Below are 53,174 nucleotides of genomic sequence, written 5' to 3'. Positions count from 1 at the left end.
GGGCCGGATGGCAAGGTGACCTTCTCCGACCGCGCTCCTGCCGCAAACGCCGAGGGCACAGCGGTCGGCGCCGGACCACGCAGCGGCGGCGGCGGCGCCGAGGCCCTGCCCTACGCTCTACGCCAGGTGGCCACGCGCTTTCCCGTGACGCTGTACACCAGCAGCGACTGCGTGCCCTGCAACAGCGCGCGCAATCTGCTGATCAACCGTGGCATTCCTTTCACCGAGCGCACCGTCAGCACCAACGAGGACATCGACGCGCTCAAGCGCATGAGCGGTGAATCCAGCCTGCCCTTCGGCACCATTGGCGCACAGCAGCTGCGGGGCTTTTCCGACACCGAGTGGACGCAGTACCTGGACGCCGCCGGCTACCCCAAGCAGTCGCAATTGCCGCCGAACTACCGCCGCCCTGCGGCAGCCCCGCTCGTTGCGGTGCCTGCGCAGCCTGCAGCACCGGCTGCGGACAAGGCGTCCGCTGCTCCCGCACGACGCCCCTCAGCGCCACCGGCAGCGCCCACGGGGCCGTCTCCCTCCAATCCGGCCGGCATCATTTTCTAAAAGCGAGGGGATGCTCGGCGCGGCATTGCCGCGCCACTGCCGTCCACCGTCTTACAGGGACAGCGTACGCACGCCCTGTGCCGTGCCCAGCAGGCAGACGTTGGCCTTCTGCAGCGCAAACACGCCCACCGTCACCACCCCCGGCCATTGATTCACCTCGGTCTCGAACGCCAGCGGATCGCTGATGGTGAGGCCGCGCACATCCAGTATGTGTTGGCCGTTGTCGGTCACGAGCGGTTGGCCATCCTTGAGACGCAGCGTCGCCTGCCCCCCCAGCGACTCAAAGCGCCGCGCGATGTGCGCTGCGGCCATGGGAATGACCTCCACCGGCAGCGGGAACGCGCCCAGCACGTTCACCAGCTTGGACTCGTCCGCTATGCACACAAAGCGCCGTGCCAGCGCGGCGACGATCTTCTCGCGCGTGAGGGCCGCCCCTCCGCCCTTGACCATGTAGCCGTTGCCGTCGATCTCGTCGGCGCCATCGATGTACACCGACAGCGAGCGCACGTCGTTGGCGTCCAGCACGGGGATGCCCAGCGCCTTCAGCCGCGCCGTACTGGCTTCGGAGCTGGAAACCGCGCCGCGGATGGTGTCCTTGATAGATGCCAGCGCGTCAATGAACTTGTTGACGGTAGAGCCGGTCCCCACGCCCAGCAGTTCGCCCGGCACCACATATTGCAGTGCAGCTTGGCCGACCAGGGTCTTGAGTTCGTCTTGGGAAAGGGATGTGGGTGCAGTCATGGGGGAAAATCCGGAAAGATCATTGAATTATCCCCATGTCTCTGCTGCCCTACGCCCTCGCCCGCTCCTTTCTCTTCGGCATGGACGCCGAAGCCGCCCACGAACTCACCATGGACATGCTGGCGCGCGGCCAGCGCACGCCGCTGCAATGGGCCTGGTGCAACGAAACCGTGAGCGACCCCATCGAACTGGCAGGCCTGCGCTTCCCCAACCGCGTGGGCCTCGCGGCGGGGCTCGACAAGAACGCCCGCTGTATCGACGCGCTGGCCGCCATGGGCTTCGGCTTCGTGGAGGTTGGCACCGTCACGCCCCGTGCGCAGCCCGGCAACCCCAAGCCGCGCATGTTCCGCCTGCCCGAGGCGCGTGCGCTCATCAATCGCCTGGGCTTCAACAATGAAGGGCTGGATGCCTTCGTGGCCAACGTGCAGCGCTCGCAGGTCCGCACACAGGGCCGCGGCCAGAGCAAACTGCTGCTGGGTCTGAACATCGGCAAGAACGCCACCACGCCCATCGAAGACGCCACGCGCGACTACCTCACCTGCCTGGAGGGCGTGTACCCGCATGCCGACTACGTTACGGTGAATATCAGTTCGCCCAACACGCAGAACCTGCGCGCTCTGCAGAGCGATGCGGCGCTTGACGGCCTGCTGGGCGCCATTGCCGAGCACCGCGAACAGCTCGCCGCCGCTCAGGGCCGCCGCGTGCCCATCTTCGTGAAAATTGCGCCGGATTTGGACGAGGCCCAAGTGGCCGTGATTGCCACCACACTTCAGCGCCACGGCATGGATGGCGTGGTTGCCACCAACACCACCATCCGCCGGGACGCCGTGCAGGGCCTGCGCCATGCCGGCGAGACTGGAGGCCTGAGCGGTGCACCCGTGCTGGAAGCCAGCAACGCCGTGATCCGCCAGTTGCGTGCCGCGCTGGGCCCGGCTTTCCCGATCATCGGTGTGGGCGGCATTCTGAGCGCCGAAGATGCTGTGAGCAAAATCCGCGCAGGCGCCGATGTCGTGCAGATCTACACCGGCCTGATCTATGAAGGCCCTGCCCTCGTGGGCCGTGCGGCCAAGGCGATCCGCGATCTGCGTTAAAAACGGGCCAAGAAAAAAGGCCGCGATGCGGCCTGATAGAGACTGTGGAAAAGGGCCTTAGCCGCGCCGCATGCGCATGACCAGCGGCATCACCAGGGTGGCCCAGCGCACCAGCCGTTGAGGCCCCGCCAGCACCGCAGCGCCCACCACCGCTGCCACCGCAACGGGATGCAGGCGCGCAAACGCCACCAGCCGTGCCGCCAGCGGCGCATCGGGTTCCACCCGAACTTCCGCGCCTGCGGCCACGGCGCGCGCCTGGCGCAGGGCCGCGCGCCGAGCACGCAGCCGCTCGCGCTGCACCAGAATGCGGTCCAGCACCTTCTGCTGCTGCGGGGTGGGCACGCGCGCCGGCTGCCCAGAGTCCAGGGAAGAGGGGCTCATAACTGCTCCTTGATGGTGCGCCAGTCCTGCTGCAACTCCCGCCGCGTAAGGGCAAAGGCATTACCCGCCTGTCGGCCGATGGACACCAGGGCCACCGCCACTGCCACCCAGGCCAGCAACCAGCCGCCTGCCAGCAACCATGCCACCAGCACGCGCTGCGGTGAATCCCAGAACTGGACCAGCACAGCCAGTGACAACAGCAGCAGGGCGATCACGGCCACGCACCCAAAGAGAACTAGCAGCACCACCAGCTGGGCCATGCGGCGCTTCTGGTCGGCCCATTCGAGCCGTGCGAGCTCGATACGGTCTTCCACCGCGATCGCGCCTTCGATGATGGCGGCCCGCCAGCGTGCAACCCAGCCTTCCAGGCCGAGCAGGGACAACCAGTTCATGCAAGCCCCTCCCAGGCGCTGGAGCGCGCCGCAGCGTTGACGATTCGCCCTGCCATTGCGCTACCGGTCAGCGGCGGGCCAGCATGAAGCCCACCAGCGCCCCTACGGCCAGCGCAGCGCCGGCAACGCGCCAGGGCTCATCGTGGGCATAACGGTCGGCGGCGCGCGCGGCATCTTTGGCCTGCAGGGCTGCCTCCTGAGCGGCACGCACGGCGGAATCGCGTACCGAATGGATGCCGTCATCCAGACGCTGGCGCAGTTGCTTGATCTCGGGAATACCGTCCAGATCCTTGCTGGCCAGCAGACCGCGCAGGTCGCCCACCAGCTTTTCGAGTTCTGCCTGGGTGGAGGAAATGGTTTCGGATACGGTGGTCATACGGGAGCCTTTCAAAGCAGGAAACAACGGTAATACGCCGTACATGGCAAACCATGTAGGCGGGTATCTCATCTTAGCCCAGTGCTCGCGCCGCAGGGCATGGCGGCTATCACAAAATGACCGCGTTGCATCAAGACACGGCGTCTAGGTGCAGCAGACCGGCCACGTGCGCACCGATTGCCAACGCGCTGGTCAGCCCAGGTGATTCGATGCCAAACAGGTTGACCAGCCCCGAGACTCCGTGATCGCGCGGCCCCTGGATCAGGAAGTCCGCCGCAGGCTCATGGGGGCCGTGGATCTTCGGGCGTATGCCGGCGTAGCCCGCCGCCAGTGCACCGTCGCGCAGGCCAGGCCAGTACTTGCGCACCTCGGCGTAAAAGGCCTCGGAGCGGCTCGCATCCACCACCAGGTCCTCGGGGCCTTCCACCCATTGCACGTCGGGGCCGAACTTGGCCTGCCCCCCCAGGTCGAGCGTCAGGTGCACGCCCAGCCCCGCCGCCTCCGGTACGGGATAGATGAGATGGCTGAAGGGTGCCCGGCCGGACAACGTGAAATAGTTGCCTTTGGCATAGGCCGCCTGCGGTACATGCACCGCGGACAACCCCTCGAACTGGCGCGCGAGGACTGGCGCATGCAAACCGGCCGCGTTGACCACGGTGCGCGCACTGATGCACGTGCCATCCATTGCTTCCAAATGGATAGCTTGTGGCGTGCAACGGGCCTTGGCCAGAGGCGAATTCAATGCCAGAACACCACCCGCGTTCTCCAGGTCGCCCAGCAACGCCAGCATGAGGGCATGGCTGTCCACGATGCCGGTACTGGGCGAGAGCAGCGCTGCCACACATTCCAGTTCGGGCTCCAGCGCACGCGCTTCCTCCCGCGAGAGCCATTGCAGGTCATCCACGCCATTGGCCTGCGCGCGCGCCCTGATGCCCGTCAGCGCGTTCTGCTGTTCGGTCGACGTGGCGACGATGAGCTTGCCGCAGCGACTGTGAGGCACGCCGCGCTCGCTGCAGTAGTCGTACAGCATGGCCTTGCCTTGTACGCACAAGCGCGCCTTGAGCGAACCCTGCGGGTAATAGATACCGGCGTGGATCACCTCGCTGTTGCGCGAACTCGTCTCGGTGCCAATGGCATTGGCCGCTTCCAGCAGCCAGACCTCGCGCCCTTGCAGCGCCAATACGCGCGCCACCGCCAGCCCCACCACCCCCGCGCCCACCACGACGCAATCGACCGTCTCACTCATCGCTCATGCCTCCGTTGTCATGCCTGCTCGAAACCCTCGAGCACATTCACCGCATTCGTTCCCAACTCCGCCGCTGCGTAGCCGCCTTCCAGCACCAGCACAGTGGGCAGTCCCACACCACGCAGCCGCGCACCCAGCCGCAGAAAATCTGTCGTCGCCAGCCGAAAGCGCGAGATCGGATCGCCCTCATAGGTATCCAGTCCCAGCGAGACCACCAGGGCATCCGCTCCAAAAGCGGCGATGCGCGCGCAGGCCTGCTCCAGGGCCGCAAACCAAGTGGCGACATCGGTGCCGGCCGGCAGAGGCAGGTTCAGGTTGCAGCCCGCACCGAGGCCTGCGCCGGTTTCATCGGCATGTCCCAGATAAAACGGGTATTCGGTGCGGGGATCGCCATGGATGCTGACGAAGAGCACGTCCGCACGGTCATAGAAGATGCTCTGCGTGCCATTGCCGTGGTGGTAATCCACGTCCAACACGGCCACACGGGCTGCGCCGTGGTCGCGCAGCCATTGGGCCGCCACGGCCGCGTTGTTCAAGAAGCAGTACCCGCCCATGAAATCGGGGCCTGCATGGTGCCCCGGCGGGCGTGTGCTGCAGAACGCGGCGCGCTCGCCAGCCGCCAGGCGCGCCGCGGCACTGGCCGCCGCGTCGGCGCCTGCTTTGGCTGCCGTCCAGGTGCCCGCTGCAAGCGGCGAGCCGTTGTCCATGGAGTACAGCCCCAGCTTGGCAATGAAATTGTCGGGCTCTATATCCGAGCGCAATGTGCGTACCGGCCATACCGACGGAAACGGCTGCACACGGTCCTGCCCTTCACCCAGCGACAGCCACTGCTGCCACGCCGAAGCCAGAAAAGCCAGGTAGCGCGGCGCATGGATCTTTGCCAGGATCTCAGCGCAATCCACATCCGGAGGGTGCAGTACATGACCCCGCGCAGTCAAAGCGGCTTCCACATAGGCCGCGCGCGTCGGGTTCTCGAAACACGGTACACGCTCGCCGCGGAAAAATTCGTGCTCGGGAGCGTGGGTGTGTTGCAGCGGGTTATGGAAGGTGATCATCGACGGCGGCCAAGTCAATCGCGACTGCCGGATTGTCATCGACGCCGGCAGTCCCCCACGACCTCAGCGCCAAGAAAAAACCCCTTGCGGCCATACGGGCTGCAAGGGGTTCGGATTGGTGGGTGATACATGGATCGAACATGTGACCCCTGCCGTGTGAAGGCAGTGCTCTACCGCTGAGCTAATCACCCAAAGACTGTATTTTTGCGAGTACAGGCCCTGACAAAACTGGTGGGTGATACATGGATCGAACATGTGACCCCTGCCGTGTGAAGGCAGTGCTCTACCGCTGAGCTAATCACCCGTGTCGTTGCTGCGACAGCCCGCGATTATGGCATAGCTTTCTCACGCCTCAGACAAAGTCCGCCAAATTGTTTTACCGCTGCTGGACTTGTCGATCTGCACGAGTACTTCCTCATGCTCGGCAAGCTCCTGCGCACTGGCGGTCAGCACCGTCAGTGCAATGCGGCTCAGATCTACCGCGGCCACGGTGGTGCCTCCTGCCCCGGCGGTGGCCTCATCCATGATCAGCAGGGCATCCTGCCCGCGGGTCATGTTGATGTAGACATCCGCCAGCAACTCCGCGTCCAGCAAGGCGCCGTGCAGCGTACGGCTGGAATTGTCCACGCCCAGCCGGTCGCACAGCGAGTCCAGCGAGTTGCGCTTGCCCGGGAACATCTCCTTGGCCATGGCCAGGGTGTCGATCACGCCCCCGACATGCGCGGACAGCGGCGCCAGGCCAACCAGTTCCAGCTCCTTGTCCAGGAAGCCCACGTCGAAGCTCGCGTTGTGGATGATGAGTTCCGCGCCCTGCAGGTATTGCAGGATGTCTTGCACCCGCTCGGCAAACTTGGGCTTGTCGCGCAGGAATTCATTGCTGATGCCGTGCACCTTCAGCGCGTCCTCATGGCTGTCGCGCTCGGGGTTCAGGTACAGATGCAGATTGTTGCCGGTGAGCTTGCGGTTGACGAGTTCCACGCAGCCCAGCTCGATGATGCGGTCACCCCCTTCCGCCGACAGGCCGGTGGTCTCCGTGTCCAGAACAATCTGCCGGGACATCAGTGGTTCTCCTTGGCGTGGTTGATCGAGTACTTAGGAATCTCCACCGTCACATCGCTCTGCGCCAGGATGGCCTGGCACGACAGGCGCGATTGCGGCTCCAGGCCCCACGCGCGGTCCAGCAGGTCTTCCTCCTCCTCTTCCGCATCATTGAGCGATTCGAATCCTTTGCGCACGACCACATGGCAGGTCGTGCAGGCGCAGCTCATATCGCAGGCGTGCTCGATCTTGATGCCGTTGTCCAGCAATGCCTCACAAATCGAGGTGCCGGCCGGCGCGGTGATTTCCGCGCCCTCGGGACAGTATTCGTGATGAGGCAGGATCTTGATGACGGGCATGGGTGTTTAAATCAATGGATGAGGTTTGTGCGCTCAGAGGGCGCTGACGTTCTTGCCTGCCAGGGCTTGGCGGATACCGCGGTTCATGCGCTGCGCGGCAAATGCCTCGGTGCCCTTGGCCAGGGCCTGCGCCGCGGCCTCGACAGCCGCCGCGTCGGTGCTGGTCTCCAGCGTGGCGCGCAGTGCATGCATCAGGTCGTCGATCGCCGTGCGCTCCGCGGCCGTTAGTACATCGCCGTCCACGTCCAGTGCGCTCTGCGTGGCGATCAGCAGGCGGTCGGCATCCACACGGGCTTCAACCAATGCGCGCGTCTGCATGTCCTGCTGCGCGGTCGCAAAGCCCTCTTGCAGCATGCGCGCGATCTGCTCGTCGCTGAGCCCGTAGGACGGCTTGACGTCAATACGCGCCTCCACACCGCTGGCCTGCTCGCGCGCAGCCACGCTGAGCAGACCATCCGCATCGACCGTGAACGTGACGCGGATGCGCGCCGCGCCCGCTGCCATGGGGGGAATGCCCCGCAGCTCAAAGCGCGCTAGGCTGCGGCAGTCCTGCACCAGGTCGCGCTCGCCCTGCACCACGTGGATGGCAAGAGCGGTTTGGCCGTCCTTGTAGGTGGTGAAGTCCTGCGCCTTGGCCGTGGGAATGGTCTCGTTGCGGCCGATGATGCGTTCGACCAGCCCACCCATGGTTTCGATGCCCAGCGACAGCGGAATCACGTCCAGCAGCAGCAGATCGCCGGCCGCATCGTTGCCGGCCAGTTGGTTGGCCTGGATGGCCGCGCCGATGGCCACCACTTCGTCCGGGTTGAGGTTGGTCAGCGGTTCACGGCCGAAGAATTCGGCCACCGCGGTGCGCACGACCGGCATGCGCGTGGAGCCGCCCACCAGCACCACGCCCTTGACCTCATCGCGCTCGATCTGCGCATCGCGCAGGGTGCGGCGCACCGCCGCCAGGGAGCGCTGGGTGAGATCCGCTGTCACTGCAGCAAAATCTTCACGCTTAACATCAAATTGCACTGTAGCGCCCGCCACATCTGCGGTAAAAGCTACATTATCAGTAGCAGTCAGCGCTTCCTTGCAGGCGCGCGCGGCCAAGCGCACCGCCGTCTTGTCCTCGGGCGTACTCGCCCGAACACCTGTCTGCTGCATCACCCACTCGGCCAGAGCCGCGTCGTAATCGTCGCCGCCCAGGGCCGAGTCCCCCCCGGTGGCAATGACTTCGAACACCCCTTGCGCCAGGCGCAACACGGAGATATCGAACGTGCCACCGCCCAGGTCGTACACGGCATAGACGCCTTCGGCTCCGTTGTCCAGCCCGTAGGCAATCGCGGCGGCCGTCGGCTCGTTGATCAGGCGCAGCAGATTCAGGCCCGCGAGATGGGCGGCATCCTTGGTCGCCTGGCGCTGCGCGTCGTCGAAATATGCGGGCACCGTGATCACGGCGCCGTAAAGGTCACTGTCGAAACTGTCTTCGGCACGGTAGCGCAGCGTGGCAAGGATCTCGGCACTGACTTCCACCGGCGATTTCACGCCTGCCGCGGTGGACAGCGAGAGCATTCCGCCACTGTCGGTCGCTGCAATGAAGTTGTAAGGCAGCTTCTCGCGCCCCGTGATGTCGCCCAGGCCCCGGCCCATGAATCGCTTGACGGATGACACCGTGTTGGCCGGGTCCTGCATCTGCGCTGCAGCGGCCTCGTAGCCGATCTGCCGCCCGCCCCCGCCCAGGTAGCGAACGACGGAAGGCAAAAGCACCCTGCCCTGCGCATCGGGCAAGCACTCGGCGACCCCGTTGCGCACCGCCGCCACCAGCGAATGCGTGGTGCCCAGATCAATGCCGATGGCAACGCGCCGCTGGTGAGGATCGGGCGATTGCCCTGGTTCAGAAATCTGCAGAAGCGCCATGAAATGAGTGTGGAAAAGCCGGGGCCCGCAAGCGCACGCCCAGGCAGGAGTGACCGAATAAAGCGCCTATTGTCCCAGTTGCTCTCGGCGCAAATCGATGTCGTGCGCAAATCGCGCAATGAACATGAGGGCTCTGACCTCGCGGGCTGCGCCGGCATAGTCCTGCTGCTGGTCCAGCAGTTCCGCACAACGGGCCAACGCCACTTGCCGCGCCATATGGGTGGTGTCGTCCAGCGCGTCAAGCTCCGCAGCACTGCGGGCCTCATCCAGGGCTTCGCGCCACTCCATCTGCTGCATCAGGAAGGCCGCGGGCATGGCGGTGTTGTCCTCGGCGCGGATGGGCGAGCCGCCCAGTTCGCAAAGGTAAGCCGCCCGCTTCAAAGGATCCTTCAGGCGTTGGTATGCCTCGTTGATGCGCACCGACCATTGCATCGCCACACGCTGGGCGGCGGCGCCCTGCGCCGCAAACCGGTCGGGATGGGCTTCGCGCTGCAGGTCCTTCCACCGCGCGTCCAGAGCGTCGCGGTCCTGCGCAAAGCGGCGTGGCACGCCAAAAAGTTCGAAATCGTCGGATTGGAGGTTCATGGCAATAAAAAAAACCGCCAGCGCGGCGGGCGATGGCGGTCCTGTGCAATAAGCGGCCTACGGCGTGCTCACACGCGGAAGCTCTCTCCACAACCACAGCGGTCGCGCTCATTCGGGTTATTGAAGCGAAAGCCTTCATTGAGGCCCTCGCGCACAAAATCCAACTCGGTCCCGTCGATATAAGCAAGGCTCTTGGGATCGATCAGCACCTTGACGCCGTGATTTTCAAACACAACGTCTTCGGGTGCCTGCTCATCGACATATTCAAGCTTGTAAGCCAGGCCTGAGCACCCGGTGGTCTTGACACCCAGGCGCACGCCCACGCCCTTTCCCCGCCGGGCGAGGTAGCGCGTCACATGGCGCGCGGCAGCTTCGGTCAACGTGATCGCCATGGTCTTCAGGCGGCCTCGACAGCCGCTCCGTGCTTGGCCTTGTAATCGTTGACGGCGGCCTTGATGGCGTCTTCCGCCAGGATGGAGCAGTGGATCTTCACCGGCGGCAGCGCCAGCTCTTCGGCGATCTGGCTGTTCTTGAGCGAGGCAGCCTCATCCAGCGTCTTGCCCTTGACCCATTCCGTCACCAGCGACGAGGACGCAATGGCGGAGCCGCAGCCGTAGGTCTTGAAGCGCGCATCCTCAATCACACCCGTATCGGGGTTCACCTTGATCTGCAGCTTCATCACGTCGCCGCAAGCCGGCGCACCGACCATGCCGGTGCCCACCGAGTCGTCACCCTTGTCGAAGGAACCCACATTGCGGGGGTTCTCGTAATGGTCAATCACTTTGTCCGAGTAAGCCATGGTGTGTTTCTCCTGTATTCCGTCGTTCCGCGTGTGGTCAGTGAGCTGCCCATTGGATGGTGCTCAGGTCCACCCCATCCTGGTACATCTCCCAGAGGGGGCTCAACTCACGCAACTTGGCGACGTTGTGCCGGATGGTGCTGATCGCGTAGTCAATTTCTTCTTCCGTCGTGAAACGGCCAATGGTCATGCGCAGGCTGCTGTGGGCCAGCTCATCGCTGCGGCCCAGGGCGCGCAGCACATAGCTGGGTTCCAGGCTCGCCGAAGTGCAAGCCGACCCGGAAGACACCGCCAGTCCCTTGATGCCCATGATCAGGGATTCGCCTTCCACGAAGTTGAAGCTCATGTTCAGGTTGTGGGGTACGCGCCGCTCCAGGTCGCCGTTGATAAAGACCTGCTCCACATCCTTCAGACCGTCCAGCAGACGCTTTTGCAGCGCTTGGACCTTTTCCAAATCCTGGGCCATTTCCAGCTTGGCCAGGCGGAAGGCCTCGCCCATGCCCACAATCTGGTGGGTGGGCAACGTGCCCGAACGCATGCCGCGCTCGTGGCCGCCACCATGCATCTGCGCTTCCAGGCGCACGCGCGGCTTGCGGCGCACGTAGAGGGCTCCGATGCCCTTGGGTCCGTAAGTCTTGTGCGAAGCCAGGCTCATCAAATCCACGGGCAATTGGGTCAGGTCGATTTCGACCTTGCCGGTGGCCTGCGCGGCATCCACGTGAAAAATGATGCCCTTCTCGCGGCAAAGCGCACCCAGCTGGGGAATGTCCTGGATCACGCCGATTTCGTTGTTCACGAACATGACACTGGCCAGGATCGTGTCAGGGCGGATGGCGGCCTTGAACTCCTCGATGTCGAGCAGGCCGTTCTCCTGCACATCAAGGTAGGTCACCTCGAAGCCTTGGCGCTCCAGTTCACGCATCACGTCAAGGACGGCCTTGTGCTCCGTCTTCACGGTGATGAGATGCTTGCCCTTGCCTTGGTAGAAATGGGCAGCGCCCTTGATGGCGAGGTTATTGGATTCAGTGGCGCCCGAGGTCCACACGATCTCGCGCGGGTCGGCGCCGATCAGATCGGCCACATGGCCGCGGGCTTGCTCCACAGCCTCTTCGGCCTCCCAGCCCCAGGCGTGGCTGCGCGACGCCGGGTTGCCGAAGTGTTCGCGCAACCAGGGAATCATCGCGTCGACGACCCGTCCGTCCACGGGGGTCGTGGCGCCGTAGTCAAGATAGATAGGGAAATGCGGAGTCATGTCCATGGCTGGCTCAGTGAAAGGTTCTGGCTGGCATCAGAAAGCAATAGGGTCGACGTGGCGAGCCCGCCCCGCGCGCAGCCCGTGGCCGGCGCGGGTCAGCCTACAGATCAAGATTTGGCGAACGCGTTGCCGAGGGCAAACACCGAATTGGGTGCATTCACACGGATCGGCTTGACCACCGGCGTGGTGGAGATCGCGCGGCGCGTGACCGGCTTGTCTTCGATTTGCACGCCCTTGGCGAGCTGATCGTCCACCAGTTTCTGCAGCGTGACGGAATCCAGGAATTCCACCATGCGCTGGTTCAGAGAGGCCCACAGCTCGTGAGTCATGCAACGGCCCGCCTCGCCCAGGCAGTTTTCTTTGCCACCGCACTGCGTGGCATCAATGGGCTCGTCCACGGAGACGATGATGTCTGCCACGGTAATATCGCCCGCCTTGCGGGCGAGCGTATAACCCCCGCCAGGGCCGCGCGTGGATTCCACCAGTTCGTGGCGGCGCAGCTTTCCGAACAATTGTTCCAGATAGGACAGCGAAATCTGTTGGCGCTGGCTGATGGCCGCCAAGGTGACGGGCCCGTTGTTCTGGCGCAGGGCCAAATCGATCATGGCGGTGACCGCAAAACGGCCTTTGGTTGTGAGACGCATCGCAAGCTCCTTGTCTAGGCTTGATCGTTATAGAAACGCCGCGGCATGCGTATAGCCAACCGGGCACCGTCTCCACCCTTTCCCTGAAGAGCTACGGTCGCAGCCTCCAAGGCCCTTGTTTGTAGTGGGGCTCTTTCTTGAGTATTTGAGACAAGTATAGCACAAATCCCTATTAATTTGTCGGGTAACTAGACTAAACAGTCGCGTTTTCTCCTGCAGGGTCGCAAAGCCTGGTCATGCGGCAGGGATTTGATCGCCGCCATGCGCTCCAAACACCCGGTCCTTGAGACGGGTCAATTGATCGCGCACCCGAGCAGCCTGCTCAAACTCCAGGTTGCGGGCGTGTTCCAGCATGAGCTTTTCCAGCCGCTTGATTTCGCGGGCAATGTCCTTTTCGGACATCTCCTCCAATTCGGCCTGCCGCGCCGCATCTTCGCGGAGTCGCTGGGCTTCCTGGCCTGCCTTCTCGCTGTACACGCCGTCAATCAGGTCTCGCACCTGCTTGACGATGCTGCGCGGCGTAATACCCCGGGCCTCGTTGTATGCGATCTGTTTGGCGCGGCGGCGTTCCGTTTCGCTGATCGCCTTGCGCATTGAGTCGGTGATCCGGTCGGCATACAGGATGGCCTTGCCGTGCAGGTTGCGCGCCGCCCGGCCGATGGTCTGGATCAGGCTGCGTTCGGCGCGCAGGAAACCCTCCTTGTCGGCATCCAGGATGGCCACCAGGGAGACCTCAGGAATGTCCAGCCCCTCACGCAGCAGGTTGATCCCCACCAGGACATCGAAGGCTCCCAGGCGCAGGTCGCGAATGATTTCCACACGCTCCACGGTGTCGATATCGGAGTGCAGATAGCGCACCTTGACCCCGTTGTCGCTCAGGTAATCGGTCAGTTGCTCCGCCATGCGCTTCGTCAGCGTCGTAATGAGTACGCGTTGATTCTTTTGCGTGCAAATGCGTATTTCCTGCAGCACGTCATCCACCTGATGGGTAGCGGGACGCACCTCCACCTCCGGGTCCACCAAGCCGGTGGGCCGTACCACCTGGTCCACCACCTGGCCCGAGTGCTCCTTCTCATAATCAGCCGGAGTGGCCGATACAAACACCACCTGCCGCATGCGCTTCTCGAACTCCTCGAACTTGAGCGGCCGGTTGTCCAATGCCGACGGCAGGCGAAAGCCGTACTCGACCAGCGTAGTCTTACGCGCGCGGTCGCCGTTGTACATGGCGTTGAGTTGCCCGATCATCTGGTGGCTCTCATCCAGGAACATCAGCGCATCGGGCGGGAGGTAGTCGGTCAGCGTGCTCGGCGGCTCGCCAGGCGCAGAACCCGACAGGTGGCGCGTGTAGTTCTCGATGCCCTTGCAGTGCCCCACTTCGCTGAGCATTTCCAGGTCGAAGCGCGTGCGCTGCTCCAGCCGTTGCGCCTCCACCAACTTGCCCTCGGCCACGAAGAACTTGAGCCGCTCGTCCAGTTCCTGCTTGATGGTCTCCACGGCCGCCAGCACCTTGTCGCGCGGCGTGACGTAATGGCTGCTGGGGTACACCGTGAAGCGCGGGATTTTTTGCTGGATACGCCCCGTGAGCGGGTCGAAAAGCTGCAGGCTTTCCACCTCGTCGTCGAACAGTTCGATGCGCACCGCCAGCTCGGAATGCTCGGCAGGGAACACATCGATGGTGTCGCCACGCACGCGGAACTTGCCCCGGCTGAAGTCCTGCTCGTTGCGCTGGTACTGCATGCGGATCAGCTGCGCGATCGCGTCACGCTGGCTCAGCTGGTCGCCCACGCGCAGCGTCATGATCATGCGGTGGTAGCTCTCGGGCTCGCCAATGCCGTAGATGGCCGACACGGTGGCCACGATGACCACATCGCGCCGCTCCAGCAAGCTCTTGGTGCACGACAGGCGCATCTGCTCGATGTGCTCGTTGATGGCGCTGTCCTTCTCGATGAACAGGTCGCGCTGAGGCACGTAGGCCTCGGGCTGGTAGTAGTCGTAATAGCTCACGAAGTACTCCACGGCGTTCTTGGGGAAGAACTCGCGGAACTCGCTGTACAGCTGTGCGGCCAGCGTCTTGTTGGGCGCGAAGATGATGGCCGGCCGTCCCAGGCGGGCGATCACGTTCGCCATGGTGAAGGTCTTGCCCGAGCCCGTCACCCCCAGCAGGGTCTGGAACACCTCGCCGTCCTGCACGCCCTCCACCAGCTTGGCGATGGCCTCGGGCTGATCACCGGCGGGCGGGTATGGCTGGTACAACGAAAAGGGCGAACCTGGAAACTGGACGAACTGCCCGTCCGCCGCGCCAGCGGCCGGCTCAGAGGTGACTTCATGCATGGCGGAGGTAAACGGCGCGCGGGGGCGGCCGTTAAAATCAAGAGTGGACCGAAAGCCTACCGTAGGTGAGGTCCCGTCGTCAGATTTCCATCCCCTCAAGGACTTTTCATGTCTCTGTTCACCGCCGTCGAAATGGCTCCCCGCGACCCGATCCTGGGTCTCAACGAACAATACGCCGCCGACCCCAATCCAGCCAAGGTCAACCTGGGCGTGGGCGTGTACTTCGACGACAACGGCAAGCTGCCCCTGCTGCAGTGCGTGCAGGCGGCCGAAAAGGCCATGATGGACAAGCCCGCTGCGCGCGGCTATCTGCCCATCGACGGCATCGCCGCCTATGACAACGCGGTCAAGGCCCTGGTGTTCGGCGCGGAGTCCGACGTCGTCAAGGCCGGCCGCGTGGCCACGGTGCAGGCCATTGGCGGCACGGGCGGCCTGAAGATCGGCGCAGACTTCCTCAAGAAGATCAGCCCGAACGCGAAGGTGCTGATCTCCGACCCGAGCTGGGAAAACCACCGCGCCATCTTCACCAATGCCGGCTTCGAGGTGGGCAGCTACCGCTACTACGACGCCGCCAACCGCAAGGTGGACTTCGACGGCATGCTGGCCGACCTGAACGCCGCCGCGCCCGGCACCATCGTGGTGCTGCATGCCTGCTGCCACAACCCCACGGGCTACGACATCACCGCCGCGCAGTGGGAGCAGGTGATCGCCGCCGTGAAGGCTAAGGGCCTGGTGGCCTTCCTCGACATGGCCTACCAGGGCTTCGGCCACGGTATTGCCGAGGACGGCGCCGTGATCGGCAAGTTCGTCGCGGCCGGCCTGAACATCTTCGTGTCCACCTCGTTCTCCAAGAGCTTCAGCCTGTACGGCGAGCGCGTGGGTGCGCTGTCCGTGGTGGCCAACGACAAGGACGAGGCCGCGCGCGTGCTCTCGCAGCTCAAGATCGTGATCCGCACCAACTACAGCAATCCGCCCACGCACGGCGGCGCCGTGGTAGCCGCGGTGCTGAACAACCCCGAGCTGCGCGCCCTGTGGGAAAAGGAGCTGGGCGAAATGCGCGTGCGCATCAAGGAAATGCGCCAGAAGCTGGTGGACGGCCTGAAGGCCGCCGGTGTGAAGCAGGACATGGGCTTCATCACCACGCAGATCGGCATGTTCAGCTACTCCGGCCTGTCCAAAGACCAGATGGTGCGCCTGCGCAATGAGTTCGGCGTGTACGGCACCGACACCGGCCGCATGTGCGTGGCCGCGCTCAACAGCAAGAACATCGACTACGTCTGCCAGGCCATTGCCAAGGTGATGTAAGTATCACGTGCACAAAAACCGCCCTCCCGGGCGGTTTTTTTTTTGGCATATCCGAAGCCATCTCGCACGGATCTCACACTTCGTTACAAGCCTTGCATAATTCGGACGCCCTGCGCATCTGAACAAATCCATAGACGCCCGCCACTGCACATCATGAATCACTTCAAGATCTCGACCCGCCTTGTGTTCCTCATCGGACTGATGTCCGTCCTGCAGCTCATCGTGGGAGGCATAGGCCTCTATGGCACAGACCAGACCAAAGAAGGCCTGCGCACCGTGTACGAAGACCGTGCCGTGCCCCTGGGTCAGCTGTCGCAAATCCAGTCCAACCTGCTGGAAAACCGTCTGGCGCTGACCAGCGCCCTTGCCAACTTCACACCCGAAGAAGTCACACGCACTGCTACAGAAATCGACCGAATCCTGGCGGAAACCAGCAAGATCTGGGTAGCGTACGCTGCCACCAGCATGACTGCCGCCGAGAAGGTGCTGGCCAACAAGTTCGAGGCCGACCACACCAGATTTGTGAATGAAGCCCTCAAACCTGCAGTCGCCGCGTTGCAGGCGGGTGATTTTGACAAAGGCAAAAGCCTCAACGACACCATGGTGCGCCCGGGCTATGCCCCCCTGCGGGAAGGCATACAGGCCCTGGTCGATCTGCAGCTGAATGAAACCAAAGCCGAGTTCAATGCCGCCACCAGCCGCTACAACACGCTGCGCGCTCTCTCGATCGGCTCCATTGTCCTCGGGATCGCCTTTGGTGTGCTTTTTGGGCTGGCCGTGATGCGCAACATCACCCGCTCCCTGAAAGAAGCCGTGGAAGCCGCCGACGCCGTTGCCCATGGTGACCTGAGCCGCAGCATCCCAGTCCATGGCAAGGACGAAATATCGCTGCTCTTGCGCTCGCTCGCTGCCATGCAGGAATCGCTGGCACATGTCGTGCAGCGGGTACGCAGCGGTTCCGAATCTGTGGCGATGGCCAGTGCCGAAATTGCCCAGGGCAATCAGGACCTGTCGGGCCGCACCGAAAGCCAGGCCAGCGCACTGGAAGAAACCGCCGCCAGCATGGAGCAACTGGGCTCCACCGTGCGCCAGAACGCCGACAACGCGCGTGCGGCCAACCAGTTGGCCCAAAGTGCCAGCATCGTGGCTGTTCAGGGTGGGCAGGTCGTGGCCCAGGTGGTGGACACCATGAAGGGCATCAACGACAGCAGCAAGCGGATTGCCGACATCATCAGCGTCATTGATGGCATCGCCTTCCAGACCAACATCCTGGCCCTCAATGCGGCCGTGGAAGCCGCCCGGGCCGGCGAGCAGGGCCGGGGCTTTGCCGTGGTGGCCAGCGAGGTGCGCAGCCTGGCCGGGCGCAGCGCCGAAGCGGCCAAGGAAATCAAGAGCCTCATCACCGACAGCGTCAACCGTGTCGAGGCCGGCAGCGCCCTGGTGGATCAGGCGGGCACCACCATGCAGGAGGTGGTGGGCTCCATTCGCCGCGTGACCGACATCGTGGGCGAGATCAGCGCGGCCAGCAGCGAGCAGAGCGCCGCCGTGACGCAGGTCGGCGAAGCCGTGACACAGATGGATCAGGTCACGCAGCAGAACGCAGCACTGGTCGAGGAAATGGCCGCCGCGGCCAGCAGCCTGCGCAGCCAGGCGGCCGATCTGGTCAACACCGTGGCCGTCTTCAAGCTCGGTGCGCAGGGCGGCAACACGCCCGTGCGCCCGGCAGCCCCGCAGGCTCCCGCAGCACAGGCCCCGGCGCCCATGCCCGCACCAGCCCCCCGCCCCGCTCTGCGCACGGCGGCACCCGCAGCCAAACGCGCGCCCGCCCCCGCCAAAGCCAAGGCGGTGGCCGCACTTCCGCCCAGCACGCCCAAGGCGCCACCCGCCAGCGCGGGCAAGGACGATGAATGGGAGTCCTTCTGAGCATGAACGCACCGCTTGCGCATACCCGCGTCCTCAGCCTGGCACTCAACCTGCCGGGCCCTGCGGCCCTGTTGCGCTGCGCCCAAATGGGTGCACAGTGCACCAAGCTTGAACCGCCCCCGGCCCCGGGCCAGCCCAGCGCCGACCCCATGGGCATCTACAGCCCGGCTGCCTACGGTGAACTGCACCAGGGCGTGCGCGTGCTGCATGCCCACCTCAAGACAGACGAAGGCCAGGCCGCGCTGCATGCCGAACTGGCGCACACCGACGTGCTGATCACATCCTTTCGCCCCTCGGCGCTGACCAAAATCGGGTTGGGCTGGGAGGCGCTGCAGGCGCGCTACCCGCGCCTGTCGCTGGTGCGCATCGTCGGCGCCCTGGGCGAGCGCGCCGAGGAACCGGGCCACGATCTCACTTACGAGGCCGAGACCGGGCTGCTGGCCAGCCTGCAGGTGCCCCCCACGCTGTTTGCCGACATGGCTGGTGCCCTCATGGCCAGCGAGGCCGTTCTGCAGGCCCTGCTGGCACGCGCGCAGCAGGGCACGGGGGTCTGCATCGAGGTGGGACTGGCCGAGGCCGCGCAGTGGCTGGCGATGCCCCTGCACTGGGGCCTGACCACACCGCAGGGCGATGTGGGCGGTGCCCACGCGGGCTACCGCGTCTACCCTTGCGCCGACGGTCGTGTGGCCGTGGCTGCTCTCGAGCCGCACTTTGCCACGCGCCTGTGCGAGGCCGCAGGCCTCGCGGCCCGGGGCGACATGGAGCACATGCGCGACCAGGCCACCCACGCAGCCATCGCCCGCTTCCTCCTGGGGCATACCCGTGACGAACTGACCGCGCTGGCGCAGTCGCGCGACATTCCGCTGCACACCCTGCGCTGAACTGGCCATGCAAGGCACTGAGCGGCGCAGGGATGGCGACAAAAACCCGCGCACCACGCAGGTGCGGCCCCGGTCTGCGCGCCAGCAGAACACGTCCCCTGCGGGCGCCCGCCTGGCCATGCTGCTGATGCTGGGCTGGCTGGCCCTGCTCGCCTGGGGTGCCTGGGCACAGCGCCTGCCACTGTGGCTGCTGGTGGCCGTAGCGGGACTCAATCTGGTGACTTTTTTCGCCTATGTCCTCGACAAAAGCGCTGCCCAGCGCGGCGCCTGGCGCACCCGGGAGAGCCACCTGCACCTGCTCGCCCTGCTGGGCGGCTGGCCTGCCGCATGGTGGGCCCAGCAGTGGCTGCGCCATAAATCGCGTAAACAGGACTTCCGCGCGGTGTATTGGGGCACGGTGGTGTTGAACTGCGCCGCACTGGCGGTGTGGACGCTGCGGCCGCAGACGCTGCGCGAAGTGCTTTCTTTTTTATAGCTGCTCGCGCTTACCAGCATTGCGGCGGGGCCGGTTTTTATCGGGATCTGCGGCATGCCCTGCGGCCACGTCCGACAGCGCGGCCTTCCATCACCCGACAGCCAGGCGATGCTGCTGCGCCTCCAATGGGTCCAGTTTTTTGCCGCATTGGAGAACGACGCCATGAAGCCTTTCGCCCTCGACCCGAGCATGACCACGGCGACCGGGACTTTCTACCCCACGGGCCATGTGTTCGCGCTGTTTGCGAACGAGGAGGCGGCGCGCTCCGCAGGCCAGGCGCTGCAGGCCCAGGGTCGCGATGACGTGGCGCACGCCACGCCGCCGATGATCCTGGAACATGTGGTGCGCACGCTGGGCAATGCCGATGCACCCCTGCCCTCGGTCGGTGCGGAGGGCGTGATCGTGCGCCGCATCGCGCAACTGGCCAGCGACGGCGCCCACGGCCTGTTGCTGCGTGCCGCGGATTCCGACGCTCCGGAGACGCTGCGCGACCTGCTGCAGCCGCTGGGCCCGCTGGCGGCGTTCTACTACCGCCGCCTGGTCATTGAGGAACTGGTGCCCGCCCCCGCCGGTCCCGCGCGCTGACGGCCGGGTGCCGCCCCGTCAGCGCCGCCGGCCCGTACCCTTGCCCGACGCCGGGGTGCCGGCCCCGCCCTGGCGGCGCCCCGCGGCGCCCGCCGCGTTGCCGCCGGCATTGCCACGGCTGCCAGTGCGGGCACCGGTGCCGGCACGTGGCGGCAGGCCGGTGTTCTGCGTGAGCATGCGGCCCGGCTGCGGCGCGCTGCTACGAAAACGCACGTCTCCCTGCGGCTCCTCCGGCTCCTGCGGGCGGCGGCGCAGCGCCACGGCCTTGCCGTCCTTGTTGATGGTGTAGCCCACGCCGGCCCCGCCACCCTTGGGCCCGGTGCTGTTTTTCTTGCGGGCACTTTGGTAGCTGCCGTCGACCAGCGGCTGGAAGGTGGGGATCAGGTGGTGCTTGCCGTTACCGATCAGGTCGGCCCGGCCCATGCTTTTCAGCGCCTCGCGCAGCAGCGGCCAGTTGTTGGGGTCGTGGTAGCGCAGGAAGGCCTTGTGCAGGCGGCGGCGCTTTTCGCCACGCACCACGTCCACCTGTTCCTCGGCCACGTCGCGCATCTGCCGTCGCACGCGCGTGAGCGGGTTGCGGCCCGAGTGGTACATGGCCGTGGCGCTGGCCATGGGGCTGGGGTAGAAGGCCTGCACCTGGTCGGCGCGAAAGCCGTTCTTCTTGAGCCAGATGGCCAGGTTCAGCATGTCCTCGTCGGTAGTGCCGGGGTGGGCGGCGATGAAGTACGGGATCAGGAACTGTTTCTTGCCCGCCTCTTCGGTGTACTGCTCGAACATCTGCTTGAAGCGGTCATAGTTGCCGATGCCTGGCTTCATCATCTTGGACAGCGGCCCCGCCTCGGTGTGCTCGGGCGCGATCTTGAGGTACCCGCCCACGTGGTGCTGTACCAGCTCCTTCACGTATTCGGGGGACTTCACCGCCAGGTCGTAGCGCAGGCCGGAGCCGATGAGGATCTTCTTGATGCCCGGCAGCTTGCGCGCACGGCGGTAGATGTTGACCAGCGGCGCATGGTCCGTGTGCAGGTTCTGGCAGATGCCGGGAAACACGCAGCTCGGCTTGCGGCAGGCGGCCTCGATCTCTGGGCTCTTGCAGCCCAGGCGGTACATGTTGGCCGTGGGGCCGCCCAGGTCGGAGATGGTGCCGGTGAAGCCCTTGACCTTGTCCCGGATGTCCTCCACCTCGGCAATGATGGAATCCTCCGAGCGGCTCTGGATGATGCGTCCCTCGTGCTCGGTGATGGAGCAGAAGGTGCAGCCGCCAAAGCAGCCGCGCATGATGTTGATCGACGCGCGGATCATCTCCCATGCCGGGATCTTGGTGGGCCCCTCGTAGCTGCCCTGCGCGTCCAGGTACTGCGGATGCGGGTTGCGCGCATACGGCAGGCCGAACACCCAGTCCATCTCGGCCGTGGTGAGCGGGACGGGCGGCGGGTTCAGCCACACGTCGCGCGCCGTCGCGCCCTCGCCATGCGCCTGCACCAGCGCGCGGGCGTTGCCCGGGTTGGTCTCCAGGTGCAGCACGCGGTTGGCGTGGGCGTAGAGCACCGGGTCGGCCTTCACCTGCTCATAGCTGGGCAGGCGGATCACGGTGCGCTCGCGCGGCGGCAGCGCCCGACCGCTGCGCCCCTTGGAGGGCAGCGCCGGGTTGGGCACGATCTGCACGGTCCGCAAGGGTTTTTGGCCTGCAGCGCTTTGTGGATCAGCGCTGGCAGCTATTGAATTTGCAGCATCTTCCTGCGAACACGCCTGGCCCTGGGCCGCAGCCTGCTCGCTGGTGGTCATGTAGGGATTGATCAGCTCATCCACGCGGCCGGGCTCGTCCACCTCGGTGGAGTCGATCTCGAACCAGCCGGGCTCGGACGCGCGCCGCACAAAGGCCGTGCCGCGCACGTCGGTGATGGTCTCCACCGGGTCGCGCCGCGCGATGCGGTGGGCCACTTCGACCAGGGCACGCTCGGCGTTGCCGAACAGCAGGATGTCGCACTTGCTGTCCACCACGATGGAGCGGCGCACCTTGTCGCTCCAGTAGTCATAGTGGGCGATGCGGCGCAGAGAGCCTTCGATGCCGCCCAGCACGATGGGCACGTCCTTGTACGCCTCGCGGCAGCGCTGGCTGTAGACCACGGCGGCGCGGTCGGGCCGCTTGCCACCCACGTCGCCGGGCGTGTAGGCGTCGTCGCTGCGGATCTTGCGGTCCGCCGTGTAGCGGTTGATCATCGAATCCATGTTGCCCGCGGTCACGCCCCAGAACAGGTTGGGCTTGCCCAGCACCTTGAACGCGTCGGCGCTCTGCCAGTCCGGCTGCGCGATGATCCCCACGCGAAAGCCCTGCGCCTCCAGCACCCGCCCGATCACCGCCATGCCGAAGCTCGGGTGGTCCACATAGGCGTCGCCCGTCACCAGCACCACGTCGCAGCTGTCCCAGCCCAGCTGCTCCATCTCTGCACGGCTCATGGGCAGGTACGGCGCCACGCCAAAGCGCTTGGCCCAGTAGGGGCGGTAGCTGGTCAACGGCTTGGCGTTGCGCGGGAAGAAGGAAACATCGATCGGGGCGTTCATGGGCGGGCCTGCAGGGGGGGCCGGGCATTTTAGAAGCCATGCCCCCTTTGCGCCTAACCGCCCCCGCATGGCCCTTGTCGCCGTCGGCCCATGGGGTAAGCTCGGCCGCCCCCATGCCCTACACCCTCAGCGCCCCCGTTCACAGCGAACTCATCATCAAGAAAAGCCGCTTCATCGGCTGCGTGCAGCCCATGGCCGACCGCGCGAGCGCGCAGGCCGTGGTGGATGCGCTGTGGCGCGAACACCCGGGCGCGGCCCATGTGTGCTGGGCGCTGCTGGCGGGCGGCCAGTCCGCCGCAGTGGACGACGGCGAGCCCAGCGGCACCGCCGGGCGGCCCATGCTGGATGTGCTGCGCCACCAGGACCTGGAGGGCGTGCTGGCCACCGTGGTGCGCTATTTCGGCGGGGTGAAGCTGGGCGCGGGTGGCCTGGTGCGCGCCTATACCGATACCGTGGCCCAGGCGCTGCTGCAGGCCGACAAGGTGCCGCTGCAGCGCATGCGCACCCTGGAATGCAGCGTGCCCTACGCCCTGGAAGGACTGCTGCGCCGCATGATCGACGGTGCTGGCGTGCAGCTGCTGCAGGTGCAGCATGCCACGCTGGTCACGCTGCAACTGCGCCTGCCCGAGGCCGAGGCCGAGGCCTTCGTCCACCAGGTGAACGAAGCAGGCCAGGGCCGCGTGGCCTGGGGCGAATCCACGGACTGAAGACCGGGGGCGGGCCGCGCCCACGCAAGCCCAACAATGCCTGCGCGCCTACATGCCGCGCCGGCGCGCGCGGCGACACTGGCGGCCCGCATTGACAAGGAGCCCCTCCATGAGCCAGCCGCTGGACGTGATTATCCTGGGCGCCGGGTCCGCCGGACTGGCGGCGCTGCGCGAGGTGCGCAAGCGCACCGACCACTGGCGCATCGTGAACGACGGCCCCTGGGGCACCACCTGCGCGCGCGTGGGGTGCATGCCGGCCAAGATGCTCATCGAGGCCGCCAACGCCTACCATGCGCGGCGCGCGCTGCACACCTTCGGCATCGAGGGCGCGGATGCGCTGCGGGTGGACCTGCCCGCCGTGCTGCGCCGCGTGCGCGCGCTGCGCGATGACTTCGTGGCCGGCACGCTGGCCGCCACCGACGCGGGCGAGCGCGCCATCAGCGGCCACGCCCGGCTGCTGGACGCGCAACGTGTGGAAGTGAACGGCCAGGTGCACACCGCGCGGCGCATCATCATCGCCACGGGCTCGCGCCCCATCGTGCCGGAGGACTGGCTGGCTTTTGGCGACCGCATCCTCACCACCGACACGCTGTTCGAGCAACCCACGCTCGGCCCGCGCGTGGCCGTCATCGGGCTGGGGCCGCTGGGGGTGGAAATCGCGCAGGCGCTCGCGCGGCTGGGGGTGGAAGTGATTGCCTTCGCCACGGGCAACACCGTGGCCGGCCTGAGCGACCCCGCCATCAACGACGCGCTGCTGGCGCGGCTGAAGGACGAATTCATCGTCAACGTGGGCGACAAGGCCGAGCTGCGCGAGGTGGCCGGCGGCATACAGGTCACCAACGGCAGCGCGACCGTGGTGGTGGACCAGGTGGTGGCCGCCATGGGCCGGCGCCCGAATCTGGAGCACCTGGGGCTGGACACGCTGGGCGTGGCGCTGGACGACAAGGGCCGCCCGCCCATCGATCCGTGCACCCTGCAGGTGGGCGATCTGCCCGTCTTCATCGCGGGCGATGCCGATGGCGACCGCCCCCTGCTGCATGAAGCCGCGGACGAGGGCCACATTGCGGGGTTGAACGCCCTGGCGCCTACGCCGCGCGGCTTCGCCCGGCGCACGCCGCTGGCCATCACTTTCAGCCAGCCCCATGCCGCCGTGGTGGGACAGCGCCATGCCGATCTGCCCCAGGGGCAATGGGTGGTGGGCACGGTGGACTTTGCGCGCCAGGGCCGCGCGCGCGTGGCGCAGTGCAACCACGGGCGCCTGAACGTGTACGCCGAGCACGGCAGCGGCCGTCTGCTGGGCGCCGAGCTGTGCGCGCCTGCGGGCGAACACATGGCTCACCTGCTGGCGCTGGCCGTCGAGCAGCGGCTGACGGTGCACGACCTGCTGCGCATGCCCTTCTACCATCCGGTGCTGGAGGAAGGCCTGCGCACGGCGCTGCGCGACGCGGCCTCGCGCCTGCCCAAGGCCAGCGATTCCGACCTCGCCGCCTGCGAGGCCTACGGCGCGAGCGCGCTGGACTGATACAAAAACAATAGCTGGCTGCGCTTGCCAGGATGGATTTTCAGCACCAAAACAGCTTGAAATTCTTACGTATCAAGCGCCAACAGCTATGTTTATAGAAGCACCCTTGAATCCGCGGTGAACTGACCGATAACAAGAGGTACACCGGAGATCGCCATGGACGTCGCCCTCACCCAATCCATCGTCAGCACCGCCAGCGCCCTCGCCAGCCGCGAGACGGCCGATGCCGTCCAGGTCACCGTGCTGAAGAAGGCCCTGGACACGCAGGAAACGGCCGCCGCCACCCTGCTCGCCGCCCTGCCCCAGCCACCGCTGGCGACCGGGGGCCCGCTGGGCACGCAGCTCAACACCTACGCCTGACGCGCACGGCGCGCTGGCTTTTTTCGGCGGCTCAGGCCGGCTTCAGCTCTGGCCTTGCTCAGCGCAGCCGCGCAGGCGACAGGCCCGCCACGTCCACACCCTCGCGCGCCAGCTCCGGGGCCAGCGGCTCGCCCAGTGCCAACTGCCGCGTCAGCAGCGCCGCGCCCGCCGCGCTCTGGATGCCATAGCCGCCTTGCGCGGCCAGCCAGAAGAAGCCGGGCACATGGTTGTCCCAGCCAATGACCAGGTCGCCATCGGCCACGAACGAGCGCAACCCCGCCCAGGTGTGCGAGGGGCGGCGGATCTGAAAGCACGTCACCTGCTCGATGCGGTGGATACCCAGCGCCACGTCCAGTTCCTCAGGCACCACGTCGTGCGGCGCCACGGCATCGGCATTGGCGGGGGAGCCCAGCATCTGCCCCGCGTCGGGCTTGAAGTAGTAGTCCTCCGCAATGCCGATGACAGCGGGCCAGTGGGCCGCTTGCATGCCGGCCGGCACGGGGAAGGTGAAGGCCGTGCGCCGGCGCGGCTCCAGCCCGATGGGCGGCACGCCCGCCTGGGCTGCCACCACATCGGCCCAGGCGCCTGCGGCATTGACCACGGCGCGCGCGCGCAGCACCTCGCCATCGGCCAGGGTGATGTGCCAGCCCTCCTCGCCCCGCTGCAGGGCCGTCACCTCGGCATGGGTGCGGATCTCGCCACCACGCTGGCGCAGGCCGCGCAGGTAGCCCTGGTGCAGCGCATGCACGTCGATGTCGGCGGCGCCGGGCTCGCTCATGCCCGTGGCCACGGCCTCGGGGCGCAGGCACGGGGCCTGCTCCAGCAGCTCCTCGCGCGTCAGGCGGCGCACCTGCGGGTTGCGCGGCAGCGCCTCGGCGTAGGCGGCTTCCAGCAGGTCGAGCTGGTCGGGCCCCGCCAGGTACACCACGCCGCGCGGCGTGAGGATGGGGGCGCTGCCGAATTCGGGCGGCGGCGCATCGTAGAACGCGCGGCTGGCCCGTGTGAGTGCGCAGATGTTGGGCGTGCCATAGGTGGCCGAGTACAGCGCAGCCGACCGGCCGGTGGTGTGGTAGCCGGGCTGGGCCTCGCGCTCCAGCAGCAGCACGCGGCGGTGCGCGGCCAGTTCCCAACCGGCGGAGGCGCCGGCAATGCCCGCGCCGATGATCACAAAGTCATAGGGTTGCATGGGTTCCCTCGCCAATCACTGTCAGACCGCCGACGCCTGCTCCGCGGTACCGCGTGCGCCCAGCCGCGGCACGCCGCGCGCGTCATCGGGGTCCGGCGCGTGGGTGACGATGGAGGTGAGCGCGGGTTGCACCGGCCCCAGCCGGGCCAGGTCGGGCCGCGGGCGCTGCAGGCCATCGATGCGGGCAAAGGCTTGCTCCAGCCCCAGGCCGATGGACAGCAGGCGATGGTCGTCGCGAAAGCGCCCCACCACCTGCAAGCCGAACGGCATACCCGCCGTGTCGCGCCCGCAGGGCACGCTGAGCGCGGGGTGCGTGGTCAGCGTGGTCACATAGGTCAGCGCCAGCCAGCGGTAATAGTTGGCCTGGGGTTCCCCGTTGATGTGACTCGCGTACAGCGCGGTCCATGGGAAGGGCGAGACCGGCGTGGTGGGTGCCAGGATCACGTCGAAGTTGGCAAACGCCTCCTGGAAGCGCGCCAGGATGCGCGTCTGCTCGGCCTGTGCCCAGGCGCTGTCCAGCAGCGACATGGCCGCACCCATCTCGTAGTTGGCGCGCGTGTTGGGCCCCAGGCTGGCGGGGTCGCGCTCGTAGGCCTCGCGCATGCCGGCCAAGAAGCTCTCGGCCCGCAGCACGTCGAAGCAGCGGTGCACTTCGCCCAGGTCCAGCCGGATCTCCTCGCAAGAGCGGAACAGGTGGCGCATGGCGCCGATCTTGGCGCGGAACACCGCGCGGATGCCGTCGTCCACCGCGCAGGCGCCGAAGTCTTCGGTGTAGCCCACGCGCAGGCCGCCCAGGTCGGCCGGCTCCAGGTGCAGGAAGCTGTGGGGGTCCAGGGGGTAGGTCAGCGGGTCGCCCGCCGACAGGCCGGCCGATGCGGCCAGCTGCAGGCAAGCCTCGGCCATCGTGCGGCCCATGGGGCCGACCACGGAGATCGGCGTCCAGCCCAACAGCTTGCGCGAGCTGGGCACCACGCCGGGCGACGGCCGAAAACCCACCACGCCGCACTTGGCCGCAGGGATGCGCAGCGAGCCGCCCGTGTCCGAGCCCGTGCACACGGGCAGCATGTCGCAGGCCAGCGCTGCGGCCGACCCGCCGGACGAGCCGCCCGCGTTCAGGCGCGGATCGAACGGGTTGCCCGTGGCCCCCCAGACCACGTTGCGCGAATTGGCGCCCGCGCCCATCTCGGGAATATTGGTCTTGCCCGTGACAATGGCGCCGGCCGCGCGCAGGCGCGCCACCAACACGTTGTCCTGCGCAGGGATGTTCTCGCGGTAGATGGGCGAGCCGTAGGTGGTCAGCAGGCCGGCGGTGGCCTCCAGATCCTTCACGCCCATGGGCAGCCCGTGCAGCAGGCCGAGGGGCTCGCCGGCGCGTACCGCCCGCTCGGCGGCCTGCGCCTCGGCGCGGGCGCGGTCGTAGCAGGTGGCGGTGACGGCGTTCACAGAGGGGTTCACCGCCTCGATGCGGTCGATGCAGGCTTGCAGCAGCTCGACGGGCGAGATCTCGCCCGTGCCGATGCGGTGGCGCAGTTCATTGGCGGACAGTTCCACCAGCGTGGGATCAGCAGTCATGGTCGTGAAGAAGGTCCAGGGGCCATTGTGGATGAGCCGCGCCTCAGTCGGCGGTGATGCCCGCGCGCTGGGCGATGGCACGCATCAGCGGCAGCTCCCGCTCGATCAGCGCGGCCAGCTCGGCCGACGAGGCGAATGCCGGCTCAAAGCCCAGCGCGAGCAGGCGCTCGCGCGTGTCCGGGTCGGCCACCACCTCGGCCAGCGTCTTTTCCAGCCGCGTCTTTACCGCGGCAGGCAGGCCTGCGGGCGCCACCAGGGCCAGCCAGGTGTCCATGTTCAGGCCGGGGTAACCGCTCTCGGCCAGCGAGGGTACCTGGGGCAGCAGGGTCGAGCGCTTCTCGGTGGTGACGGCAATCGCCTTGACTTTGCCCTCCTTGAGCTGGGGCAGCGCGGCCGACACCGTGTCCACGGTGAACGGAATCTGCCCGCCGATCAGGTCCACCATGGCCGGCGCGCTGCCCTTGTAGGGCACATGCTGGATCTTCAGGCCCGCGGCATGAAAGAACATCTCGCCCGCGAACTGCGAGGTCGTGCCCGCGCCGAATGAGCCGTAGGAATACTTATCGGGCGCGGCCTTCACGGCACTGACGAACTGCTTCACATCGTTAACCGGCACGCTCTTGCTGGCCAGCAGGATCAGCCCCGTGCGCCCGGTGATGCCGATGGGATCGAAGCTCTTGACGGGGTCATACGGCAGCCGGGGCCGCACTGCCGGGTTCACCGTGAAGGTGGTGCCTGAGCTCAGCAGCAGCGTGTAGCCGTCCGGCGCGGCCTTGGCCACGTAGCTCGCACCGATCACCGTGCCCGCGCCAGCGCGGTTGTCGATGACCACGCTTTGCCCCAGCTTGTCGCCGAGCTTCTTGCCGATCAAGCGGCCCAGCACATCGGTGGCTCCACCCGCGGGGAACGGAATCACCAGCGTGATGGGCCGGGAGGGAAACGCCTCCTGCGCATGCGCGGGGGCGAAAGCGGCGGCGCCCAGTGCGCAGGCCAGCATGGACAACATCGTCTTGCGGTTCATGGCGTTCTCTCCAGTCAAGCCAGTCAAAAAACAGATCCTTTCGTGGGGCCAGGACTCGGCGAAGGCGCGTCAACCCAGGGCCCGGCCACGTTCCTCGAAGCGCGCGTAGGCCTCGGGCGGCACGTACAGCCCGCCGGTGGTCCACACCAGGTGCGTGGCATGTGCCAGGTGGGGCCACAGCCCTTGCGCGTGCAGCCAGGTGCGGCCCGTCTCGGTGCCCGTCAGGAAACCGGGGCCGCTCAGGCCCGCCGCTGCGGACGGCTCGATGCGCTCGCCCGTGGCATCCAGCACCTGCACCAATTGGCGAAACAGGGTGTCGTCGCGCACGGTGAAGCAGCCCGACAGCAACGGCTCCATCAGCTCGGCCGCGGGCAGGGACGCGCGTGGCACGGCCAGGCCGTCGGCTTCCGTCCGGTTGGTGAGGCCCCAGTCGTACACCGAGGGGTGTGCGCCCTGTCCGGCCATCATTTGCACCATGAAACACGGCGACTGCACGGGCTCCGCGAAGAAGCAGTGCACATGCGCCCCCAGCACCTGCCGCAGGCCGAAGGTGATGCCCGCCGGCGCCCCGCCCACCCCGCAGGGCAGGTAGACGAACAGGGGGTGCTGCGCGTCCACGGCGATGCCCGCGTCCTGCAACTGCTGGCGCAGGTGCAGCGCCGCGGCGCTGTAACCCAGCAGCAGCGACAGCGAGCGTTCGTCGTCCACGAAATGGCTGAACGGGTCCTGCGCCGCCTGCGCGCGCCCCGCGGCCACGGCGCCCTCGTAGTCACCCGCGTGCTCCACCACCTGCACGCCGCGCTGGCGCAGACGCTGCTTCTTCCATTCCTTGGCATCGACCGACATGTGCACCACGGCACGAAAGCCCAGCGCCGATGCCGCCACGCCGATGCTCAGGCCCAGGTTGCCCGTGGAGCCGACGGCCACGGTGTAGCGCGCAAACACGGCGCGCGCAGCGGGGTTTGCCAGGGCGCGGTAGTCGTCGGCACCGGACCGCGGCGTCAGCAGGCCGTGCTGCAGTGCCAGGCGCTCGGCCAGCTCCAGCACTTCATGGATGCCTCCGCGTGCCTTGATGGACCCAGCCACGGGCAACCGGTGGTCCGCCTTGATCCACAGCGCGCCCTGGCCCGCGACGAGCCCCGCCGCGGCATGCAGGCTGGATGCGGGTAACAGGGGCGACTCGATCACGCCACCCGTCGCCTGCAACTCGGGGAACACGCCCTCCAGCAGCGGCGCAAAGCGCGCGAAGCGTGCCGCTGCCTTCTCCGTATCATCCAGACTAATGTGATCACCGGCCACGGCCTGCCGTGCGGCGGGTATGGGCTGCCTGTGCGGGTTGAGCCATAGGCAGGGCTCGGCGCGGCGCAGTTGTGCGCCCGGGGCGTCGTCCTGCAAGCAATCCTGTGGGGAAACAACGGAGGGCATGGGCTGCGGTCGGTGGAAGGTGGGTATAGACGGCATTCTTGGCATGCCCCGGCACCGATACAACTCGTTTATATTGACGAGTGCATTAGTTTGAATAATGAATTCACGGCTTTTCCCTTCCCTGCTCGCGTGGCTGCGCTGCTTTGAAGCAGCCGCACGCCACGGCAGCTTCACGCGCGCGGCGGCGGAGCTGTGCATCACCCAGGGCGCGGTGAGCCAGCAGGTCAAGCAGCTGGAAACCTGGCTGGGGCGCCCCCTCTTCGTGCGCACGCCCCGCACCCTCATGCCCACGCCCGAGGGCAAGTGGCTGGCCGTGGTGCTGCGTGAGAGCTTCGGCGCCATCGAGGACGCCCTGTCGCAGATGCGTGTGACCGACGATACGCCGGTGGCCACGCTGAGCTGCTCCCCCTCGTTTGCCATGCAGTGGCTCACGCCGCGGCTGGGGGATTTCTTTCGTGAGCACCCGGACGTGGGCCTGCGCGTGTTTGGCGAGTTCCACCGGCTGGACCGCACCCGCATGGTGCGCGACGGGGTCGAGGCGGCAGTGCGCTTCGACCTGGGCGGCTACACCGACCTGCGCGCCAGCGTGTTCCTGGATGAGTGGCTGATTCCCGTGGCCAGCCCCGCCTTCCTGGCCGCCCATCCTGACCTGCAGTCACCCTCGCAATTGCGCGGTGAATGGCTGCTGCACGACAGCAGTGCCTGGGAGGGAGCCGAGCCGTTCGAGGAATGGCAACACTGGTGCGCCTGCACGGACACAGCGCCGCCCGCCTGGGGCGCCGGGCAGCAGTTCAACCTGTCGCAATTGGCGCTGAGCGCCGCCCTGGCGGGCCAAGGCATTGCCATCGGGCGCGCGGCCCTCGTGCTGGAAGACGTACGGCACGGGCGGCTGGTACCGCTGTTCGGGTGCAGCGTGCGCTCGCGGGCGTCGTACTCTTTCGTCACCACGGCGCATCCCAGCCCGCCGATGCTGCTGGTCAAGGAATGGCTGGCGCTGCAGGCACAGCGCTTTGCGGAGTTGCGCGGGGCTCTGCTGCCGTTTCCCGCTTGAAAAAAGGAACTTATAAAGCGCTTTTTAATAAAAAAGCGTATAAAGGATGGCATGACGCATTCGTTGATCACCACATTGGCAGAAGTGCGCAAAGCCCGGCGCATCACGCAGGCCGATCTGGCCGCACAAGCCGGCCTGTCGCGCATGGCCGTGCAACGCACCGAGACGGGGGACGTGGACCCGCGCTTTTCCACCCTGGCCGAGATGGCCCGCGTGCTCGGCATGGAACTGATTGCAGTGCCGGCCGAACTGGGCCCCGCGCTGCAGGCCTTCATCCAGTCGGGGGGCAAGTTCCTGGGCCAGCCCTCGGGGGCGGATGCGCCCCCCTCGGTGGTGGAGAGCCTGGGTCGCTGATCAAGACGCACGATGAGCACCGCCATCCGCTACCTGCGCCTGTACCTGCACCGCCCAGCGGCCCAGGGGGGCGGGCGGCGCGGCATCGGCTACCTGTCCCAGTACGGCGACATCCTGCGCGTGTCCTTCGATGAGGACTACATCGCCGACCCGCAGCGCCCCACCCTGTCGCTGAGCTACCGCGGCGCGAACGAGGCGGACACGCAGCAGATCCTGCGCTCGGCGCGTGACGCCCGCTTGGTGCGCACCGACGGACGTTGGCCGGCGTACTTCCAGAACCTGCTGCCCGAGGGCCACAACCGCGACCGCCTGGCGCGCGAACGCGGCTGCGCGCCCGACGACGAATTCGAGCTGCTGGCCGCCGCCGGCCACGACCTGATGGGCGCGCTGGAGGGCGAACCCGTGCCCGCCCAAGAGGGCGTGCCCGACGTGGTGCGCTACTGGCACACCACGCAGGGCCTGGACGTGCTGGAGCCCGGGTTTGTCGAATACCCGGTGGAAGACGCCGCCTCACTGCCCGGTGTGGTCACCAAGTTCAGCGCCGTGCAGGACGGGCGCCGCTACCTCGTCAAGCGCCGCGGCGCCGCCGGCAGCGTGATCCTCAAGCTGCCCACCACCGCCCACCCGGACCTGGTGGCCAACGAGTTCACCTGCTACCAGCTGGCCGGTAGCCTGGGCCTGCATTGCGCCCAGGCGCGCATCATCACCCGCGCCGAGGCCGAGCTGCCCGAGGCCGTGCCGTTCGACGACATCCTGGCCGTGCAACGCTTCGACCATCTGGCCGACGGCACCCGCGTGCACATGGAGGAGTTCAACCAGGCCCTGGGCTACGCGCCGCGCCAGAAGTACGGCAAGGGCCTGTTGCAGGACTGGGCCACCATGCTGCGCGTGGTCGATCGCCTGAGCGACCAGCCGGTGCAGGACACCCGCGAGTTCCTGGCGCGCATGGTGGCGTTCATCCTCATGGGCAACACCGACGCTCACCTGAAGAACTGGGCACTGGTCTACCCCGACGGGCACACGCCGCGCCTGGCGCCGCTGTACGACCCGGTGTGCGTGGCTGCGTTCTTCGAGGGAGCGACCGAGCACCAGTACGCGGTGAATCGCGCCATCGACCGCAGCATGCGCGCGCTGGACTGGGACGCACTGCAGGCCCTCATCAAGACCGCCGGCCTGTTGCGCATACCGCGCCACCTGGCACTGCTGCGGGACCTGGTACGCCGCGCGCAGGCCGACTGGCCCGCACTGCTGGCTGACGCCCCCTCCACGCTGCAGCGCACCGTGCAGGCGCGGCTGGCGGGTGGCGTCGCACTCACGCACCCATAACAGTCGGGCCCGGTCCAGCCGGGTGCGGCAGCCGCCCCCGTCGGTGAAAAGCCTGTGGGGCCACGCCCCGCAGCAGCTCGGTGCCCGACAGCCTTTGCCACAGGGTGCTGCCTAGATGGACGTGCAAACCGGTGCCTGCCCCGAGTCTGGCCACCATCGTCAGTCACAGCCATGAGGCGGCGGCGACCGCGCCTTCATTGGCCAAGGGATAAGCCGCGCGCCGCCGCAGCCCTCAGCGGCTCTGCATCCATCCAGCAGCCTCATCCATCAAATGCCCGCGAAACACTTCGGCAATGGGCGACAGCCGCTTGCCCTTGGGCCAGACCAGGTGCCACTGCGATTGGATGGGAAAACCCTGCACGTTCAGAATGGCCAGGCCATCGAGGTGCGGACCCAGCGCGTGTCGCGAAACGATGGAAACGCCCAGCTGCCCTTGCACCGACTCCTTGATGGCCTCGTTGCTGCCCAGCTCCAGTACCGCAGCGGGCGCAAAGCCCAACTGGCGCAGATGGGCGTCCGTCGCCATTCGTGTGCCTGAGCCTTTCTCGCGCAGGATGAACCGCTCGCTCTGCAGCTGCGGCAAGGCCACCCGTTTCTTGGCGGCCAGCCGGTGCCCCGCGGGAGCGATGACCACCAGCGGGTTGGGCATGAGCACATGGTCCTCCAGCGGCAAATCGCCCGGCGGCATGGACATCACGTAAAGGTCGTCCTGGTTGGCACGCAGACGGGTGATGACATGGTCGCGGTTGAGCACTTCCAGCGAAATGTCGATCTGTGGGTGCAGCTTGCAAAAGCTGCCCAGCAGGCGGGGAACGAAGTACTTGGCGGTGCTCACCACCGCCACCTTGAGCCGGCCGCTGGTCAGGCCCTTGGCGCCCGAAATGCCCTGCTCAAACGCATCCCACTCGCTGGCGATGGCGCGGGCGGTGCGGGCAAGGGCCTGGCCCGCCTCGGTCAGGTACACGCGGCGCGACACCACCTCGTACAGCGGCACGCCCACCGCTTGCGCTACCTCGCGCAACTGCATCGAAGCCGTGGGCTGGGTCACGTGCATGAGCTTGGCGGCGGCGCTCACGCTGCCGGTCTCGGCCAGCGCAAGAAACAGGCGCAGTTGGCGAAAAGTGATATTCATAGATTTTTATCTATAGATAACCGCATTCGAATCGATTTTACTTTGCCCCCTGCCCTCTCTAGCATCGCCTCCCATCACCCATGTGGAGTTGAAGAATGCAAAGTTTGCTGGACCCTGCCGTCCTTTTTTTTGCGCTGGGCGCTTTTGCGGGCCTGGTGCGGTCCAACCTGGAGATGCCTGCGGCCATCTCGAAGTTCTTGTCGATTTACCTGCTCACGGCGCTGGGCCTGAAGGGCGGCTTTGCGCTGGCGGCCTCGGGCTTCACGGCCAGCGTGGCCAGCAGCCTGGGGCTGGCGGTGCTGCTGGCCGTGGTGGTGCCCCTGGTGGGTTACGCGCTGCTGCGACGGGTGCTGTCGGGCTTCAACGCGGCGGCCGTGGCGGCCACGTACGGATCGGTCAGCGCAGTGACATTCGTGACCGCCACGCAGTACCTGGAATCGCAATCCATCTCCTACGGCGGCTACATGGCCGCGGCCATGGCGCTGATGGAGTCGCCCGCCATCCTCCTGGCCGTGATGCTGGCCAATGCGCTGCGCCAGCGCCAGGCGGTGCCCGCAGCCCATGCTGCGCCCGTGATGGCCGTTTCTCCTTCAGGCGCCGCGGCCCTGGCCGGCCCCGGCGGGCTGGGTGCCGCGGGCCCCGCCCCAGCGGGCAAGGCCGGTCCGGCCTTGTCGGTGGGGAAGATCCTGCGCGAATCGTTCACCGATGGCACCCAGCTGCTGTTGTTGGGCGCCATGCTCATCGGCCTCGTCACGGGCGACGCAGGCAAGGCCGCCATGCAGCCGTTTTCGGGTGACCTGTTCAAGGGCATGCTCTGCCTGTTCCTGTTGGACATGGGCCTGTCTGCCGCGCGCAATCTGCCCGCCGTGCGCAAACAGTCGCCCTGGCTGTTGGCCTACGCAGTGTGGGGTCCGCTGGTGCATGCCAGCGTGGCGGTCGGCCTGGCGTGGCTTGCCCAGGTGCCCGCGGGCGACGCCGTGCTGCTGATGGTGCTGGCCGCCAGTGCGTCGTATATCGCCGTGCCCGCCGTGGTGCGCTATGCGATACCCGAGGCAGATCCTTCGCTGTACGTCAGCCTGTCGCTGGGTGTGACGTTTCCGCTCAACATCCTGCTGGGCATCCCGCTGTATACGCAGGTGGTGTTGCAGTTGTGGGGTGGTTAACGGCTTGGGCACCAAAGCGCATTGCCCCAGCGGTGGCATCCGCTGCCGGGCATATGCCAACTATTTTGCTATCAATAAAGTAGCTTCAACCGCTTATCCAACCGGCGCCAGCTCGTCTTTTCACTCAAAACTTTCGGCACCTGCCGAGCGCAGCAGGGCGGCTGCCGCGTCGGCTTTCATCGCGCGGGCGCAGCCCAGGGCGGTGTTGCCTTGCTGGTCGGCCGCGCGCGGGTTGGCGCCGCGTGACAGCAGCAGTTCGACCACGGCCGGATGGTTGAACAGGGCGGCGAACATCAGCGGCGTACGGCCATCCGGCGAAGGCCCGTCCACGGCCGCACCACCGTCCAGCAGCAGGCGCACCATGTCCACGTCGCCCTTGAAGGCGGCGCCGGCCAACGGCGTCTGCCCGCGGCCGTTCACCAGCCCCGCGTCGGCTCCGCGCGCCAGCAACAGCCGCGCGGCCTCGGCATGGCCGTGGTAGCTGGCCAGCATCAGCAGGCTGTCGCCCTGGGCATTGCGCAGGTCGGGCGGCAGGCCGTTGTCCAGCCACAGCGCCAGACGCGCGGCGTCGCCCTGGCGCGCGGCGTCGAACACCTTCTCGGCAAAGGCCAGGGTGGCTTCATCCAGGGCGGGGCGTTCGGGCGTGGCGGTCATGGGGTTCTCCAGCGTCAAGGTGTGAGCCATTGTAGGAACGGGCACCCTGCCCCGCCGCGCAATTGCGCTATGGCTTCGATAGCTTGACAGGCCGCACGGGTCAATGCCCCGTGGCCTTGGAGAGCAGCTGGATCACCAGCACGCCGCCCACGATCATGGCCATGCCGACGACGGCCGGCAGGTCCAGCTTCTGCCCATAGAGCAGCCAGCCGACCAGCGAGATCAGCACGATGCCCAGCCCCGACCACACGGCGTACACCACGCCCGTGGCCATGTGGTTCATCACCTTGGAGACGAGGTAGAACGCCACGCAGTAGCCCAGCACCGCCAGCGCGCTGGGCCCCAGCCGCGTGAGCCCCTGCGAGGACTTGAGCGCCGAGGTGGCCACCACCTCCGCCATGATGGAGATGCCGAGCAGAAGGTACGGATGCATGGGTAAGAAAGTGCGGTGCGTGCGAGATTTATCAAAATGATAGCTGCTCGCGCTTGATGGGAAAGCGCTCCAGGCATATTTGGCTTGAAATTCCCACGCTACACCCTACCCGCCCGTGCAGACCAGCCGCTGCTCGCCCAGCCCCGTCGCGCCCAGCCGCATCACGTCGCCCGCGCGCAAGAAGCGCGGCGTGGGCTTCTGTCCCAGGCCCACGCCGGCGGGCGTGCCGGTGAGCACCAGATCGCCCGGCTCCAGCGTCATGAACTGGCTGATGTAGGCCAGCACACGGGGCACGCCGAAGATGAAATTGCGCGTGTGGCCGTCCTGCATGCGCTGGCCGTTCACCTCCAGCCACAGCCCGATGGCGTGCGGGTCGGGAATCTCGTCGGTGGTCACCAGCCAGGGGCCCACGGGCGCGAAGGTGTCGCAGCCTTTGCCCTTGTCCCACTGCCCGCCACGCTCCATCTGGTAGCTGCGCTCGGACACGTCGTTGGCCAGCACGTAGCCGGCCACATGGGCCAGCGCATCGGCCTCGGCCACCTGCTGCATGCGCGTGCCGATGACGATGCCCAGCTCCACCTCCCAGTCGGTCTTGAGCGCGCCGGGCGGGATGCGCACGGCGTCCGTGGGGCCGCTGAGCGCGCTGGTCGCCTTCATGAACAGCACGGGCTCTGCCGGCGCGGGCAAGCCGGCCTCGGCCGCATGGTCGGCGTAGTTCAGGCCCACGCAGACGATCTTGCCGACACCGCCCACGGGGCAGCCCAGGCGTGTGCCGGGTACCACCGCGGGCAGGCGCGCGGCGTCGATGGCGGCCAGCGCGGCCAACGTGCGTGGCGCCAACTGCGTGGGGCCGATGTCCGGCAGCAGCATGGACAGGTCGCGCAGCACGCCCTGGGCGTCGATCAGGCCGGCGCGCTCCGCGCCGGGTTGTCCGTGGCGGACGAGTTTCATGGGTGTCTCCGTGGGTTTGATCGGGACGATCTTATGCATGCCATCCCGTTCATCCATCGCATCGACTGATGGCCGCATCGCGTTTGGCGATGGCGAGGCTGGCACGGCCGCCCCGCGCCACGCGTACGATGCGCAGCTTCGCCGCCCCGCCATGCACACCCACATCCCCGAATCGCCCGCCAGAACCGCCGAGGACGACCATCCACGCCCGCACAGCCTGCGGGAGCTGTTCTGGGCCTTCACCTGGCTGGCGCTGCAGGGCTTTGGCGGCGTGCTGGCCGTGGTGCAGCGCGAGCTGGTGGAACGCCGCCGCTGGATGAGCAACGAGCAGTTCGTCGAGGACTGGGCCGCCGCGCAGATCCTGCCGGGCCCGAATGTGGTGAACCTGTCCATCATGGTGGGCGACCGCTACTTCGGCCTGCGCGGCGCGCTGGTGGCCGTGGCGGGCATGCTGTTGCTGCCCATGCTGCTGGTGGTGGTGCTGGCCGTGGTCTACGCCGGCTTTGCCGACCAGCCCATGGTGGCAGGCGCTCTGCGCGGCATGGGCGCCGTGGCCGCAGGCCTGGTGGCGGGCGTGGGCTGCCGCCTGGCCGCGTCGCTGCGCAAGCACCCGCTGGGGCCCTGGGCCTGCGGCGCGATCGCGGCCGCCACCTTCGTCGCCATGAGCGTGCTGCGCCTGCCGCTGGCCTGGGTGCTGCCCGTGGTGGGCGGCGCGGCCTGCGCCCTCACCTGGCGCAAGCTCGCTCCCGCGGGGCACTGACGCAGCCATGGCCGCACCGCTGACCTTGCACCTGCAGCCGCTGGACTGGCTGAACCTGTTCCTGTACTACCTGTCGCTGTCGCTGCTGGCCGTGGGCGGCGCCATCGCCACCGCACCGGACATGCACCGCTTCCTGGTGGAGCGCCAGGGGTGGCTGACCGAGGTGCAGTTCAACACCTCCATCGTCATCGCACAGTCGGCTCCCGGGCCCAACGTACTGTTCATCGCCCTGCTGGGCTGGAACGTGGGCCTGAACGCAGCCGGCACCGGCACGCATGCGGCCTGGGCCTTCGGCGCGCTGGGCGTGGCGGTCTGCATGCTGGGGGTGCTGCTGCCCAGCAGCCTGCTGACCTGGGCCGCCACGCGCTGGGCACACCGCAACCGCGAACGCCGCTCGGTGCGCGCCTTCAAGCAAGGCATGGCACCACTGGTGATCGGCCTGCTGCTGGCCACGGCCTGGGTGCTGGGCAGCGCCCATGGCGAGCCCGCGCAAGACTGGCCACTGTGGCTGCTGAGCGCGGCCACCACCCTGCTGGTGTGGCGCACGCGCATCCACCTGTTGTGGCTGCTGGGCGCGGGGGCGTTGCTGGGCGCGTTCGGCTGGGTCTAGCGCGGTATCAGGGCTGGCGCGCGCGACGGTAGTCCGCCAGCGCCCGCACCGTGGTGCACAGCAAGCCATGCGCACGGGCAAAGCGGGCCACCTGTGCGCCGCGCGCCATGCTGCCGTCGGGGTTCATGAGCTCGCACAGCACGCCCGCAGGCGGCAGGCCGGCCAGCACGGCCAGGTCCACGGCCGACTCGGTATGGCCGTCACGCTCCAGCACGCCGCCCGCGCGTGCTACCAGCGGGAACACGTGGCCCGGGCTTACGACCTCGGGCACGCACCCCGGCGCCGGAATGCGCAGGGCGCACCGCACGGTCTGCAGACGGTCGGCCGCCGACACGCCGGTACTCACGCCATGCGCGGCTTCGATGGACTGGGTGAACGCGGTGGAGAACGCCGAGCGGTTCACCTCCACCATGGGCCGCAGCCCCAGCGCCTTGGCATGCGCGGGCGTCAGGCACAGGCAAACGATGCCGCTGCCCTCACGGATCATGAGTGCCATGGTGGCCTCGGTCATGTTGGCGGCGGCGCAGACCAGGTCGGCCTCGTTTTCGCGGTCGGCGTCATCGAGCACCAGCACCGGGCGGCCGGCCGCGATCGCGGCGATCACCGCGGGCATGGGCGCGAGCGTGACCTCCTGTGGGAGATCGCCAGGGGCGGACAAGAAAGTGGCGGGAAACGACATGAAACGCTCCTCGGTTGAAATGAAGAAACGCCTCAAGGCATGCAAGAAGCACCCACGCGCGCCATGGGCCCGGGGCCCGGCACGCGCGCAGCACACGGCCGCGCCCAGGGCGCTGGGCCCCGGTCGCGACACGTCTTCTTTCATCCGGACTATGACCGTCGGCCCCCGACTGGGAGTGGCCTGCGCCGCCCCGCACCGGGTCTGCTGACCCCCGGTTGCACTGATGGCAACCGGGGCGCTCGCGGGCTCGCGGTGCAAAAAAACCTCCATGCGCCGCCTACCGCCGGTGGGGAATTCCACCCCGCCCTGAAGACCTGCCGATTATGGCGCCCCAACCATCGGCGGCCCGTCCAGCAGCAACGGTAACAGCCGCGCCGCCGGGCCGCGCAGCACGGCGTGGGCGATACCGTCCAGTTCGCTGGCCGCGGTGTTGACCACCACCACGCGCGCACCGGCATGGCGCGCCTGGTGCGCCAGCCCTGCGGCCGGGTACACGGCGCCCGCGGTGCCCACCACCAACATCAGCTCGCAGGACTGCGCCGCCTGCTGCGCCGCGGCCAGCACCGGCAGCGGCAAGGCCTCGCCGAACCAGACCACGCCAGGGCGTACCAGGTTGCCGCAGGTGGGACAGCGCGGCGGGTGGCCGGGCGCGGCGTGGGCCAGATCGCAGCAGGCACGCGGACGGTCGAGCCAGCGGTCGGCCGTCAGGTCACCATGCAGGCACAGCACATCCGGGCTGCCGGCGCGCTGGTGCAGGCCGTCCACGTTCTGGGTGATGAGCGTCAGCCGCCCGCGCCCGCGCCCGTGCTGCGCAAACGCCGCCAGCGCCCGGTGGCCCGCGTTGGGCTGCACGCCCGCGAGCAAGCCGCGGCGGTGGGCGTACCAGTCCCACACCCGCGCGGGCTGGGCCCTGAAGCCGGTCTCGCTGGCCATCTCCATGGGGTTGAACTGCGCCCAATAGCCCGTCTGCGCATCCCGGAACGTGGGGACGCCCGACTCGGCGCTGATGCCTGCGCCTGTCAGCACCGCGATGCGGCGCGCATCGCGCACCCACGCCCGCACCTCGTCCAGCGGGGTGCAGGGGCCGGACGTTCCGGCATCGTCCGTCATGCCGCGGCCTCGGCCAGTAGGCCCTGCTCGACCATGGCGACCAGTCGCTCGGCCAGCGCCTGGCAGCCGGCCTCGTCCAGGCCGCGCAAGGGGCCGTCCAGCATCAGCATCGCCATGCCATGCACGGCGGACCAGGCCATGAACTCGGCGCCCGGGCGGCGTGCGGGTGGCAGCAGACCGGCCTGCACCATGCCGTCGAGTGTGTGCCCCAGCAGTTCGAAAGGATCCATGCCGCTGGCCCCGCGCGCCGCACCATCGTCCGGCGCGCGCTCGTCCACATCAAAGGGCCGCGCCACGAAAGCGGTGCGAAACAGGCCCGGCTCGTGCCGCGCAAAGCGCAGATAGCCCAGGCCCACGCCGCGGAACGCGGCGCGTGCACGCTGGCGCGGGTCGCGCAGCCGACGCGTGGCATGGATCTCGGCCTCGATCGCGCGCGCCAGTTCCGAAAGTGCCACCGCGCGCACGGCTTCCAGCAGCGCCTGGTGGTTCTGGAAGTGCCGGTACGCCGCATTGGGCACGACACCGGCACGGCGCGTGGCTTCGCGCAGCACCACCGCGGCAGGGCCGCCTTCGCGCGCCAGCGCCACACCGGCGTCCAGCAGCGCGCGCTTCAAATCCCCATGGCGGTACGTGGCACGCGCGGGGCTCAGGTCTTCATTCGGCATTTACGAGTTTTTACAGATACACCGTCCACATTTATCGACGCAGCCCGCATACACTGCAAGTGTACATTGTCCACAAAGGAGTGCGCCATGGAACCCGACAGCTACATCGACGGCTTCGTGCTTGCCGTCCCCACTGCCAACAAGGAGACCTTTCGCCAGCACGCCAGCGAGGCCGCGCAGATCTTCAAGAAGCACGGCGCCCTGGAGATCGTGGAATGCTGGGGCGACGACGTGCCCGAGGGCAAGCTCACCTCCATGCCCCTGGCCGTGCAGCGCAAGGACGACGAGACCGTGGTCTTTTCCTGGGTCGTGTGGCCCTCGCGCGCGGTGCGCGATGCCGGCATGCAGGCCGTCATGGACGACCCGCTCTGCCCCAAGGACATGCCTTTCGATGGCCAGCGTGTGATTTATGGCGGGTTTCGCGTGCTGGTCCACGCGTAAACGGCGCGCACCTCTTCCCCTTCTACTCCACTCAAACCACCCCAGGGAGACACCATGCAGTTCACGCCCTACCTCAACTTCGACGGCAACTGTGCCGAGGCATTTGCCTTCTACGCCAAGCTGTTCGGCGGCACCATCGTCCACCAGAGCACCTTTGGGGAGATACCTCCCTCCGAAAACATGCCCCCGCTGCCCGAGGCAGCCAAGAGCCGCATCATGCATGCGCAGCTGCAGATCAAGGACCAGTCGTTGATGGGATCGGACGCCATGCCGGCCATTCCCGGGCAGGACCCGAATGCCTGTGGTGGCGGCTACCAACTGCCGCAGGGCCTGTGGGTGTCGATCCAGGCCGCCGACGCGGCCGAGGGGCGCCGCCTGTTCGATGCGCTCAGCGCCGGCGGCGAGACCGTCATGCCATTTGCCGCGACCTTCTGGTCACCCGGCTTCGGCATGGCGCGCGACCGCTTCGGCACGCCGTGGATGGTCAACGTGACGGCACAGGCCTGATGCCCCACACCCGAGGAGGCCATATGACCGACCGCACCGTTCGTTTGCACCGGGTGCTGCGCACCACGCCGCACAAGCTGTATCGCGCCTTCCTGGAGGGCGACGCCATGGCCAAATGGCTGCCACCCCACGGCTTTACCTGCAGGGTGCAAGAACTCGACGCCCGCGTGGGAGGTACCTTCCGCATGTCGTTCCACAACTTCGGCTCGGGCCAGTCGCACGCCTTCAGCGGCGAATACCTGGAGCTGGTGCCGGGGGAGCTCATCCGCTACACCGACCGGTTCGACGATCCGAACCTGCCCGGCACGCTGGAGGTCACCGTCCGGCTCACGCCCGTGAGCTGCGGCACCGAGCTGAGCATCACCCAGGCCGGCATTCCGCAGGCCATTCCGCTGGAAATGTGCTACCTGGGCTGGCAGGAATCTCTCACCCAGCTGGCCGCGCTGGTGGAGCCCGACATCCCGGGTTAAAGGCCCAGCAGTCCCGACTCAGCAGGAGCACCCCATGACGCAACCCGCCAAAAACACCGTCTGCCTGTGGTTCGACGGCACTGCCGAAGAAGCCGCGCGGTTCTACGCGAAAACCTTTCCCGACTCATCCGTGAGCGCGCTGCACCGCGCGCCGGGGGACTTTCCGTCAGGCCACGAGGGCGATGTGCTGATGGTCGAGTTCACGGTGCTGGGCATCCCCTGCCTTGGGCTCAACGGCGGCCCGGCCTTCAAGCACAGCGAGGCTTTCTCGTTCCAGGTGGCAACCGCCGACCAGGCAGAAACCGACCGCTACTGGAATGCCATCGTGAACAACGGCGGCCAGGAAAGCGACTGCGGCTGGTGCAAGGACCGATGGGGCCTGTCCTGGCAGATCACACCCGTGGCCTTGACCCGCGCGGTGACCGACCCCGACCGCGCCGCCGCCAAGCGCGCGTTCGACGCGATGATGCAGATGCGCAAGATCGACATTGCCGCCATCGAGGCGGCGCGCCGCGGCTAGGGGCCGGGCGCCTTCCGCGTTCAGGCGCGCTGGCGCAGCGCCTCGTACAGGCACACTGCGCTGGCCACCGACACGTTCAGGCTCTCGACAGCGCCCTGCATGGGGATGCCCACCAGTTCGTCGCAGGTCTTGCGCGTGAGTTGGCGCATGCCCGGGCCCTCGGCGCCCAGCACCAGGGCGACCGGGCCTTTCAGGTCCACCTGGTACAGCGTCTTGTCGGCATCGCCACTGGTGCCGATGACCCAGATGTTGCGCTCCTTGAGCTCGTTCAGCGTGCGCGCCAGGTTCGTGACCATGAAGTACGGCACCGTCTCGGCCGCGCCGCTGGCCACCTTGGCCACGGTGGCGTTGATGCCCACCGCATGGTCCTTGGGGGCGATCACCGCATGCGCGCCCGCGCCATCGGCCACGCGCAGGCAGGCGCCCAGGTTGTGCGGGTCGGTCACGCCGTCCAGCACCAGCAGCAGCGGATTTTTCACGCCACGGGCTTCCAGCTCGTCCAGCAATTCGTCCAGCGTGCGCACCTGCGCCACAGCCTCGACCCGCGCAGCCACGCCCTGGTGGCCATGGCTGCCGGCCAGCTTGGCCAGGCGCAGGCCATCGGCCTCGATCAGGCGCGTCCCCGCCTCGCGGGCGCGCTCCAGGAACTGGCGCATGCGCGCGTCGCGGCGCGTGGGCTCGTAATAGATCTCGATGATGCTTTGCGGCGCGGTCTTCAGGCGCACGCCCACGGCGTGAAAGCCGAAGAGGACTTTGGGGGAGGACATGGGTGGCGATTATCCCGCCGGCGACCCCACTGGCACCGTGGCGCGGCGCAGGCCACCGCCGGGCAGTCGCTAAAATCCGCGTTTCTTCCCTTGACAAACGGGCCGCTGCCACAAGCGGCGCCGCTTGCCTGACCGCCTTCATGGCCGTCCCTGTGGCGGCCGCGCCTGCCACAAGGCGCCGCGCTGCGCGGCCTGCGCAGCGGCTCAGGCCCTCCTTCTGTTCAGATCATGATCCTCTCTCCCCTGTTGCGCTGGGTGCAGCGCACGAGCCTGGTCACCCAGATCGCCATCGCGCTGGTCGTCGGCATTGTGCTGGCGGCTGTATGGCCCGCCGCCACGCCCCACCTGTCCATTCTGGGCGCGTTGTTCATCTCGGCCCTGAAGGCAGTGGCGCCGGTGCTGGTGTTCGTGCTGGTGATGGCCGCCATCAGCAACCACACGCCGGGCGAGACGACGCACATCCGCCCGGTGCTGGTGCTGTACGCGGTGGGCACGCTGGCCGCGGCCACCGTGGGTGTGGTGGCCAGCATGTGGTTTCCCAGCACGCTCACGCTGCAGGCGCCCGCACAGGCCGCCGCGGGGCCGGGGTCGGTGTCCGAGGTGCTGATGAACGTGCTCAAGAGCGTGGTCGAAAACCCGGTCAAAGCGCTGCTGGAGGCCAACTACATCGGCATCCTGGCCTGGGCCATTGCGCTGGGCCTGGCGCTGCGCCACGCCAGCGCGGGCACGCGCGCCATGCTGCAGGACGGCGCCGCGGCCGTGACGCAGGTGATCCAGCTGGTGATCCGCCTGGCGCCTCTGGGTATCCTGGGCCTGGTGGCCAGCACCTTTGCGGAAGCCGGCGCGCAGGCGCTGTGGGGATATGCCCAACTGCTGGCCGTGCTGCTGGGCTGCATGCTGTTCGTGGCGCTGGTGGTCAACCCACTGATCGTGTACGTGGCGATCCGCCGCAACCCCTATCCGCTGGTGTTGATGTGCCTGCGCGAGAGCGGCGTGACGGCGTTCTTCACGCGCAGCTCTGCCGCCAACATCCCGATCAACCTGGCCCTGGCCAAGCGCCTGCGCCTGAACGAGGACACCTACAGCATTGCCATTCCGCTGGGCGCCACCATCAACATGGCCGGCGCGGCCATCACCATCAGCGTGCTGTCGCTCGCCGCGGCCAACACCCTGGGCATCCAGGTAGACCTGCCGACCGCGCTGCTGCTTTGCGTGGTTGCGTCGCTGTGCGCCTGCGGCGCATCGGGCGTGGCCGGCGGCTCGCTGCTCTTGATTCCGCTGGCGTGCAGCCTGTTCGGCATCGGCAACGACGTGGCGATGCAGGTGGTGGCCATCGGCTTCATCATTGGCATCCTGCAGGATTCGGCCGAGACGGCGCTGAATTCCTCCACCGACGTGATCTTCACCGCCGCCGCCTGCCTGGCACAGGAGCGCAAGGCGCAGGTCTGATTCACCACCAGCTCGCTATCGATACGAGAGCTGTCAGCGCATGCTATGCAAGGGTTTCAATATGAAATTCATTGAAAACCATCTACCATCAAGCGCTGGCAGCTATTCTTTCAGGAGTTATCGACCAGCCGTCCGGCCTCAATGGTGATGCGCCGGTCGCAGCGTGCGGCAATGCCGCGGTCGTGCGTGACCAGCACCAGCGTGGTGCCCTGCTCGCGGTTGAGGGCCAGCATCAGTTCCATGATGGTCTCTCCCGTGGCGAAGTCCAGGCTGCCCGTGGGCTCGTCGGCCAGCAGCACGGCGGGCTCCACCACGAAGGCGCGCGCCAGCGCCACGCGCTGCTGCTCGCCGCCCGACAGCACCTTGGGATAGTGCGTCAGGCGCTGGCCCAGGCCGACGCGCTCCAGCATGTCGGTCGCGCGGCGGCGTGCATCGCGAATGCCCGCCAACTCGAGCGGCAGCATCACGTTCTCCAGCGCCGTGAGGTTACCCATGAGCTGAAAGCTCTGGAACACGAAGCCCACCTGCCGCGCGCGCAGTGCGGCGCGGTCGTCCTCGTCCAGTGCGAACAGGTCCTGCCCGCCCAGGCGCACCGTGCCGCGCGTGGGCGTGTCCAGCCCGGCGATGATGGACAGCAGCGTGCTCTTGCCCGATCCCGAGGCGCCCACAATGGCCGCAGTCTCCCGCGGCGCCAGGCGGAAATCGATATCCCGCAAAATCTCCAACGTACCCGTGGAGTCCGTGACGGACTTGGACACATGCTCCACCGCGATGATGGATTCGGGCGGCATGCGTTCGTTGGAGGCGGCAGGGGCCGCGGCGGCGGAGGTTTCGGACATGAAAGGTTCTCGGCAGTGAAGCATATGGTTCGGCGTGACTTTATCGTGGCGGGCGCCCTGGCCCTGTCGGGCGCGGCGCCCGCCCTTGCGCAGTCCGGTGGCAAGAAGCCCACCCGCGCCCCTGTGATCCTGGTGGTGGGCGACTCGCTCAGCGCCGAATACGGCCTTCCGCGCGGCACCGGCTGGGTGGCGCTGCTGGACAAGCGGCTGGCGCAGGAGAAGATCCCCGCCACGGTGGTCAACGCCAGCGTGAGTGGCGACACCACCGCCGGCGGCCGTGCGCGGCTGGCCGCACTGCTCCAGCAGCACCGGCCCACGCATGTGGTGATCGAACTCGGCGGCAACGACGCCTTGCGCGGCCTGCCGCTGGCCAGCACCCAGGGCAACCTGGCGTGGATGACCGAACAGGCCCAGGCCGCGGGCGCGCGCGTGCTGCTGGTGGGTGTGCAGGTGCCGCCTAACTACGGTGCCAACTACACCCGGCAGTTCGCCGAGGTCTTCGAGAACGTGGCCCAGGAGCGCAAGGCAGCGCTCGTGCCCTTCTTGCTCAAGGGCGTGGCCGATGGGCCCGATCCCACGGCGCTGTTCCAGCCCGACCGCATCCACCCCACGGCCCAGGCGCACCCGCGCATGCTGGACAACGTGTGGCCCGCGCTGCGCGCGTTGCTGTAAACCATCGTCAGAGAATCAGCCGGCGCTCTGCGGCGCCTGCGCGGGCGCAAGGGGCGCAGTGGGCGCCGCCACCGCCGCGCGGTAGGCATGCCAACTGGCATGCCCCAGCACCGGCCCCACCACCAGCAAGCCCGCGCCCCAGGCGAACAGCGACAACGCCACCAGCGCCGTGATGAGCAGGCCCCACAGCAGCATCACGCCGGGGTTTTCCACCACCACCCGCATGCTCGCAATGCCGGCCGTGAGCGCATCGGTGTCGCGGTCCAGAATCATCGGAATGGACACCACCATGCTGGAGAACACCAGGGCCGCGAACACACTGCCCACCAGCAGGTACACGGCGACGAACTGCCAGTTGCCCGGGTTGAACACCGCCTGCACCACCCCCGTGGTGGACGGCATGCCGGTGTTGAAGAACACGGCAAACACCACGAGCGACGCGCGGCCCCACAGCAGTTCCAGCACCACAAGTACGAGTACCAGCATGCCCATGCTGCCCAGGTGGCGGTCCCAACAGGTCAGCGATTCGCCCAGATCGGGTGCCAATCCCTGTTCGCGCCGGCGGCTGGTGTCGTACAGCCCCATGGCCAGGAAGGGGCCCACCAGCAGGCAGCCGCTGGCAAACGACATGGTGTATTCCGGCCGCGCCTGGAACACCCAGCCCAGCAGGAGTGCCATGCCCCAGAACCACGTACCGTAGAACAGCGCCACGCCGGGCGCGGCCATCATGTCGCGCGCCCCCAGCACGAGCCAACGCAGCGGGTCCGGCCAGCGCAAGGGGTTGAGAGTCACCGGTGCGGACACCGGCGCGGAGGTGACTGGCGCGGAAGAATCAGACATGGCGGTCGGCATCGCTGCGGCAGTGGCGTTGCTGCCACCTTAACCACCTGACTGCCTGACCACCATCAAGGAAACTACCACCCTCGCCGCGCCAGCCGCCAACGCATCAGGCAGCTCCAAAGGCCTGGTGCATCGACTGCGCCAAGTCGGCACGCAGGTCGTCCACGGCCTCCAGCCCCACGGAGAAGCGCACCACGGTGCCGGGCCGCAGATGCGCGGTGGCGCCCGTGCGCATACTGGGCAGGTCGTAGGGCACCACCAGGCTCATCGGCCCGCCCCAGCTGTAGCCCAGCTTGAACAGGCGCAGGCCGTCGCAAAAGGCATCCACCTGCGCCTGGCTGTGGCGTGCGTCAATGACCACGCTGAACAGGCCGGCGGCAGCGCCCTGCCCGCCATTGGCTGCGCCGCACAGCGCCTTCCACTGCGCATGGCCGGGCGATCCGGGCAGCGCCGGGTGCAGCACCTGGGCCACCGCGGGCTGCAAGCCCATCCACTGCGCCAGGTCGCGCGCGGCCGCATCGTGCGCGTGGTAGCGCAGCGCCATGCTGGGCAGCGCCCGCAAGACCGCTTCCACGTCGTTCGCCCCCACTCCGAGCCCGAGCCGCATATGCGTGAGTTTGATGCGCAGATGCAAGCCTTCGTCGCGGGTGGTGATGCTGCCCATCAGCACATCGCCCCCGCCGCTGGGGTACTTGGTGAGCGCATGCACGGATACGTCCACGCCCAGCGCGCCCTCGGCACCCGCGCCACGGCCCAGCAGGTCGAAGGGTGCGAAAGCCAGGCCCGCGCCCCAGGTGTTGTCCAGCACCGTAGCCACGCCGCGTGCGCGGCAGATGCGCACCTGCTCCACCAGGTCGGGGAACTCCAACGTGACGGAGCCCGGCGCCTCCAGCCACACCAGCCGCGTGGCGTCGGTGATCTTGGATGCGAGGTCCGCCGGGTCCAAGGGGTCATAGATACGGTGGCGGATGCCGTAGTGGCGCAGCTCTACCTCGGCCAGTGCCTTGTTGGGACCATAGGCGTTGTCCGGGATCAGCACCTCGTCGCCCTGGCGCAGCAGCGCCAGCGATACGGTGGAAATGGCGGCCAATCCGCTGGGCACCAGCAGACACTGCAGCCCGCCTTCCAGCGTGGCCAGGCGCTCTTCCAGCTGGTAGGTGGTAGGCGTGCCGTGCAGCCCGTAGGTGTAGCTGCTCTTGTCCTTCCACTCGCGCGCGCGCATCGCGGCGACGTTGGGGAAGATGACGGTGGACGCCTTGTGCACCGCTGGCTGCGGGGCATGGAAACCCTGCGGCGGTGTGTACTCGTGGTGAATGAGGCGGGTGGACAGGTCGGGTGTGGAGGGCTGCTTCATGCGCCGATGGTAGAGCCTGTCCCCCGCCCAGGCTCAGCCGCCGCTGGAGATGGTGAGGTTGTTGACCACCGAGGTCACGCCCGGTACGGCCTGCGCGATCTGGCTGGCGCGGTCACGGGCCTGCTCGCTTTTCACGGGGCCATTGAGCGTGACGACGCCCGCGCGGGTGTCCACGTCGATCTTGATGGCGCTGAGGTCCGGGTCTTGCGCCAGACCCGCGTTCACCTTGGTGGTGATGCCGGCATCGTCCATAAGGGCGGCTGCGTCGGCCGTGGCGTTGCGTGAAGCCTGCCCGGCTTCCTGCGCCGCGGATTCCATTTTTTGCTTGGCATCCTGGGCCGCCTGCTCGGTCTTGTTGATGGCGGAATCCAGGCGTTGCCCGGCCGTGGGTTCCTCGGCCTTGTTGCAAGCACTCAGCCCTGCGGCCAGCGCAGCAGCAGCGGCGAAAGTGGTCCAGCGCGACGCTCGAAAAAGAGGGGTTGTCATGGCATATCTCCTTCCAGTGGGTACGGGGTCCACTGTAGAAAGCACTGGCTGCCGAGCCGGTCGGACAGGGCCGAAACCGCAGTAGGACAACAGCGGCTTTCAGGCACGTGCCGACGCAAGCCTGGACAATCGGCCGATGTCCTCATCCTTGCTGCATCGCTGGTTTCCCTTTCTCTCCTGGCCCCGCCCGACATCCGCGCTGCTGCAGGGCGAGTTCTGGGCCGGCATGACCGTCGGGCTGATGCTGGTGCCGCAGGGCGTGGCGTACGCCGCGCTGGCCGGCATGCCGCTGGTGACGGGGATCTACGCATCGCTGGTGCCGGCACTGGTGGCCGTGCTGTGGAGCTCATCCACCCGCCTCGGCGTCGGGCCCACGGCGCTCACCAGCCTGCTCATCGGCGCGTCGATCACCGGGCTGGCCGAGCCCGGCAGCGCCCATTGGGTCACGCTGGCGGTGTGGATGGCCCTGCTGTCGGGCCTGCTGCAGCTGCTGCTGGGCGTGGTGCATTTCGGCTGGCTGCTCAACCTGGTGACCTCGCCGGTGCTGGGCGGCTTCACGCAGGCTGCGGCGTTGCTGATCCTGGCCTCGCAACTGCCCGACCTGTTGGGCCTTCGCACCAGCTGGAGCGCACTGGCGGTCAGCCCGTCGCTGCACCACTTCGATCTGCGCGCGCTGGCGTTCGGCCTGGGCAGCCTGGGCTGCCTGGTGCTGGCGCGGCGCTGGCGCTCCAGCTTCCCGGCCGCCATCGTGGTGATCGCGCTGGCGGCACTCATCAGCTGGGCCATGGGCTATGCCGATGCCGACGGCGCCGTGATCGGCCACTTGCCCTCCGGCCTGCCGACGCTGTACTGGCCGGGATGGCTCTCGTGGGAAGAAATGGGCGCGCTGGTGATGCCGGTGATGGTCGTCACGCTGGTCAGCTTCCTGGAGACCGCCTCCAGCGCCAAGGTAGAGCACCACCAGGGCGGCACCCGCTGGAACGAGAACCAGGACCTGATCGCCCATGGCATGGCCAAGATCAGTTCGGGCCTGTGCGGCAGCTTTGCCACCAGCGCGTCGTTCTCGCGCTCCGCCATCAACCTGTATGCGGGCGCCAAGAGCGGTTGGGCGACGCTGTTCGCGCTGGTGTTGGTGCTGGCAACGCTGCTGTGGCTCACGCCGGCCCTGTACCACGTACCACAGCCGGTGCTGGCCGCCGTGGTGGTGACAGCGGTCACCAGCCTCATCAAGCCCGTCGGCATGTTCCGCCTGTGGCGCGTCTCGCGCGTGGAGACGGCCATCGGCCTCGTCACCTTCGGCCTCACGCTGGCCACGGCACCGCGCATGTACTGGGGCGTGCTGGTGGGCCTGCTGATGAACCTGAGCCACTTTCTCTACCAGCGGCTGCACCCGCGCATCATCGAGGTGGGCCTGCACCCCGACGGCAGCCTGCGCGACCGCCACCTGTGGCAGCTGCCCCCGCTGGCGCCAGAGCTGCTGGCCCTGCGCATGGATGCCGAGCTGGACTTCGCCTCCGCCAATGCGCTGGAGCGCCGCGTGACCGACGAGCTGGCCCAGCGCCCGTCCATCCGCCACCTGTGCCTGTTCGCGCTGCCCATCAACCGCATCGACGTGACAGGCGTGGAGGCCTTCATCCGCCTGCGCGCGCTGCTGCAAAGCCACGGCGGCACGCTGCATGTGACGGGCATCAAGCTACCGGTACAGCACACGCTGGACAATGCAGGCGCGCTGGCGCCGGGACCCAACTTCGCGCTGTACCGCACCGACGCCGAGGCCATCGCGGCACTGCAGAGGCTGGCTCCCCCCGACGCCGGGAACCCTGCCTCGGCCCCGCAGTCCGACACAAGTGGCCCAGCTCAGCCGCTACCGAAGCTATAGCTGCTACACTGCCGATAGATATTTGTTTCTGGTTGTGACAAACACCGCGTCCCCCGCTTCCGTCTCTCTGCGCGACCTGCGTCTGGCCACGGCCCATGCCCTGGTGGCGCAGTCGTTGGGTTCCGAAGTGTCCCTGCAGGGCCAGACGCCGCTGCTGTACCTGCAGAACCTCATCGACGGCTTGTGCGAACTCTCGCTGAAGGACCCGCTCACCGGGCTGGCCAACCGCCGCCACGTGCGTGCGGTGCTGGAGCGCGAGATCGACCGGGTCGCGCGCTCGGGCGAAGCCGCGCTGCTGCTGATGCTGGACATCGACCATTTCAAGCAGGTCAACGACCGCCATGGCCACCTGGCCGGCGACATCGTGCTGCAGTCCGTCGCGCGTACGCTGGAGAGCTGCGTACGGCCCATGGACACCGTGGCCCGCTACGGCGGCGAGGAATTCGCCATCGTGCTGCCCGCCTGCCAGTTCGGCTTTGGCCGGGTGATCGCCGAACGCGTGCGCCGCGCGATCGAAGCCACGCCCGTGCGCATCTCGCCATCGCTCACGTTGAACGTCACCGTGAGCATCGGCGGCGCCTTCGCGCTGCAATGGATCCGCAGCACCACCGCCCTGTGGGCCGACCGGGCCGATGCCGAGCTGTACAAGGCCAAGCTCGGCGGCCGCAACTGCATCAGCATCGAAGAACAACCCGACAGCACGGTCACTGCGGAAGAAAAGAGTCTGCTGTTCGGCCCGCTATACACTCCGTCGGGATGGGGCGAGCTGCCCCCGCCTTTGGATCCATCCACAGGCAGCGCCTATTGAAAGCCCAGTAGTGATGAACGACGCGCTGTCCCCCAACCCGACGACTCCACCGGCCGGCGCCGCTGCGCCGGCTTCTGCTTCCGTGCCCTCCGCCACACCCGCCAACGCACGCATCATCGCGATCACCAGCGGCAAGGGCGGCGTGGGCAAGACCTTCGTGTCCGCCAACCTGGCGGCCGCCCTCACCCGCCGCGGGCACCGCGTGCTGGTGCTGGACGCCGACCTGGGCCTGGCCAACCTGGACGTGGTGCTGAACCTGCACCCCAAGGTCACGCTCCACGACGTCTTTACCGGCAAGGCCCAATTGGAAGACGCCGTGATCAAGGCGCCCGGCGGCTTTTCGGTCCTGCTGGCCGGCTCCGGCATGGTCGAGTACTCGCGCCTCACGCCCGAGGTGCGCAACGAATTCCTCAACGTCATCCACACGCTGGCACCCCGCTTTGACGTGGTGCTGCTGGACACCGGCGCGGGCATCTCCGACGTGGTGCTGTTTTCCGTCTCGCTGGCGCACGAGGTACTCATCGTCGCGACGCCCGAGCCCACGTCGCTCACCGACGCCTACGCCGCCATCAAGGTGCTGGCCACCCAGCAAAAGCGCCAGCACGTGCGCATGGTGGTGAACCAGGCCGCACGTCCGGGGGACGGACGCGCCATCACCGGGCAATTGCAGCAGGTGCTGGACCGCTTCGTGACCACCGACACCGGCCGCCCCATGCGGCTGATCCACGTGGGGGACATTCCCGCCGACACCTCGGTGCGCGACGCCGTGATGCGCCGCCAGTTGCTGATGCTGCAGATGCCCGGCTGCCCGGCCGCGCTGGCCGTGGCCCAGTTGGCGAACAAGGTGGAGTCCACGATGCTCACGCCATCCCCCGAAGGACCGGGCGCAAATCGCTCCTGAAAAAATAGCTGCTAGCGCTTACCTAACAAGCGCTACAGCCAATTTTTCTCTCAACAACTTACACCTGGAACCTCCGCGG

Annotated in this window: 58 protein-coding genes, 2 tRNA genes and 1 riboswitch (2 of these 61 only partly in view); of the genes, 25 read left to right on the top strand and 35 right to left on the bottom strand. The window is 67.4% G+C overall.

All coding sequences use genetic code 11. The features are described 5' to 3' along the window. A protein-coding gene (locus K2L43_RS09100) for a glutaredoxin family protein (RefSeq protein ID WP_015913201.1) crosses the window boundary here: on the top strand, positions 1-558 show its 3' portion. It extends 99 nt beyond the left edge of the window; 558 of the gene's 657 nt are visible here — the last part of the coding sequence; its start codon lies beyond the left edge, outside the window; it ends in the stop codon at positions 556-558. Between the two features lie 51 nt (positions 559-609). Here K2L43_RS09100 and rpiA read toward each other — a convergent pair whose 3' ends face one another. After that, positions 610-1,299, bottom strand: coding sequence for a ribose-5-phosphate isomerase RpiA (gene rpiA / locus K2L43_RS09095; protein ID WP_220638912.1), 690 nt, complete (start codon positions 1,297-1,299; stop codon positions 610-612). A gap of 35 nt (positions 1,300-1,334) precedes the next feature. Here rpiA and K2L43_RS09090 point away from each other — a divergent pair, with 35 nt between their 5' ends. After that, entirely contained in the window at positions 1,335-2,390 is a 1,056-nt protein-coding gene (locus tag K2L43_RS09090) for a quinone-dependent dihydroorotate dehydrogenase (RefSeq protein WP_103738707.1), read from the top strand. 57 nt (positions 2,391-2,447) lie between these two features. Here K2L43_RS09090 and K2L43_RS09085 read toward each other — a convergent pair whose 3' ends face one another. The 16 genes from K2L43_RS09085 to uvrB form a co-directional block, all read right to left on the bottom strand. Continuing rightward, a complete protein-coding gene (locus K2L43_RS09085; protein WP_220638911.1) occupies positions 2,448-2,771 on the bottom strand; it encodes a hypothetical protein in 324 nt (107 codons plus the stop codon). Next, positions 2,768-3,163 (bottom strand): phage holin family protein, encoded by a 396-nt coding sequence (locus tag K2L43_RS09080; RefSeq protein WP_103738705.1) that lies wholly within the window; start codon positions 3,161-3,163, stop codon positions 2,768-2,770. Before K2L43_RS09080 ends, K2L43_RS09085 begins: the two co-directional genes overlap by 4 nt. 67 nt (positions 3,164-3,230) lie before the next feature. Next, positions 3,231-3,539, bottom strand: a complete 309-nt coding sequence (locus K2L43_RS09075) for a DUF883 domain-containing protein (protein WP_015913196.1) — start codon at positions 3,537-3,539, stop codon at positions 3,231-3,233. Between the two features lie 130 nt (positions 3,540-3,669). Further along, positions 3,670-4,785 (bottom strand): NAD(P)/FAD-dependent oxidoreductase, encoded by a 1,116-nt coding sequence (locus K2L43_RS09070; RefSeq protein WP_220638910.1) that lies wholly within the window; start codon positions 4,783-4,785, stop codon positions 3,670-3,672. Positions 4,786-4,802: 17 nt separating this feature from the next. After that, a complete protein-coding gene (locus tag K2L43_RS09065) occupies positions 4,803-5,840 on the bottom strand; it encodes a histone deacetylase family protein (RefSeq protein ID WP_220638909.1) in 1,038 nt (345 codons plus the stop codon). A gap of 116 nt (positions 5,841-5,956) precedes the next feature. Next, positions 5,957-6,031 (bottom strand) — tRNA-Val (locus K2L43_RS09060). 38 nt (positions 6,032-6,069) lie between these two features. Further along, positions 6,070-6,144 (bottom strand) — tRNA-Val (locus K2L43_RS09055). Positions 6,145-6,185: 41 nt separating this feature from the next. Then, the gene (dnaQ, locus tag K2L43_RS09050; protein ID WP_011805369.1) at positions 6,186-6,899 is read right to left on the bottom strand and encodes a DNA polymerase III subunit epsilon; all 714 of its coding nucleotides are present in this window, start codon (positions 6,897-6,899) and stop codon (positions 6,186-6,188) included. Continuing rightward, complete coding sequence (gene fdx / locus K2L43_RS09045; RefSeq protein WP_011805370.1) at positions 6,899-7,237, bottom strand: ISC system 2Fe-2S type ferredoxin; 339 nt, start codon at positions 7,235-7,237, stop codon at positions 6,899-6,901. Before fdx ends, dnaQ begins: the two co-directional genes overlap by 1 nt. 33 nt (positions 7,238-7,270) lie before the next feature. Next, positions 7,271-9,139, bottom strand: a complete 1,869-nt coding sequence (gene hscA / locus K2L43_RS09040; RefSeq protein WP_047350341.1) for a Fe-S protein assembly chaperone HscA — start codon at positions 9,137-9,139, stop codon at positions 7,271-7,273. A gap of 66 nt (positions 9,140-9,205) precedes the next feature. Beyond that, entirely contained in the window at positions 9,206-9,724 is a 519-nt protein-coding gene (gene hscB / locus K2L43_RS09035; protein WP_011805372.1) for a Fe-S protein assembly co-chaperone HscB, read from the bottom strand. A gap of 68 nt (positions 9,725-9,792) precedes the next feature. Next, the gene (iscA, locus tag K2L43_RS09030) at positions 9,793-10,116 is read right to left on the bottom strand and encodes an iron-sulfur cluster assembly protein IscA (RefSeq protein ID WP_011805373.1); all 324 of its coding nucleotides are present in this window, start codon (positions 10,114-10,116) and stop codon (positions 9,793-9,795) included. A 5-nt stretch (positions 10,117-10,121) separates the two neighbouring features. Then, complete coding sequence (iscU, locus tag K2L43_RS09025; RefSeq protein WP_011805374.1) at positions 10,122-10,523, bottom strand: Fe-S cluster assembly scaffold IscU; 402 nt, start codon at positions 10,521-10,523, stop codon at positions 10,122-10,124. 37 nt (positions 10,524-10,560) lie between these two features. Next, positions 10,561-11,781, bottom strand: coding sequence for an IscS subfamily cysteine desulfurase (locus tag K2L43_RS09020; RefSeq protein WP_220638908.1), 1,221 nt, complete (start codon positions 11,779-11,781; stop codon positions 10,561-10,563). 104 nt (positions 11,782-11,885) lie between these two features. Beyond that, the gene (gene iscR, locus K2L43_RS09015; protein ID WP_011805376.1) at positions 11,886-12,422 is read right to left on the bottom strand and encodes a Fe-S cluster assembly transcriptional regulator IscR; all 537 of its coding nucleotides are present in this window, start codon (positions 12,420-12,422) and stop codon (positions 11,886-11,888) included. Between the two features lie 234 nt (positions 12,423-12,656). Next, positions 12,657-14,753 (bottom strand): excinuclease ABC subunit UvrB, encoded by a 2,097-nt coding sequence (gene uvrB / locus K2L43_RS09010; protein WP_103738699.1) that lies wholly within the window; start codon positions 14,751-14,753, stop codon positions 12,657-12,659. A 108-nt stretch (positions 14,754-14,861) separates the two neighbouring features. Between uvrB and K2L43_RS09005 the strand changes: the two genes are divergently transcribed. From K2L43_RS09005 to K2L43_RS08985, 5 genes are all read left to right on the top strand, one after another. After that, positions 14,862-16,058, top strand: coding sequence for an amino acid aminotransferase (locus tag K2L43_RS09005; RefSeq protein WP_011805379.1), 1,197 nt, complete (start codon positions 14,862-14,864; stop codon positions 16,056-16,058). A gap of 153 nt (positions 16,059-16,211) precedes the next feature. Continuing rightward, the gene (locus K2L43_RS09000) at positions 16,212-17,981 is read left to right on the top strand and encodes a methyl-accepting chemotaxis protein (protein ID WP_011805380.1); all 1,770 of its coding nucleotides are present in this window, start codon (positions 16,212-16,214) and stop codon (positions 17,979-17,981) included. A 2-nt stretch (positions 17,982-17,983) separates the two neighbouring features. Beyond that, positions 17,984-18,862, top strand: coding sequence for a CaiB/BaiF CoA-transferase family protein (locus K2L43_RS08995; protein ID WP_047350336.1), 879 nt, complete (start codon positions 17,984-17,986; stop codon positions 18,860-18,862). A gap of 7 nt (positions 18,863-18,869) precedes the next feature. After that, on the top strand, positions 18,870-19,337 hold the full coding sequence (locus K2L43_RS08990) for a DUF1294 domain-containing protein (protein WP_047350335.1): 468 nt from the start codon (positions 18,870-18,872) through the stop codon (positions 19,335-19,337). Between the two features lie 162 nt (positions 19,338-19,499). Further along, complete coding sequence (locus tag K2L43_RS08985; protein ID WP_011805450.1) at positions 19,500-19,922, top strand: hypothetical protein; 423 nt, start codon at positions 19,500-19,502, stop codon at positions 19,920-19,922. Between the two features lie 18 nt (positions 19,923-19,940). Here the strand turns inward: K2L43_RS08985 and K2L43_RS08980 are convergent, their stop codons facing one another. Then, positions 19,941-22,481: a YgiQ family radical SAM protein gene (locus K2L43_RS08980; protein WP_220638907.1), complete on the bottom strand. Its 2,541-nt coding sequence runs from the start codon at positions 22,479-22,481 to the stop codon at positions 19,941-19,943. Positions 22,482-22,594: 113 nt separating this feature from the next. Here K2L43_RS08980 and K2L43_RS08975 point away from each other — a divergent pair, with 113 nt between their 5' ends. The 3 genes from K2L43_RS08975 to K2L43_RS08965 all read left to right on the top strand — a co-directional run bounded on the left by K2L43_RS08975 (position 22,595) and on the right by K2L43_RS08965 (position 25,070). After that, positions 22,595-23,188, top strand: coding sequence for a YigZ family protein (locus tag K2L43_RS08975; protein ID WP_220638906.1), 594 nt, complete (start codon positions 22,595-22,597; stop codon positions 23,186-23,188). 109 nt (positions 23,189-23,297) lie between these two features. Then, complete coding sequence (locus K2L43_RS08970) at positions 23,298-24,710, top strand: dihydrolipoyl dehydrogenase (RefSeq protein ID WP_220638905.1); 1,413 nt, start codon at positions 23,298-23,300, stop codon at positions 24,708-24,710. Between the two features lie 156 nt (positions 24,711-24,866). Next, on the top strand, positions 24,867-25,070 hold the full coding sequence (locus K2L43_RS08965) for a YjfB family protein (protein ID WP_011805454.1): 204 nt from the start codon (positions 24,867-24,869) through the stop codon (positions 25,068-25,070). Positions 25,071-25,128: 58 nt separating this feature from the next. Here the strand turns inward: K2L43_RS08965 and K2L43_RS08960 are convergent, their stop codons facing one another. The 4 genes from K2L43_RS08960 to K2L43_RS08945 form a co-directional block, all read right to left on the bottom strand. Then, a complete protein-coding gene (locus K2L43_RS08960; RefSeq protein ID WP_220638904.1) occupies positions 25,129-26,256 on the bottom strand; it encodes an FAD-binding oxidoreductase in 1,128 nt (375 codons plus the stop codon). A 21-nt stretch (positions 26,257-26,277) separates the two neighbouring features. Next, complete coding sequence (locus K2L43_RS08955; protein WP_220638903.1) at positions 26,278-27,828, bottom strand: amidase; 1,551 nt, start codon at positions 27,826-27,828, stop codon at positions 26,278-26,280. A gap of 43 nt (positions 27,829-27,871) precedes the next feature. Continuing rightward, a complete protein-coding gene (locus K2L43_RS08950; RefSeq protein ID WP_015913179.1) occupies positions 27,872-28,849 on the bottom strand; it encodes a tripartite tricarboxylate transporter substrate binding protein in 978 nt (325 codons plus the stop codon). Between the two features lie 69 nt (positions 28,850-28,918). After that, positions 28,919-30,274: a D-serine ammonia-lyase gene (locus tag K2L43_RS08945; protein ID WP_220638902.1), complete on the bottom strand. Its 1,356-nt coding sequence runs from the start codon at positions 30,272-30,274 to the stop codon at positions 28,919-28,921. Between the two features lie 97 nt (positions 30,275-30,371). Here K2L43_RS08945 and K2L43_RS08940 point away from each other — a divergent pair, with 97 nt between their 5' ends. The 3 genes from K2L43_RS08940 to K2L43_RS08930 are packed head-to-tail and all read left to right on the top strand — an operon-like array spanning position 30,372 to position 33,005. After that, positions 30,372-31,325: a LysR family transcriptional regulator gene (locus K2L43_RS08940; RefSeq protein ID WP_047350328.1), complete on the top strand. Its 954-nt coding sequence runs from the start codon at positions 30,372-30,374 to the stop codon at positions 31,323-31,325. A 12-nt stretch (positions 31,326-31,337) separates the two neighbouring features. Further along, entirely contained in the window at positions 31,338-31,679 is a 342-nt protein-coding gene (locus K2L43_RS08935; RefSeq protein WP_348639067.1) for a helix-turn-helix transcriptional regulator, read from the top strand. Between the two features lie 12 nt (positions 31,680-31,691). After that, on the top strand, positions 31,692-33,005 hold the full coding sequence (locus K2L43_RS08930) for a type II toxin-antitoxin system HipA family toxin (RefSeq protein WP_196995503.1): 1,314 nt from the start codon (positions 31,692-31,694) through the stop codon (positions 33,003-33,005). Between the two features lie 232 nt (positions 33,006-33,237). Here K2L43_RS08930 and K2L43_RS08925 read toward each other — a convergent pair whose 3' ends face one another. After that, complete coding sequence (locus K2L43_RS08925; RefSeq protein WP_015913175.1) at positions 33,238-34,137, bottom strand: LysR family transcriptional regulator; 900 nt, start codon at positions 34,135-34,137, stop codon at positions 33,238-33,240. A 95-nt stretch (positions 34,138-34,232) separates the two neighbouring features. Between K2L43_RS08925 and K2L43_RS08920 the strand changes: the two genes are divergently transcribed. Continuing rightward, complete coding sequence (locus K2L43_RS08920; protein WP_220638901.1) at positions 34,233-35,300, top strand: sodium-dependent bicarbonate transport family permease; 1,068 nt, start codon at positions 34,233-34,235, stop codon at positions 35,298-35,300. 120 nt (positions 35,301-35,420) lie between these two features. On the opposite strand, the gene K2L43_RS08915 is transcribed toward K2L43_RS08920, so the two are convergent. The 3 genes from K2L43_RS08915 to K2L43_RS08905 all read right to left on the bottom strand — a co-directional run bounded on the left by K2L43_RS08915 (position 35,421) and on the right by K2L43_RS08905 (position 37,338). Continuing rightward, positions 35,421-35,984: an ankyrin repeat domain-containing protein gene (locus K2L43_RS08915; RefSeq protein ID WP_220638900.1), complete on the bottom strand. Its 564-nt coding sequence runs from the start codon at positions 35,982-35,984 to the stop codon at positions 35,421-35,423. 70 nt (positions 35,985-36,054) lie between these two features. After that, positions 36,055-36,387: an SMR family transporter gene (locus K2L43_RS08910; RefSeq protein ID WP_011805465.1), complete on the bottom strand. Its 333-nt coding sequence runs from the start codon at positions 36,385-36,387 to the stop codon at positions 36,055-36,057. 105 nt (positions 36,388-36,492) lie between these two features. Then, positions 36,493-37,338 carry a fumarylacetoacetate hydrolase family protein gene (locus K2L43_RS08905; RefSeq protein ID WP_011805466.1) on the bottom strand — a complete coding sequence of 282 codons (846 nt, stop codon included), beginning with the start codon at positions 37,336-37,338 and terminating at the stop codon, positions 36,493-36,495. Between the two features lie 151 nt (positions 37,339-37,489). On the opposite strand from K2L43_RS08905, the gene K2L43_RS08900 reads away from it, so the two are divergent. Next, a complete protein-coding gene (locus K2L43_RS08900) occupies positions 37,490-38,098 on the top strand; it encodes a chromate transporter (RefSeq protein WP_172209218.1) in 609 nt (202 codons plus the stop codon). A 7-nt stretch (positions 38,099-38,105) separates the two neighbouring features. Further along, positions 38,106-38,708 (top strand): chromate transporter, encoded by a 603-nt coding sequence (locus K2L43_RS08895; RefSeq protein WP_015913169.1) that lies wholly within the window; start codon positions 38,106-38,108, stop codon positions 38,706-38,708. Positions 38,709-38,715: 7 nt separating this feature from the next. Here K2L43_RS08895 and ribB read toward each other — a convergent pair whose 3' ends face one another. The 3 genes from ribB to K2L43_RS08880 form a co-directional block, all read right to left on the bottom strand. Next, positions 38,716-39,387 (bottom strand): 3,4-dihydroxy-2-butanone-4-phosphate synthase, encoded by a 672-nt coding sequence (ribB, locus tag K2L43_RS08890; RefSeq protein WP_015913168.1) that lies wholly within the window; start codon positions 39,385-39,387, stop codon positions 38,716-38,718. A gap of 128 nt (positions 39,388-39,515) precedes the next feature. Further along, positions 39,516-39,705: riboswitch (FMN riboswitch) on the bottom strand. A gap of 3 nt (positions 39,706-39,708) precedes the next feature. Further along, complete coding sequence (locus K2L43_RS08885) at positions 39,709-40,497, bottom strand: NAD-dependent protein deacylase (RefSeq protein WP_255580567.1); 789 nt, start codon at positions 40,495-40,497, stop codon at positions 39,709-39,711. After that, a complete protein-coding gene (locus K2L43_RS08880) occupies positions 40,494-41,162 on the bottom strand; it encodes a TetR/AcrR family transcriptional regulator (protein ID WP_088886909.1) in 669 nt (222 codons plus the stop codon). The genes K2L43_RS08885 and K2L43_RS08880 overlap by 4 nt, the downstream gene beginning before the upstream one ends. 87 nt (positions 41,163-41,249) lie before the next feature. Here K2L43_RS08880 and K2L43_RS08875 point away from each other — a divergent pair, with 87 nt between their 5' ends. From K2L43_RS08875 to K2L43_RS08860, 4 genes are read left to right on the top strand one after another with little or no spacing between them, the layout of a single operon-like run. Next, a complete protein-coding gene (locus tag K2L43_RS08875; protein WP_011805472.1) occupies positions 41,250-41,603 on the top strand; it encodes a DUF1428 domain-containing protein in 354 nt (117 codons plus the stop codon). Positions 41,604-41,657: 54 nt separating this feature from the next. Next, positions 41,658-42,110, top strand: coding sequence for a VOC family protein (locus K2L43_RS08870; RefSeq protein ID WP_220638899.1), 453 nt, complete (start codon positions 41,658-41,660; stop codon positions 42,108-42,110). Positions 42,111-42,133: 23 nt separating this feature from the next. Then, on the top strand, positions 42,134-42,580 hold the full coding sequence (locus tag K2L43_RS08865) for an SRPBCC family protein (RefSeq protein WP_220638898.1): 447 nt from the start codon (positions 42,134-42,136) through the stop codon (positions 42,578-42,580). 34 nt (positions 42,581-42,614) lie between these two features. Next, complete coding sequence (locus K2L43_RS08860; RefSeq protein WP_123676343.1) at positions 42,615-43,100, top strand: VOC family protein; 486 nt, start codon at positions 42,615-42,617, stop codon at positions 43,098-43,100. A gap of 20 nt (positions 43,101-43,120) precedes the next feature. Here the strand turns inward: K2L43_RS08860 and rlmB are convergent, their stop codons facing one another. After that, positions 43,121-43,867: a 23S rRNA (guanosine(2251)-2'-O)-methyltransferase RlmB gene (gene rlmB / locus K2L43_RS08855; RefSeq protein WP_011805476.1), complete on the bottom strand. Its 747-nt coding sequence runs from the start codon at positions 43,865-43,867 to the stop codon at positions 43,121-43,123. 228 nt (positions 43,868-44,095) lie between these two features. On the opposite strand from rlmB, the gene sstT reads away from it, so the two are divergent. Then, entirely contained in the window at positions 44,096-45,316 is a 1,221-nt protein-coding gene (sstT, locus tag K2L43_RS08850) for a serine/threonine transporter SstT (RefSeq protein ID WP_220638897.1), read from the top strand. A 110-nt stretch (positions 45,317-45,426) separates the two neighbouring features. Here the strand turns inward: sstT and K2L43_RS08845 are convergent, their stop codons facing one another. Further along, positions 45,427-46,155, bottom strand: a complete 729-nt coding sequence (locus tag K2L43_RS08845) for an ABC transporter ATP-binding protein (protein WP_088886914.1) — start codon at positions 46,153-46,155, stop codon at positions 45,427-45,429. Between the two features lie 24 nt (positions 46,156-46,179). Here K2L43_RS08845 and K2L43_RS08840 point away from each other — a divergent pair, with 24 nt between their 5' ends. Further along, on the top strand, positions 46,180-46,827 hold the full coding sequence (locus K2L43_RS08840; protein ID WP_135148123.1) for an arylesterase: 648 nt from the start codon (positions 46,180-46,182) through the stop codon (positions 46,825-46,827). 15 nt (positions 46,828-46,842) lie between these two features. Here the strand turns inward: K2L43_RS08840 and K2L43_RS08835 are convergent, their stop codons facing one another. From K2L43_RS08835 to K2L43_RS08825, 3 genes are all read right to left on the bottom strand, one after another. Beyond that, positions 46,843-47,679: a DUF2189 domain-containing protein gene (locus tag K2L43_RS08835; protein WP_015913159.1), complete on the bottom strand. Its 837-nt coding sequence runs from the start codon at positions 47,677-47,679 to the stop codon at positions 46,843-46,845. A 94-nt stretch (positions 47,680-47,773) separates the two neighbouring features. After that, positions 47,774-49,021 carry a PLP-dependent transferase gene (locus K2L43_RS08830; RefSeq protein ID WP_220638896.1) on the bottom strand — a complete coding sequence of 416 codons (1,248 nt, stop codon included), beginning with the start codon at positions 49,019-49,021 and terminating at the stop codon, positions 47,774-47,776. A gap of 33 nt (positions 49,022-49,054) precedes the next feature. Next, positions 49,055-49,507, bottom strand: a complete 453-nt coding sequence (locus tag K2L43_RS08825) for a BON domain-containing protein (protein ID WP_220638895.1) — start codon at positions 49,505-49,507, stop codon at positions 49,055-49,057. 136 nt (positions 49,508-49,643) lie between these two features. On the opposite strand from K2L43_RS08825, the gene K2L43_RS08820 reads away from it, so the two are divergent. From K2L43_RS08820 to K2L43_RS08810, 3 genes are read left to right on the top strand one after another with little or no spacing between them, the layout of a single operon-like run. Continuing rightward, positions 49,644-51,386 (top strand): SulP family inorganic anion transporter, encoded by a 1,743-nt coding sequence (locus K2L43_RS08820; RefSeq protein WP_220638894.1) that lies wholly within the window; start codon positions 49,644-49,646, stop codon positions 51,384-51,386. Positions 51,387-51,420: 34 nt separating this feature from the next. Continuing rightward, complete coding sequence (locus K2L43_RS08815; protein WP_011805484.1) at positions 51,421-52,194, top strand: GGDEF domain-containing protein; 774 nt, start codon at positions 51,421-51,423, stop codon at positions 52,192-52,194. Positions 52,195-52,207: 13 nt separating this feature from the next. Beyond that, a complete protein-coding gene (locus K2L43_RS08810) occupies positions 52,208-53,095 on the top strand; it encodes a MinD/ParA family protein (RefSeq protein ID WP_103738727.1) in 888 nt (295 codons plus the stop codon). Positions 53,096-53,153: 58 nt separating this feature from the next. On the opposite strand, the gene K2L43_RS08805 is transcribed toward K2L43_RS08810, so the two are convergent. Continuing rightward, positions 53,154-53,174, bottom strand: the 3' portion of a protein-coding gene (locus tag K2L43_RS08805; protein ID WP_220638893.1) for a pirin family protein. Its footprint extends 885 nt past the window's final position; 21 of the gene's 906 nt are visible here — the last part of the coding sequence; the start codon falls outside the window, past its right edge — the gene reads right to left on this strand; the stop codon is at positions 53,154-53,156.

Source organism: Diaphorobacter sp. MNS-0 (genome assembly GCF_019602835.1).
Classification (GTDB): domain Bacteria; phylum Pseudomonadota; class Gammaproteobacteria; order Burkholderiales; family Burkholderiaceae_C; genus Diaphorobacter; species Diaphorobacter nitroreducens.
This window is presented reverse-complemented; position numbering and strand designations above follow the sequence as displayed.

Excerpts from the sequence above, each read along its gene's own strand:
- iscA (WP_011805373.1), bottom strand. The coding sequence starts at position 10,116 with ATGGCGATCACGTTGACCGAAGCTGCCGCGCGCCATGTGACGCGCTAC.
- K2L43_RS08925 (WP_015913175.1), bottom strand. The coding sequence starts at position 34,137 with ATGAATATCACTTTTCGCCAACTGCGCCTGTTTCTTGCGCTGGCCGAG.
- K2L43_RS08970 (WP_220638905.1), top strand. The coding sequence starts at position 23,298 with ATGAGCCAGCCGCTGGACGTGATTATCCTGGGCGCCGGGTCCGCCGGA.
- K2L43_RS08940 (WP_047350328.1), top strand. The coding sequence starts at position 30,372 with ATGAATTCACGGCTTTTCCCTTCCCTGCTCGCGTGGCTGCGCTGCTTT.
- K2L43_RS08870 (WP_220638899.1), top strand. The coding sequence starts at position 41,658 with ATGCAGTTCACGCCCTACCTCAACTTCGACGGCAACTGTGCCGAGGCA.
- K2L43_RS08930 (WP_196995503.1), top strand. The coding sequence starts at position 31,692 with ATGAGCACCGCCATCCGCTACCTGCGCCTGTACCTGCACCGCCCAGCG.
- K2L43_RS08980 (WP_220638907.1), bottom strand. The coding sequence starts at position 22,481 with ATGAACGCCCCGATCGATGTTTCCTTCTTCCCGCGCAACGCCAAGCCG.
- K2L43_RS08910 (WP_011805465.1), bottom strand. The coding sequence starts at position 36,387 with ATGCATCCGTACCTTCTGCTCGGCATCTCCATCATGGCGGAGGTGGTG.
- rpiA (WP_220638912.1), bottom strand. The coding sequence starts at position 1,299 with ATGACTGCACCCACATCCCTTTCCCAAGACGAACTCAAGACCCTGGTC.
- K2L43_RS08830 (WP_220638896.1), bottom strand. The coding sequence starts at position 49,021 with ATGAAGCAGCCCTCCACACCCGACCTGTCCACCCGCCTCATTCACCAC.
- K2L43_RS09005 (WP_011805379.1), top strand. The coding sequence starts at position 14,862 with ATGTCTCTGTTCACCGCCGTCGAAATGGCTCCCCGCGACCCGATCCTG.
- K2L43_RS08960 (WP_220638904.1), bottom strand. The coding sequence starts at position 26,256 with ATGCAACCCTATGACTTTGTGATCATCGGCGCGGGCATTGCCGGCGCC.
- K2L43_RS08885 (WP_255580567.1), bottom strand. The coding sequence starts at position 40,497 with ATGACGGACGATGCCGGAACGTCCGGCCCCTGCACCCCGCTGGACGAG.
- K2L43_RS09085 (WP_220638911.1), bottom strand. The coding sequence starts at position 2,771 with ATGAGCCCCTCTTCCCTGGACTCTGGGCAGCCGGCGCGCGTGCCCACC.
- K2L43_RS08835 (WP_015913159.1), bottom strand. The coding sequence starts at position 47,679 with ATGCCGACCGCCATGTCTGATTCTTCCGCGCCAGTCACCTCCGCGCCG.
- K2L43_RS08995 (WP_047350336.1), top strand. The coding sequence starts at position 17,984 with ATGAACGCACCGCTTGCGCATACCCGCGTCCTCAGCCTGGCACTCAAC.
- K2L43_RS08985 (WP_011805450.1), top strand. The coding sequence starts at position 19,500 with ATGAAGCCTTTCGCCCTCGACCCGAGCATGACCACGGCGACCGGGACT.
- K2L43_RS08900 (WP_172209218.1), top strand. The coding sequence starts at position 37,490 with ATGCACACCCACATCCCCGAATCGCCCGCCAGAACCGCCGAGGACGAC.
- K2L43_RS08840 (WP_135148123.1), top strand. The coding sequence starts at position 46,180 with ATGGTTCGGCGTGACTTTATCGTGGCGGGCGCCCTGGCCCTGTCGGGC.
- iscU (WP_011805374.1), bottom strand. The coding sequence starts at position 10,523 with ATGGCTTACTCGGACAAAGTGATTGACCATTACGAGAACCCCCGCAAT.
- K2L43_RS09080 (WP_103738705.1), bottom strand. The coding sequence starts at position 3,163 with ATGAACTGGTTGTCCCTGCTCGGCCTGGAAGGCTGGGTTGCACGCTGG.
- rlmB (WP_011805476.1), bottom strand. The coding sequence starts at position 43,867 with ATGTCCTCCCCCAAAGTCCTCTTCGGCTTTCACGCCGTGGGCGTGCGC.
- K2L43_RS08945 (WP_220638902.1), bottom strand. The coding sequence starts at position 30,274 with ATGCCCTCCGTTGTTTCCCCACAGGATTGCTTGCAGGACGACGCCCCG.
- K2L43_RS08955 (WP_220638903.1), bottom strand. The coding sequence starts at position 27,828 with ATGACTGCTGATCCCACGCTGGTGGAACTGTCCGCCAATGAACTGCGC.
- K2L43_RS08865 (WP_220638898.1), top strand. The coding sequence starts at position 42,134 with ATGACCGACCGCACCGTTCGTTTGCACCGGGTGCTGCGCACCACGCCG.
- K2L43_RS09020 (WP_220638908.1), bottom strand. The coding sequence starts at position 11,781 with ATGGACATGACTCCGCATTTCCCTATCTATCTTGACTACGGCGCCACG.
- iscR (WP_011805376.1), bottom strand. The coding sequence starts at position 12,422 with ATGCGTCTCACAACCAAAGGCCGTTTTGCGGTCACCGCCATGATCGAT.
- K2L43_RS08905 (WP_011805466.1), bottom strand. The coding sequence starts at position 37,338 with ATGAAACTCGTCCGCCACGGACAACCCGGCGCGGAGCGCGCCGGCCTG.
- K2L43_RS08860 (WP_123676343.1), top strand. The coding sequence starts at position 42,615 with ATGACGCAACCCGCCAAAAACACCGTCTGCCTGTGGTTCGACGGCACT.
- K2L43_RS08820 (WP_220638894.1), top strand. The coding sequence starts at position 49,644 with ATGTCCTCATCCTTGCTGCATCGCTGGTTTCCCTTTCTCTCCTGGCCC.
- K2L43_RS08950 (WP_015913179.1), bottom strand. The coding sequence starts at position 28,849 with ATGAACCGCAAGACGATGTTGTCCATGCTGGCCTGCGCACTGGGCGCC.
- K2L43_RS08810 (WP_103738727.1), top strand. The coding sequence starts at position 52,208 with ATGAACGACGCGCTGTCCCCCAACCCGACGACTCCACCGGCCGGCGCC.
- ribB (WP_015913168.1), bottom strand. The coding sequence starts at position 39,387 with ATGTCGTTTCCCGCCACTTTCTTGTCCGCCCCTGGCGATCTCCCACAG.
- K2L43_RS08825 (WP_220638895.1), bottom strand. The coding sequence starts at position 49,507 with ATGACAACCCCTCTTTTTCGAGCGTCGCGCTGGACCACTTTCGCCGCT.
- hscA (WP_047350341.1), bottom strand. The coding sequence starts at position 9,139 with ATGGCGCTTCTGCAGATTTCTGAACCAGGGCAATCGCCCGATCCTCAC.
- K2L43_RS09075 (WP_015913196.1), bottom strand. The coding sequence starts at position 3,539 with ATGACCACCGTATCCGAAACCATTTCCTCCACCCAGGCAGAACTCGAA.
- fdx (WP_011805370.1), bottom strand. The coding sequence starts at position 7,237 with ATGCCCGTCATCAAGATCCTGCCTCATCACGAATACTGTCCCGAGGGC.
- K2L43_RS08965 (WP_011805454.1), top strand. The coding sequence starts at position 24,867 with ATGGACGTCGCCCTCACCCAATCCATCGTCAGCACCGCCAGCGCCCTC.
- K2L43_RS08920 (WP_220638901.1), top strand. The coding sequence starts at position 34,233 with ATGCAAAGTTTGCTGGACCCTGCCGTCCTTTTTTTTGCGCTGGGCGCT.
- K2L43_RS08880 (WP_088886909.1), bottom strand. The coding sequence starts at position 41,162 with ATGCCGAATGAAGACCTGAGCCCCGCGCGTGCCACGTACCGCCATGGG.
- hscB (WP_011805372.1), bottom strand. The coding sequence starts at position 9,724 with ATGAACCTCCAATCCGACGATTTCGAACTTTTTGGCGTGCCACGCCGC.
- K2L43_RS09000 (WP_011805380.1), top strand. The coding sequence starts at position 16,212 with ATGAATCACTTCAAGATCTCGACCCGCCTTGTGTTCCTCATCGGACTG.
- K2L43_RS09090 (WP_103738707.1), top strand. The coding sequence starts at position 1,335 with ATGTCTCTGCTGCCCTACGCCCTCGCCCGCTCCTTTCTCTTCGGCATG.
- K2L43_RS09065 (WP_220638909.1), bottom strand. The coding sequence starts at position 5,840 with ATGATCACCTTCCATAACCCGCTGCAACACACCCACGCTCCCGAGCAC.
- K2L43_RS08915 (WP_220638900.1), bottom strand. The coding sequence starts at position 35,984 with ATGGCTCACACCTTGACGCTGGAGAACCCCATGACCGCCACGCCCGAA.
- K2L43_RS08975 (WP_220638906.1), top strand. The coding sequence starts at position 22,595 with ATGCCCTACACCCTCAGCGCCCCCGTTCACAGCGAACTCATCATCAAG.
- dnaQ (WP_011805369.1), bottom strand. The coding sequence starts at position 6,899 with ATGTCCCGGCAGATTGTTCTGGACACGGAGACCACCGGCCTGTCGGCG.
- uvrB (WP_103738699.1), bottom strand. The coding sequence starts at position 14,753 with ATGCATGAAGTCACCTCTGAGCCGGCCGCTGGCGCGGCGGACGGGCAG.
- K2L43_RS08845 (WP_088886914.1), bottom strand. The coding sequence starts at position 46,155 with ATGTCCGAAACCTCCGCCGCCGCGGCCCCTGCCGCCTCCAACGAACGC.
- K2L43_RS08875 (WP_011805472.1), top strand. The coding sequence starts at position 41,250 with ATGGAACCCGACAGCTACATCGACGGCTTCGTGCTTGCCGTCCCCACT.
- K2L43_RS09070 (WP_220638910.1), bottom strand. The coding sequence starts at position 4,785 with ATGAGTGAGACGGTCGATTGCGTCGTGGTGGGCGCGGGGGTGGTGGGG.
- K2L43_RS08895 (WP_015913169.1), top strand. The coding sequence starts at position 38,106 with ATGGCCGCACCGCTGACCTTGCACCTGCAGCCGCTGGACTGGCTGAAC.
- sstT (WP_220638897.1), top strand. The coding sequence starts at position 44,096 with ATGATCCTCTCTCCCCTGTTGCGCTGGGTGCAGCGCACGAGCCTGGTC.
- K2L43_RS08990 (WP_047350335.1), top strand. The coding sequence starts at position 18,870 with ATGCAAGGCACTGAGCGGCGCAGGGATGGCGACAAAAACCCGCGCACC.